The organism is Seminibacterium arietis, from assembly GCF_042675725.1.
Lineage (GTDB): Bacteria > Pseudomonadota > Gammaproteobacteria > Enterobacterales > Pasteurellaceae > Seminibacterium > Seminibacterium arietis.
The window spans coordinates 53766-111436 of sequence record NZ_JBHTJN010000012.1; the positions used below are offsets into that span (position 1 = coordinate 53766).

Consider the following 57671-nt stretch of genomic DNA (forward strand, 5'->3'; position numbering starts at 1 on the left):
TTATTACAGCTGTGGAGTGAAAATATGAGCGGAAAAATTTTATTTTTAGATGAACCTACATCTGCTCTTGATCTCTATCACCAGCAACATTGTTTACGTTTACTAACCGCACTTTGTCGTGAAAAAAATTTAACAGTTTGTACTGTACTACATGATCTCAATCTAGTTTCTTTGTATGCAGATCAATTAATATTACTGGCACAAAATAAAGTTCAAGTGAAAGGAAATGCAAACGAAGTCATTACTGAAAATAATATTCACCAATGGTATAACGCTGAGATAATTACATTACCTCACCTTATGACTAAAACCCCTCAGTTACTATTTAAAAAATAAACGACAATATAATAAATTACTTGAGATTTTTATGAAACCATTTAGAATTACCTTTCTGCTTAAAAATAAAAATAATTATCAAATGTTTATATGGTTTAAAAGAAGTATTTTCTTATTTGTTTTATTAATATCACTCGTAGCATGCTCATCATTAAATTTGCAAACTGAGCAACTTGGTTATGCGATAGATCTACGTTCAGGAGAAAAACTGACAGCTACTGAGTTAGCACATCGTTTAGCTACACAAAAGCGAGTGTTACTCGGTGAATTACATGATAGTCCTCGCCATCATCAAGCACAACATTGGTTATTAAAACAATTTATATCAAAACGTCCTCAAGGAAGTTTGGCACTTGAAATGCTAGCTGTGAATCAACAACCTCTAATAGATAGAATTTATGCAAAAAGTGCGGTGAAAAAATCCGAAATTTATGACTTGTTACAGTGGAAAAAGTCTTGGAATTGGGATTTTTATGGTGACATCGTTTATCACGCTTTTAACACGCCTTATAGCCTTGTGGCAACCAATTTAACTAATGATGAAGTACAAACTATTCTACGAGGTGCTGTGCCGCTAAAAGGTTATGTTTCAACGACACCAGAAGTAAAAAAACAAATTGCTGACTTGATTGCTAACCACCATTGTGCCGATTGTATAGATGTTAAATACTTACAAGCAATGGTTGAAGTTCAACAGTTTCGTGACCGGCGTATGGCAGAAAAAATCTTGCAAGCATCTACACCCGCACTTTTAATAGCTGGCAATCACCATGTAAATCGTGCTTTTGGTGTTCCCTTACATTTATTTGACTTATCTCAACAAGAGACAGCAACTGTTGTTATAGTTACTGACTCTGTTGCTGATTTTACTCAACGAAATGCTGATTACCTTTGGATTATTCAGGAATAATTATGTTATATCGAATTGTATTTTTTACCCTTTGTATTTTATTTTCTCAAATTGGTTTTGCTAATGAAGTGGTTAATGCTCAATTACCCATTGACTTATCACCACAGTCCTTATACCAAAATGCTCATGTTATAGTAAAAGCAGTAGTAATTTTATTGCTTTTATGCTCCATAATAACTTGGGCAATATTCTTATTAAAACTTTATCAGCTTTTTATCGGAATTAAAGCGATAAAAAAAGATCGTGTTATTTTATCCAACTATAATTCTTTTGATAAATTAACCGCAAATAAAGATCTCAACTTTAAAGTTGCAAATCTATTTATAAATGAAATGAATCAAGAAATTATTCATTCACAATCTTATTTTGACGAAGACATAAAAGCTCGAATTAGTTATCGCTTAGAACGTCAAATTAAACAGTTAACAATGCGGATGAAACAAGGAATCAGTATACTGGCTACTATTGGTTCAGTTTCTCCTTTTATTGGCTTATTTGGTACGGTATGGGGCATAATGAATAGTTTTATTGGCATTGCTCAAACTAGAACAACCGACTTATATGCAGTAGCTCCAGGTATAGCAGAAGCCTTATTTGCAACTGCACTTGGATTAGTTGCAGCCATTCCAGCTGTAGTAATTTATAATATTTTTGTGCGAGTTATCCAACATTATAGTGAGCAATTAAATTCCATTACTGCATTACTACAACTAGCATTGCGACGTGATATTTCTTTAAAAAATTAGGATACTAATATGATGAATTTGGATAGTAAAGACGAGCAACAAGAAGAAATTAGTGAAATTAATGTTACACCTTTTATCGATGTAATGTTAGTATTACTAATTATTTTCATGGTTACAATTCCTTTAGCTACCGTCAATATCCCATTGAATTTACCAGCAATTTCTGAAGAAAAACAGGAAAATACTGGCACACCAGTAATATTGAGTTTAGATGCACAAAAACAACTATTTTTAGGAAACGATCAAATATCCTTTGAGGATTTAGTAGAAAAAATAGATATTGCAACTCAAAAAAACAAAGACATAGTAATTTTTTTTAGAATAGATAACTCAGTACAGTATGAAGAAATGATGCGAATTATGAATTTATTACGTGGAGCAGGGTACTTGAAAATTGGACTTGTTGGATTAGATCAGGCAACAGATTATGCGAAATAATCCTTTATTTTCAAATTTAGGCTCTAAATGGCTAGTATCTATTATTCTTTCTTCTTTATTACATGGTGCAATATTCTATTATTTCTTTTTTAAAAAAGAAATAAAGCCAGCACCTTTAGTAGCTTCAGCTGTTATAGTGGAGTTTTCTAATCCTCCCCAATCCATCAGTATTATTCATGATTTACCTATAGGTCCTCTACAAAATATAGCTGTAGCACAAATGATAGAATCTTCCGCTCCAACACGAGAACAAAAAATGGAAGACTTACCTACAGTAGAACAGGAATCGCCACAAGATGTTACACCTGAAATTATTGTAGAAAAAAAAGAAACTAAGAAAAAACAAAATAAAAAGACTCTGAAACAGGACAATATAGTAAAAAAACTAAATCATCCAAATAAAGTAAAGAAAAAAGCGTTACAAAATAAATCTTCACCAATTACTCAGGCGGGTTCAAGTGGAGCAGAAACAGCTACAGCACCTCCTACTGGAAACAGTGATAAAATTGCTGCAGAATTTAATAGTAGTGGTAATAGCAATGATATTTTAGCTAATTGGCGAGGGCTTATAAAATCTCGTCTAGAGCGGAGTCTTAAATATCCTGAACAGGCATTGCGTAAACGATGGAAGGGTAAACCAAAAATTAGAATTTTAATTGATCGAGAAGGTAAAGTTATTTCTGTGGAAATTGATCGCTCTAGTGGTAAACGAGAATTTGATATAGAAGCTGTCAATAATGCTAAAAGATCATCTCCATTACCCAAACCGCCAGCGGAATTGATTAAAGATAAATCTACATTATCATTAACTGTTCCAATTAGCTTTGACTATGAAAAGCATAGGCTATAACAACAAAAATAATACACAATAATAGTTTATAATTGCTAAATCTAATTCAAAATAGCTATTTATTTAAATTTTATTTAAGGAGCTTAAGTGTCATCATTAAAACAGCAAGTTGCCGATTATTTATCAAAAAATCCTAATGCAATGACTCTTGAAATAGCTATGCATTTACAGCATCCTGAAGGGGCTGTTTTATGTGCATTGCCAGATTCATTTGTTCGCATTTTTTCAGCCCAAAGAGCGGAAGAAATTCTAACAGAAATCAGTCAATGGGGAATGTTTACTACGATTATTGAGAAAGAAGGGTGCATCTTTGAAATTAAAGATCGCTTTCCAATGGGTATTTTAGCAAGAGGATATTACAATTTAAATATACAGGACAGAGATAGTACTTTTCATGGACATCTTAAACTAGATAATATCGCTAAAATTGCATTCGTCAGCTTACCATTTCGTGGTAAACAAAGCTATAACATCGCTTTTATCGCTCATAATGGGCAAACTATTTTTAAAGTTTATCTCGGTAGAGATGAAAATAATGAACTTTTCCCCGACCAAGTGGATAAATTCAACGCATTTCAATAACTAAAGGAGTAAATAATGACAACAAATCGTCAAGAGGTTTTACAAAATCGTTTAGGACCTGAAATTCAGGAAATGAAACAACAATGCAAAACATTACAATTAGCAACTGTTGATGCTAAAGGCAATCCAAATGTTAGTTATGCTCCTTTTATTATTAATAATGGTGAATATCAAGTTTTGATTTCAACTATTGCACGTCATGCTCGCAATTTACAAGAAGTGCCAAAAGTATCGTTAATGCTAATTGATGATGAAAGTAAAACGCGTGAGATTTTTGCTCGTCGTCGTTTAACTTTTAATGCTACTTCCAGAATGGTTGAACGGCATAGCGAGGAATGGAATGAGGCAGTAGAAGCATTAAAAGCTCGTCATGGTGAACTAGTTGATGAACTTTCCCAATTGCAAGATTTTAATTTGTTTTGTTTTAAACCAAGTCATGGATTATTTGTAAAAGGTTTTGGTAAAGCCTTTCAAGTATCTGCTGATGATTTAGTAAATTTTGTTCATTTAGACATTGGACATATTAAAGAAGGCGAATAGAAAACAATCTAACTAACCGCACTTTAATTTATTATTGGTAAATATGTAAAAGTGCGGTGTCTTTATTTGTAGTTTTAATAAAATCTATTATGCAATGATTCCAGTTTTGAGTTATTGAGATAAATCCAAGTTTATATTGTTAAGTGATTGATTAATTTTACTTTCTAAATTTTATAACTATGCATTTTTTGGTATTGAGAGTCTAGTTTTTTAATCTTGTAATAATTGGCTAAAAGTAAAAAATAAGCTGGACATCTTTGCTGACATCATATTTATTGATACTAGCTCTATTGTAATTTAGCAACTTTTTAAGTTGCTCTTTTTTGCTCTTCTTTCTCTGAATGTTTAACTAAAAAAATTTTCTCACAACCAAATTTTTCAAGTTCTGTTATTTGATCATTTAAGTATTGTTTTAGTTTACTAAAACTATCGTATTCTACTAACACCTCAATTAATTACTTTGTTTGAAAGCTAAAGTTTTTAATAGTTTTAGTCTAACATAATCAAAAACTTATAATTTATGATTAAATATTAATCACAATAATTTAGGCTATTTTCATATATGCCAACCTCTAATTAGATGATTTTTTTATTTAATACATTTTATAAAAAAATATTTCTAATGATTACAAACCCAAAAATGAATAAAAACAACCAATAAGATTAAAAAAAATCATTTATATGATCTATATCACGGTTTCTTGTTATATTTTAAAATATAATTATCAATAAAAATCATGATGATTAAATTTAACTATAAAAATATAAGGGGTATATATGAAGCCAATTTTAGGAATAACAATGGGAGATCCTACGGGTATAGGATCTGAAATTATAGTTAAAGCATTAGAAAATAATCATATTTACTCAATATCACATCCAATTGTTATTGGAGATGAAAAAATTCTACAACGAGCATTAAAAATAACAAACTCTTCTCTAAAATTAAAAACAATACAACAAGATGAAGATTTCCTTGGAAAATTTGGAGAAATCAACGTATTGAATTTAACTAATCTTCCTGCTGATTTACCTTTTGCACATATTGATCCTAGAGCAGGAAAAGCAGCTTATGATTACATTGAAAAAGCAGTTAAACTGGCATTAGAACAAAAAATTCATGCCATAGTTACTGCTCCTATAAATAAAGAAGCATTACATATTGCAGGAAAAAATTTTCCTGGACACACTGAAATCTTGGCAACATTAAGTAACACTATCAATTATTCAATGATGCTAATTAGTAAAAAATTAAATGTTATACATGCAACTACTCATGTTTCTTTACGCAAAGCATGCGAATTAATAAAAAAAGAACGAATATTTAATGTAATTAAACTAGCTGATGAGTATACGAAAATGATAGGTATTACTAATCCTCGCATTGCTGTAGCTGGTCTTAACCCTCACGCAAGTGAAAATGGGCTATTTGGTAAAGAAGAACAAGAAGAGATTTTACCCGCAATAACGCAAGCGAAACATTTAGGAATAAACGTATTTGGACCAATTCCTCCAGATACAGTTTTTCACCGTGCAGCAAATTTAAATGAATTTGATATTGTAGTTGTAATGTACCACGACCAAGGTCACATTCCAATCAAATTACTTGGATTTGAAACTGGTGTAAATGTAACGGCAGGATTACCTTTTATTCGCACATCTGTGGATCACGGTACAGCTTTTCCTATTGCTGGTCAAGGTATTGCAGATTGTCGGAGTATGGAAGAATCCTTACATTTAGCAGCTAAAATGGCAAATATTAAATATACAAAATAAGGAGTCGAACATGTCAATTCAATATCTAGAATCTAATCAAAAAATTTCTGTTCCACTTTATGATTTAATGAACAAAATCCCAGGTGGTTTAATGGTTATTCCTCTTTTATTGGGATCAATAATGGGAACTTTTTTCCCAAGTTATTTAAATTTAGGTTCTTTTACTACCGCACTTTTTAAAAATTCTGCAGGTCCTTTAATTGCACTATTAATTTTTTCAACAGGAATGCAAATTACTCTTCGTAATTCAACCCCTGTTATTGTACATACTGGCGTTATTTTATTATTTAAAACTATTATTCCTGCAGGAATTGTTACTCTACTAGGATTATTAGTAGGTAATGATGGTATTTTTGGTATTTCTTTATTAGCAATGCTAACTGTTGTAGCTAATTCAAATGGAGGTATTTGGTTAGCTTTTGCTGGAAAATATGGTGATTATAGAGACAAAGGAGCATATATTGCTTCTGCTATAAATAATGGTCCATTCTTTGTTTTACTCTTTCTTGGTGTTTCTGGACTTGCTGATATTCCATTTTCATTAATGTTAGCTGCTGTAATTCCTTTATTAATTGGCATGATTGTAGGTAATCTTGATCCTAAGTGGATGAATTTAATGAAACCTACTGGAACAATTGTTATTCCATTTTTTGCTTTTTCATTAGGTTCTGGAATAAATTTAAAAATTATCCTTACAGGAGGAGCTACTGGTATAATTTTAGGAATTATCTCAACTTTAGTTACTGGATTTTTAGTTTATTTAGGTTATAAAACAATTTTAGGTAGAGGAAATCAATCAGGTATTGGATTTGCTGCAGGAACAACTGCAGGAAATGCTATTATCGCTCCTGAAATTGTAACCCAAGCAGATCCAACATTAATTCCTTTTGTACAAACCGCCACAGCTCAAATTGCCGCATCAGTATTAATTTCTGCACTGTTATCACCGCTCTTGGCTGCTTATATATTAAAAAAACAAGGTGGTTTAAAGGAAAATAAAGGAGATATACAATGAAAAAAGAAAACTTATTAATACTAGCTGACGATCTTACTGGAGCAAATGACACAGGTGTAATGTTTGCTGAAGTAAATTTCAATACATTGCTCAATGTATCGCCATCATTAAATGATATAGATTTAAAAAATACCGATGTTATTACAATATCCTCTGACTGCAGACCTTTAGGCTATGAAGCTAAAAATAAAACTAAACAATTGATACAACAAGGTATTAAAAAAGGGATTACAAAAATTTATTTAAAAATTGATTCAACGATGAGAGGATCAGTAAAACATCAGATTGAAGGGGCTATTGATGCTTGGTCAGAAATTTATCCAAATGTAAAAGCTATTATTTGCCCAGCCTATCCTGTTATGGGTAGAACAATAAAAAATGGCATTCTTTATGTCAATAACGTTCCTGTCAACCAAACACCATCTGGCAAGGATCCAATTTGCCCTGTTAATTCTTCATCAATGATAGCTTTAATACCAAATTCTGAATTACTACCTTTATTATCTGAAAATGAATTATTTGATAGAATTAAACAAAGTCAAAATAATAAATTTATTATTGATGCAAATAGTGAACAGGATCTTCAAATAATATCTAATGTGATTAATAAGCTAGGTAAAAGTGTTATTCCTGTTGGATCTGGTGGATTAGCAAAAAAATTAAATCATATAAACGAATCATTTAAAGTAACTAAAAAAATTAACTTTGGAAGATCACTGATTTTAGTTACGTCCATTCATAGTATAAGTCAATTACAAATAGATGATTATATTTCTGAATATGGTTGCGAATCTATTGTATTTAATCCATCACCATCACAATTACTTAATTATTCATCATCAGAAAAAGCATTAAAATCTCAACTTATTGCTTTAATTAACTCCAGTAAAAATAATTTAATAATTAGAGCTAATCCTTTAAAAGCTGTTAATGCATTAACTAATAATGTACTTGATTTGTCAAAAAGAATATCACAATATTTAGCCGATTTAAGTTTATTTTGTTTGAACAATCAAAAATTTGATAGTTTGATTTTATTTGGTGGTGATGGAGCTGCTTCACTACTTAATCAAATGAAAGTAACTAAAATAAAAATTTCTCATCAAGTATTGTCTGGTGTGCCTGTGGGTATAATTGAAGAGGGAAAATACTGTGGAATGACTGTGATAACAAAATCTGGAGGATTTGGTAAACAAAATTTATTGACTGATTTAATCAAATCATAAATATCTGACTGACTAATTAACTTATCTTCTTTTTCGATAACAGTTTTTTTTAAAGACTGTTATCGCTATAATGCAAGTAAGCCATCTATTAGGAATAAGATTATGTCAGAAAATCGATTAGATAAAATTCTTCTATTTTTAAAAAATCATCGAATTGCTACTGTCGATCAGTTAGTTAAGGCTACTTTATCTTCACCAGCAACAATAAGACGAGATTTAATAAAACTTGATAAAGAAGGATCTATTATTAGAACACATGGTGGAGTCAGCTTAAATCAATTTATTCCTTTTCAACCAACTACAAACGAAAAACAACTTAAACAAGTTGCTGAAAAAGAAAGAATATCCGAATATGCTTCTAATCTAGTTTCTGTTGGTGACTCTATTATATTAGATGCAGGAACAACTACATTAGCTATTGCTAAAAAAATAGCACATATACCTTTACGAATAATTACTACAGATATACATATTGCTTTATTGCTTTCTGAATATAAGCAAATTGAACTTATTTTAACTGGCGGGAGAGTAGATAATAGCAGTCAATCTTGCATTGGTAATCATAGCTTAACTTTGTTGCAAAATATTTATCCTGATATAGCATTTATAAGTTGTAATTCTTGGAGTTTTGAAAAAGGCGTAACTACACCTACGGAAGATAAAGCTTATCTCAAAAGATACTTGCAACAAAATTCTAAAAGAAAAATATTAGTTGCTGATAGCTCAAAATATGGTAAACATTCATTATTTTGTTCTTCCAAATTAAATGATTTTACAGATATTATTACTGATAAAGGGCTAGATAAAAAACAAATTTTTAATGAAAAGGATTACAATTTTAACTTAATAAAAGTTTAAACACAGCACATCAACAAAAGAATACCATTACTCATATCTTGTAATAACTAAAAATTAATTTGATATTAAGCACAGGTATTCTTTTATTTTTTATTATTTCTGTGGAATATTCTCTAGTAATTTGATAAGTAAATTCCAATAATTTTTTACTGCTGGAATATAAACTTTCTCATCTGGAGAATGAGCATTTCTAATTGTAGGTCCAATAGAAATAACATCTAAATTTGGATAGATTTTTTTCAATAAACCACATTCTAAACCAGCATGAATAACTTTAATTTTAGGTGAGTACCCTAAAATATTGCTATAAATATTTTGTGCAATTTTTAAAATTTCGCTTTCACATTGTGGCTCCCAACCAGGATAAGCACCAGAAAAACTCACTTTAGCATCTGAAAGTGAAGCTAAAGATAAAAGTAAATTTTCCACATATTCCCTACCACTTTCAATTAACGAACGAATTAGTATTGTTCCTCGTAATTTATTTTCTTCTATTTTTAATACACCGATACTTAAAGAGGTTTCAACAACACCATCAACTACATCGCTGTTTCGAATTACGCCATTTGGTAATAAGTTAATTAAATCAATTATTTTATGATTAGTTTTTGAATCAAATACTTGTGTAGGCTTATCGATAGATTGTAAAAATAAAGCTAAATTAGGTTCAGATAAAGATAATTCATTTCTTAAAATTTCAGCAAAATTTTGTACCGCACTTTCTAATAGTGAAAATTCACCATTAAAACAAAGTGTAGCAAATGCCTCTCGAGGAATAGCATTACGAACTGTACCCCCTTCAATACTAGCAATAGCAAAATCAAAGGTTGGATTATTTTGTTTAAAATAAGCTAAAAAACGAGCTAACATTTTTATTGCATTTACACGTCCAGTATGAATATCACAACCCGAATGTCCTCCACTCAACCCTTTTAAAACTAGTTGACTGTGATTAGCAAAATCATTTTGTTTAAATACTAAAGGTATATTGATGTCAGCATTTTCTCCTCCAGCACAACCAATATAAATCTCACCATCTTCTTCCGTATCTGTATTAATCATAATACTGCCCTGTAACCAATTTGGTTGTAATCCAATAGCACCTTCCATTCCTTGTTCTTCGGTCATGGTTAGTAAAACTTCTAGATCTGGGTGAGATAAATCGCAACTTTCTAATATAGCTAATGCTGAAGCCATGCCTATACCATTATCTGCTCCTAGTGTTGTACCATTTGCTTTTACCCAATCGCTATCAATATAGGGTAGGGTAGGATCTGTTAAAAAATCATGTTTTATTCCTTCATTTGCTTGTGGCACCATATCTAAATGAGCTTGTAAAATAACTGATTTTCGATTTTCCATCCCCTTTGTCGCAGGCTTACGAATTAAAATATTACCAACTGAATCACGTTGTACAAAAAAACCTTTTCCCTTAGCCCAATCTAAAATAAATTGGGCTAATTTTTCTTCATGATAAGAGGGATGTGGAATAGCACAAATTTTATCAAACCAATTCCATAATAATTTAGGTTGTAATTGTTGGATTTCTGACATTTTTATCACCTATCAAATAAAAAATTTATCAAAATCATAGCATAAAAATTTATTTCGCGTTATGCTAATGCAATTTTATTTTTAGACAATATTTAATAATTTTTTATAAATCAAAGGTGAGTTATGAGTGAAAAATATGTTGTCACTTGGGATATGTTTCAAATGCATGCCCGCAAATTATCAGAACGCTTACTCCAAAAATCACAATGGAAAGGAATAATAGCTGTCAGTAGAGGAGGATTATTTCCTGCAGCTGTACTTGCTCGTGAACTTGGGATCCGTCATATCGAAACCGTATGTATTGCTAGTTATGATCACAATCAACAAGGTACATTAAATGTTGTTCATGCTGCCAAAGTAGAAAATGGCGGAGAGGGATTTATTGTAGTTGACGATTTAGTTGATACTGGAAATACTGCTCGAGCAATTCGTGAGCTTTATCCTAATGCTCGTTTTGTAACAGTTTTTGCTAAACCAGCTGGCGTTAATTTAGTTGATGACTACATAGTAGATATTCCACAAAATACATGGATAGAACAACCTTGGGATATGGGTATTTGTTTTGTTCCACCATTAGCTAGAAAATAATAATTCTTAAAAATTTGTTTTATTTCGATAAAGATCTGAATTATCGGATCTTTATTTTAATTTAAATAATTCCTCATTTTTTTGATTAAATTTTTTATGTTCTAAAATCATTTGTATAAAGTCTTGGGCAAAACGTTCTAATTTAACTGCACCAACACCATTGATTTCTAACATTCCTTTTTTAGTTGTTGGCTGATATTGAGCCATTTCTTGCAAAGTAGCATCATTAAATATGAGATAAGGCGGTAAATTTTCTTTATCAGCTATTTTCTTACGTAAAAACCTCAATCGTTCAAATAAATTTTTATCATAATTACTCATTGTTGTTTTCTGTAACATATGCGTATTCTTCAGCACAGAAGAAATTCTTGGAACAGCCAACAAAAGAGATTGTTCTCCACGCAAAATAGGTTTTGCACTTTCTGTTAATTGTAATTTACAACTATATTGTTCAATAGTTTGTCGCACAAATCCCAAATGGATCAACTGACGAATAATAGATTGCCAGTATTCTTTACTTTTATCTTTACCTATGCCATAAACACTTAATTGGTCATGCTGATTTTCTTTTATTTTTTGGTTTTTTACTCCTCTCAATACACCAATAACATAATGTATTCCAAAATTTTGTTTTATCCGATAAATAGCTGACATGACTTTTTGTGCATCTATTAACCCATCATATTTTTTTGGTGGAGCAAGACAAATATCACAATTATTACAAGAAGTCTGTCTATATTCGCCAAAATAATTTAATAATACTAAACGACGACAGGTTTGACTTTCTGCAAATTCTCCTATAGCTTCTAATTTGTGTTTTTCTACTTGTCGTTGAGGATTATCTGGTTTTTCTGCCAGTAATTTTTGTAGCCACATATAATCTGAAGGTTCATAAAACAATACAGCTTCTGCTGGTAAATCATCTCTCCCTGCCCGACCTGTTTCTTGATAATAAGCTTCAATACTACGAGGTAAATTAAAATGTGCTACAAAACGAACATTTGACTTATTAATCCCCATTCCAAATGCAACTGTTGCTACAACAACTTGGACATTATCTCGTTGAAAAGCGTACTGTACTTGTTCTCTTTGTTTTATATCCATACCAGCATGATAAGCTTTAGCACTAATTCCTCTTTTTTGCAAACTTTCCGCTATTTGCTCTACTTTACTGCGACTATTACAATAAATAATGCCACTTTTGCCTTTTTGCTGTATAACAAACTGACGTAATTGTTCTAACGGTTTAAATTTTTCTATTAACGTATATCGAATATTAGGGCGATCAAAACTACCTATGTAAACATAAGGTTCATGTAAATTAAGATGTTTTAATATATCACTTCGAGTTGTTTGATCTGCTGTCGCTGTTAATGCCATAACGGGAATATTAGGTAAATCAACTTTTAAACGTCCAAGTTGTATATATTCTGGACGAAAATCATGTCCCCATTGAGAAATACAATGAGCCTCATCAATAGCAATAAAACTAACTTTACAAGAAGAAATTAAGTAAGAAAAACGGCTAGTCAATGCTTTTTCAGGAGAAATATAGAGTAATTTTAACTGACCTGAAATAGCTTTCTGTTGTATTTTTTGTTGTTGTTCAATAGACTGTGTTGAATTTAAATAACCAGCACAAACTCCATTGGCTAAAAGCTGATCTACTTGATCTTTCATTAGCGAAATTAGCGGGGAAACAACTATCGTTAAACCATCAAAACACAAAGCTGGTATTTGATAACAAAGAGATTTTCCATTTCCTGTTGCCATTACAACTAAACAATCTCGCCCAGACAAAGCAGCTTCAATAATTTCAGCTTGCCCCTTGCGGAAAGATTGATAACCAAAAACTGAATTGAGTATCTCAAGTGCGGTAGTTTTTTTATTATTTTGATTAAAATCATCTACACTTTTTTCATGCATAGAAGTAAATGAATCTATAGAAAAAGAATGGTAATCCATTAACTAAAACTCACTTTTTCTCCATGAGTATGGCAAGCTTGCTCTAAACATTGCCAAAATAATTTACCATCAGTAGTAATCCAGTTATCTTCTTTAAAAGAAAAATGAAAACCACCAGCTTTACTCGCTAACCATAGTTCTAATAGTGGTTCTTGTTTATTTACAACTACTTGTGAACGATCAGCAAAAGTAATAGTAAAAACTGAACCATGTATATCACAATCTACATCACAATCTTGTTGTTCTAAACATTCTTCAATTTTTAGCCAAACCTGCTCTATATTTTGATGATATTCTGACAAATTCATATTTTTATCTTTATTTACTTATTTAACAATAAAAGAATTATAGAGATTTTCTTTATATAGTGATAGTCTAAAATAATATTTAATAATAGAAATCATTTTTGCTAAATTTAAGGAAATAAAATAATGAAAAAAATTTTATTTAATTTACTATTAAGTGCGGTTATTTTTTTACTGATTAGCTGTGGAGTTAAAAATAGCCTTTATTTTCCAGAAACACAACTATCTCAACAACAAAAGTAATAAAAAGTATAAAGGATAACCTATGGATTTTTTTCAATACAAAAATGATAAATTAATGGCAGAACAAGTATTTGTAGGTGATATAGTCAAACAATATGGCACACCTGCTTACATTTATTCGCGTGCTACATTGGAACGACATTGGCATGCTTTCGATAATGCTCTTAGTAACCATCCTCACTTAATTTGCTATGCTGTAAAATCAAACTCAAATATTGCCATTTTAAATTTAATGGCAAAATTAGGTTCAGGTTTTGATATTGTATCGCAAGGAGAATTAGAGCGTGTGTTAGTTGCTGGCGGTGATGCAAAAAAAATAGTGTTCTCTGGTGTAGCGAAATCTGAACAAGAAATACAAAGAGCATTAGAAGTTGGCATCAGATGTTTCAATGTAGAAAGCCTTGCTGAACTTTATCGCATAAATGATATTGGAACTAAACTAAATAAAAAAGCACCTATTTCTTTACGCGTGAATCCCGATGTAGATGCAAAAACACACCCTTATATTTCTACTGGATTAAAAGAAAATAAATTTGGTATTAGCGTAAGCCAAGCATTAGAAGTATATAAAATTGCCAAAAATTTACCTTATATTGAAATAATTGGAATGGATTGCCATATAGGATCACAACTTACTGAATTAAAACCTTTTTTAGATGCTACAGATCGTTTGATTATACTAATGGAACAGCTTAAAAAAAATGGAATTAATCTTCATCATTTAGATCTTGGTGGTGGATTAGGTGTAACTTATCACGATGAAAATGCTCCACACCCAACTGAATATGCAAAAGCTTTATTAACTAAATTGAAAAATTATAAAAATTTAGAAATTATTCTCGAACCAGGACGAGCTATTACAGCAAATGCAGGAATTTTAGTTACTAAAGTAGAATATTTGAAAACTAATGAAAACCGCCATTTTGCTATAGTTGATACTGGCATGAACGATATGATTAGACCGGCATTGTATCAAGCTTATATGAATATTATCGAAGTTGATCGCACATTAGAACGTGAAGAAAAAATTTATGATGTGGTTGGTCCAATTTGTGAAACGTCTGATTTTTTAGGCAAACAACGAAAACTTGCTATTGCTCAAGGAGATTTTATTGCTCAACGATCTGCTGGAGCTTATGGTGCAAGCATGGCTTCTACTTATAATTCACGCCCAAGAGCAGTAGAAATTATTGTAGATAATGACCGCACTTATTTGATCAAACATCGCGAAACCTTTGCGGACTTATGGAAATTAGAAGAAATGATCAAATAGCTCAATAAGGCAAATTTTCTATATTTGCCTTTCTAAATTATTTTTTGTATATAAATTAATATATTATTTACTGTAATAAACTATATTTTGCTATCAACCACTGATCAAACGATAAAGTGCGGTATCTTTTCTATCTAAATAATGAGTTGATTGAATACGGCGAATTGTGCGAGAATGTCCACGAATTAATAAAGTTTCTGTAGTGGCTAAGTTGCCTCGACGATAAATCCCTTTAAGTAAATCACCATTAGTAATCCCCGTAGCTGAAAAAATTAAATTATCATCACGCACTAAATCTTCCAATTTTAAAACTGAATTGACTTCTACACCTATTTCTTCACAACGACGAATTTCATCAACTGATATAGTTTGATTTTCAGGGCTATTTCCTTTTACTTGATGACGTGGAATCAATCGAGCTTGCATTTCTCCCCCTAAAGATCTAATTGCTGCTGCAGCTACAACGCCCTCAGGTGCTCCACCAATACCATATAACATATCTATACCACTTTCAGGTAAACAACATAAAATAGCTGCTGCTACGTCACCATCAGAAATAGCCATAACTTTCACTCCCAACTTTTGCATTCTTTTGATTACATCAGCATGACGAGGTTTATCTAATATAACTACTGTTAATTGAGAAAGTAATTTTCCCATTTTTGATGCAACCCGACGTAAATTTTGTTCAAGAGGTAAACAAAGATCTACCATCCCTTTAACCTCTTGACCTACTACTAATTTTTCCATATACATATCAGGAGCTTTCAAAAATGTGTTTTTTCCTCCAGCGGCTAGAACAGAAAGAGCATTTGATTGCCCCATTGCTACCATTCTTGTGCCATCGATAGGATCCACCGCAATAGCAATTTCTTCACCTTTTCCAACACCTAATTTTTCACCAATGTAAAGCATCGGAGCTTTATCTATTTCTCCTTCACCAATAACAACTTCACCTTGCATACTAATTTGATTTAATATCATTCGCATGGCTTGAACAGCTGCATTATCAGCTGAATTTTTATCACCTCTTCCTAACCATGAGAAAGCAGCTAAAGCAGCTGATTCTGTTACACGTGAAAATTCTATAGCTAAAGATCTATTCATTTTTTACCTTTTCTAATTTATAAAAATAAGTTTTATTTTATCATTTTAGCAAACGATTGCGTAAGTAATTATTAAATTTTTTATTTATAATAAAAAAACAGAAGTAAAATTTTTGAATTCTTTCTTTAAAAATAAGTCTTAACTAGGTAAAATGAACAAAATTAAGATTTAAAGAGGTATTTACACTATGTCATTAGAAATTTTAGATCAGTTAGAAAATAAAATTAAACAAGCCGTTGAAACAATCCAACTACTTCAACTAGAAATTGAAGAACTTAAAGATAAAAATACTCAAGTGCAACAAGCTTATGATCAATTACGTAGCGAAAATGATCAACTAAAAATAGAACATAATAACTGGCAAGAACGCTTACGTTCTCTTCTTGGTCATATTGATAATCTTTAATTTTTATAGGCTTAGATTTATCTAAGCCTTATTTTTAGTAACAAGTAATGAAATCCAAGGTTTGTATAATAAGTGGAAGTACACTAGGAAGTACTGAATATGTGGCAGAACATATAGAATCTGTTTTAAAAAAATTTGGTTTTTCTACCGCACTTTTTCATGATCCCTGCTTTGAAGATATTAAGCAACAAAATTTATGGTTGATAGTAACTTCAACTCACGGTGCAGGTGAACTACCAGATAATTTGAAACCACTATTTGAACAATTGAAAGATAAAGATTCGCTAAATATTAGTTTTGCAATAATAGGAATAGGAAATTCTGATTACGACACATTTTGCTATGCTGTTGACACTATAGAACAAATTTTAACAAATAAAAAAGCTAAACAACTCTGCCCTTCCTTAAAAATAGATGTGTTAGACACAACAGATCCTGAGCAATTATCAGAAAATTGGCTATTTAACTCAATTCAATATTTTAACTAAATAACTATCTATAAATTATGACTTGTGGATAAAATAAGAAAAAACTGTTAAGATCCTGATAATTACATATGAATTTCTTATTTAATTATTTAATCTGTGGATAAGTTTAAAAGTTATACACAGTTAATACCTAATAAAAAATAAGATCTAAACAGCCTTAAAAAGGATCTAACTAATTAATTTTAAAAGGTAATTTATAATTACTAACAAAATTAAGGATCCATATAATAATCATAATAGATCTATATATAAATAAAGATCTTATTATATTAAGCAAATGATCTTCCAACTTTAATTAATCTTCCTTTTATGATCTAGATCATTTAAGGTAAAATAAGAAATAAATACTAAAGATCCAAATTTAAATTAAAGGTAACTATGTTTTATACAGAAAATTACGATGTGATCGTTATTGGAGGTGGGCATGCAGGTACAGAAGCGGCTCTTGCCCCAGCTCGCATGGGATTAAAAACTTTATTATTAACACATAATATTGATACTTTAGGGCAAATGTCTTGTAATCCAGCTATTGGTGGTATTGGTAAAGGTCATTTAGTAAAAGAAATTGATGCTATGGGTGGTTTGATGGCGACTGCTACAGATTTATCAGGAATACAATTTCGTACTCTAAACAGTAGTAAAGGACCTGCTGTTCGGGCAACAAGAGCTCAAGCAGATAGAGTATTATATCGTCAAACAGTTCGAACAACTCTTGAAAATCAACCTAACTTAGATCTTTTTCAACAAGAAGTAACTGATATTATTTTAGATCAAGATCGTATTGTAGGTGTTGAAACTAAAATGGGGTTAATATTTAAAGCTAAGTCTGTTATTTTAACGGCAGGAACATTTTTATCAGGTAAAATTCATATAGGATTGCAAAATTATTCTGGTGGACGTGCAGGAGATCCTGCTTCAGTTAATCTTTCAATGCAATTACGAGAACTTGGGTTACGTGTAAGTCGTTTAAAAACAGGTACTCCTCCGCGTCTAGATGCCCGCACTATCAATTTTGATATTTTGGCAAAACAATATGGTGATGAAAAGTTACCACATTTTTCTTTTATGGGATCTTCAGATCAACATCCTAGACAGATCCCTTGCTTTATTACACATACAAATAATCAAACGCATGAATTAATTCGAAATAATTTAGATCGTAGTCCTATGTATGCAGGTATAATAGAAGGAATTGGTCCACGTTATTGCCCTTCCATTGAAGATAAAATTATGCGTTTTTCTGAAAGAAATTTTCATCAAATTTACCTTGAACCTGAAGGTTTAACGAGTAATGAGATTTATCCTAATGGAATTTCTACTAGTTTGCCTTTTGATGTACAAATGGGAATTGTTAATTCAATGAAAGGGCTAGAAAAAGCACGTATAGTAAAACCTGGCTATGCTATTGAATACGATTATTTTGATCCAAGAGATCTTAAACCAACATTAGAAACAAAAACCATTAAAGGATTATTTTTTGCAGGTCAAATAAATGGAACAACAGGTTATGAAGAGGCTGCTGCTCAAGGATTATTAGCTGGTATTAATGCTGGATTATATGTTAAAGAAAAAGATCCTTGGTATCCACGTAGAGATCAAGCCTATATTGGCGTGTTAGTAGATGATCTTTGTACTTTAGGCACAAAAGAACCTTATAGAGTTTTTACTTCTCGTGCAGAATATCGTTTATTATTACGTGAAGACAATGCTGATAGTAGATTAACACCTATTGCTTATAAATTAGGATTAATAGATGAAAAACGCTGGATTCGTTTTAATCAAAAAATGGAAAATATTGAAAAAGAGCGGACACGTTTAAAACAAATTTGGATTCATCCAAGATCAGAGTATTTGTCTGAAGTCAATGAGGTATTAAGTAGCCCTTTGGTGCGAGAAGCAAATGGTGAAGATTTGTTACGACGTCCAGAAATTAATTATAATATTTTAACTAATCTTACTCCTTTTAATTTTCCTTTAGAAGATCAAGAAGCTGTAGAACAAGTAGAAATTGCAATTAAATATCAGGGATATATAGAGCATCAACAAGAAGAAATTGAACGTCATAAACGCCATGAGAATACGGAAATTCCACTTGATTTTGATTATAGTAAAGTGACGGGATTATCTAATGAAGTGCGGTCTAAATTAGAACAATATAAGCCTGTTTCTATAGGACAAGCTAGCCGTATTTCGGGAATTACACCTGCAGCAATTTCAATTTTATTAGTAAATTTAAAAAAACAAGGCATGTTAAAGCGTGGTGCGTAAATGGTTGAACTCGAAAAACAACTAAAAGCTAAACTTAATGTTTTATTACAACAGATTGAAATATCTATAACCGATCAACAAAAAAATCAGTTAGTTGGTTTAGTCTTATTGTTGAATAAATGGAATAAAGCCTACAATTTAACATCAGTAAGAGATCCAAAGGACATGCTAGTAAAACATATATTGGATAGTATTGTCATTAGTCCTTATTTACAAGGTGAAAATTTTATTGATGTAGGAACAGGACCAGGTTTACCAGGTTTACCTCTAGCCATTATTAATCCTAATAAAAATTTTGTTTTATTGGATAGCTTAGGAAAAAGAATTAGTTTTATTCGTAATACAATACGAGAATTAAACATTAACAATGTACAGGTTGTATTAAGTAGAGTAGAACAATATAAGCCTACTAATACTTTTGATGGAGTACTAAGCCGAGCTTTTGCCTCTTTAAAAGATATGACAGATTGGTGTAAACATTTACCTAGTGACAAAGGTTTTTTTTATGCTTTAAAAGGACAATATAAAAAAGATGAAATATCATCTTTATCCAGTAATTTTTATATTGATAAAGTTATTGAGCTTAAAATACCTGAATTAGTAGGGAAAAGACATTTAATTTTAATATCATCTAAATAAAATTTTTTATATATTATCAATAATATTAATTACATAACACTTTTTTGTTAGTTTTAAGTTGAATACAAAAAAAACCAGAGTATAATTGGCGGAGTTTTGTTTTTTTATATTATTTTAGATTAAATAATAATGTCAGCTGTCATTAAACAATTTAAAAAAAAATATCAATTGATTTTATCAATTGAATTTTTGTTTATAATGGTTATTTTTTGTTGTTTTATTTTAATTAGTCAGTGGAATAGAGCAGTTTCTTTTTTATTGGGATCTATATCTAGTTTTATTCCGCATTGTTTTTTTGTTTTTTTTGTTTTTTTTAGTAATCAAAAATATGCTAATAAATTAACCAATTTTTATAAAGGTGAGTTGTTTAAATTTATTTTAGCTATTGTGTTAATGGTAGTAGCGTTAAAACTAGTTAACGTTAATGTAATATTTTTTTTTGTAGGTTATTTTTTAGGGATTTTTTTTAATAATCTATTACCTTTGGTGGTAACCAAATATTTTAAAATTTGATATTAAGAGGATTAACTATGGCTGAACTGACAACAGCAGGATATATTCAACACCATTTGGAATTTTTAAAAACGGGAGATTCCTTTTGGAATATTCATCTGGACACACTTTTATTTTCTGTTCTATCTGGTATTATTTTTCTTTTCTTCTTTTATAAAATATCTCGTAAATCAACTTCAGGCGTACCAAGTAAATTACAATGTTTTGTTGAAATATTAGTGGGTTGGGTTGATGATGTTGTTAAAGAAAATTTTCATGGACCTCGTAACGTAATAGCTCCTTTAGCATTAACCATTTTTTGCTGGGTATTTATCATGAATGCTATTGATTTGGTCCCAGTAGATTTTCTTCCTCAATTTTTTAATTTATTTGGAGTTAATCACCTTAGAGCTGTTCCTACGGCAGATATAAGTGGAACACTTGGGATGTCTATTTGTGTTTTTTTCTTAATTATTTTTTATACAATTAAGTCGAAAGGAATAAAAGGTTTTGCTAAAGAGTATACCTTACATCCTTTTAATCATTGGTTATTAATTCCTGTTAATTTAATTCTCGAAACTGTCACTTTACTTGCAAAGCCAATATCTTTAGCATTTCGTTTATTCGGTAATATGTATGCGGGTGAATTAATTTTTATTTTAATTGCTGTAATGTATAGTGCTAATATGGCAATAGCTGCATTGGGAATACCTCTACATTTAATTTGGGCTATTTTTCATATACTTGTCATTACGTTACAAGCATTTATTTTCATGATGTTAACAATTGTTTATTTGAGTATAGCTTACAATAAAGCAGAACATTAATTTTTTGTGCGATAGCTATTTTGATAGCTATCGTTATTTTTTATTAACCAGGTCTTAGACCTAATTTTAACGGAGAAAACTATGGAAACTGTTATTACAGCTACTATTATAGGTGCTGCAATTTTACTTGCTTTTGCTGCATTAGGGACTGCTATCGGCTTTGCTATTTTAGGTGGTAAATTTTTAGAGTCATCTGCTCGTCAACCTGAATTAGCAAGTAGTTTGCAAACTAAAATGTTTATCGTAGCAGGGCTTTTAGATGCTATCGCTATGATTGCTGTAGGTATTTCTTTGCTTTTCATTTTTGCAAACCCATTCATCGGATTATTACAATAATTGTCGATTTTGCTTATCAGAGCAGGTATTACTCAAAAATGAGTAATTTATAAGACATTATTGAGGAGGGAGTTGTGAACTTAAATGCAACATTAATAGGTCAGCTAATTGCATTTGCATTATTCGTATGGTTTTGCATGAAATTTGTTTGGCCTCCAATAATTAAAGCGATTGAGGAACGTCAAAGTTCTATCGCTAATGCCTTAGCTTCTGCTGAAGCGGCGAGAAAAGAACAAGCTGATACAAAAATATTAGTTGAGCAAGAAATGAACAAGGCAAGAATTCAAGCTCAAGAAATAGTAGATTTAGCTAATAAACGTCGCAATGAGATTTTAGAAGAAGTTAAAACTGAGGCTGAATTATTGAAAGCGAGAATTATTGAGCAAGGGCATGCCGAAATTGAATCAGAACGTAAACGCGTTCAAGAAGAATTACGAGTAAAAGTTGCTTCTTTAGCTATTGCTGGAGCAGAAAAAATTGTGGGTCGTACTATTGATGAAGCGGCTAACAATGACATTATTGATAAATTAGTTGCGGAACTTTAAGAAGGTTGGGCTTATGTCAGAATTAACTACAATAGCTCGTCCTTATGCAAAAGCAGCATTTGATTTTGCAGTAGAGCAAAGTGCGGTAGATAAATGGAATGAAATGTTAAAGTTTATGTCAGAAGTAGTAAAAAATGAAAATTTACAACTACTTCTTACTGGTTCTTTGTCTGCTCAAAAAATTGCTGATACTGTAATTTTAATTTGTGGCGAACAACTTGATCAATATGGGCAAAATTTTATTCGGTTAATGGCTGAGAATAAGCGTTTAACTGTACTTCCTACAGTACTTAAATTATTTAATCACTATATGGAAGAATATCAGGCTATCTCTGAAGTAGAAGTCATTTCAGCTCAACCGCTGAGTATTGAACAACAAAATAAAATTGTTGAGGCAATGGAAAAAAGACTTGCTCGTAAAGTTAAACTAGATTGCAACGTTGATAGTGCATTAATTGCAGGTACTATTATTCGAACAAATGATTTTGTGATTGACGCTAGCAGTCGTGGACAATTGCAGCGTCTTGCAAATGAGTTGCAATTATAAGAGGAATAAAAAATGCAACTAAATTCAACTGAAATTAGTGAATTAATAAAAAAACGTATTGCTCAGTTTGAGGTGGTAAGCGAAGTTCGTAATATAGGAACAATTGTTTCTGTTAGTGATGGAATTATTCGTATTCACGGTTTAAGCGATGTAATGCAAGGTGAAATGATAGCATTACCGGGTAATCGTTATGCTATGGCACTTAATTTAGAACGTGACTCCGTTGGTGCGGTAGTTATGGGACCTTATGCTGATCTTGCAGAAGGTATGGAAGTTCAATGTACAGGACGTATTCTTGAAGTACCAGTAGGAAGTGGTTTATTAGGGCGTGTAGTAAACACTCTTGGTCAACCTATAGATGGTAAAGGCGAAATTGAAAATGACGGTTTTTCTCCTATCGAAGTTATTGCACCAGGAGTAATAGATCGTAAATCAGTAGATCAACCTGTTCAAACAGGTTATAAAGCAGTTGATTCTATGGTGCCAATAGGTCGTGGTCAACGAGAATTAATTATTGGTGACCGTCAAACAGGAAAAACAGCATTAGCAATTGATGCAATTATTAATCAACGAGATTCAGGTATTAAATGTATTTATGTCGCTATTGGGCAAAAAGCATCTACTATAGCTAATGTAGTGCGTAAGTTAGAAGAACATGGAGCATTGAAAAATACCATTGTTGTTGTTGCATCGGCATCAGAATCCGCAGCATTACAATATTTAGCACCTTATTCAGGGTGTGCTATGGGAGAATATTTCCGTGATAGAGGTGAAGATGCTTTAATTGTTTATGATGATTTATCTAAACAAGCGGTGGCATATCGCCAAATTTCATTATTATTACGTCGTCCACCTGGTCGAGAAGCTTTTCCTGGAGATGTTTTCTATTTACATTCGCGTTTACTTGAACGTGCCTCACGTGTAAGTGAAGAATATGTAGAACGTTTTACTAAAGGTCAGGTGAAAGGTAAAACAGGATCTTTAACAGCTCTTCCTATTATTGAGACACAAGCAGGAGATGTTTCAGCATTCGTTCCTACAAACGTAATTTCAATTACCGATGGTCAGATTTTTTTAGAATCTAATCTATTTAACTCTGGTGTACGTCCAGCAGTAAACCCTGGTATTTCTGTTTCTCGAGTTGGTGGTGCTGCTCAAACTAAAGTAGTCAAAAAATTGGCTGGGGGTATTCGTACTGCATTAGCTCAATATCGTGAATTAGCCGCTTTTGCTCAATTTGCCTCAGACCTTGATGAAGCTACACGAAAACAATTATCCCATGGTCAAAAAGTAACAGAATTACTGAAACAAAAACAATATTCTCCATTAAGTGTAGCTCAACAAGCTTTAATTTTATTTGCTGTTGAATTTGGTTACTTAGATAATGTCGAATTAAATCGTATAGCTTCTTTTGAAGCCGCTCTTTTAGAATATGCGGCTCACAATCATGTAGAATTTATGCAAGAACTTACTAATTCTGGTAATTATAATGATGAAATAAAAAGTTCATTGAAAGATATTTTAGATAATTTCAAAGCAAATTGTGCATGGTAATAACTTAACGGAGAAATAAAATGGCAGGTGCAAAAGAAATAAGAACCAAAATTTCTAGTGTCCAAAGTACGCAAAAAATTACTAAGGCTATGGAAATGGTTGCTGCATCTAAAATGCGTAAAACGCAGGAGCGTATGTCTGCTTCACGTCCGTATTCTGATGCCATTCGTAATGTAATCAGTCATGTGTCAAAAGCTAGTATTGGTTATAAACATCCGTTTTTGGTGGAGCGTGATATTAAACGTATTGGTATTTTGCTTGTTTCTACAGATAGAGGATTGTGTGGTGGTTTAAATATTAATTTATTTAAGAACCTACTTAACAATATAAAAAGTTGGAAAGAACAAAATATAGATGTTTCTCTTGGTTTGATCGGTTCAAAAGGTATTAATTTTTTCCATAATTTAGGGTTAGATATAAAAGCTCAGCATTCAGGTATGGGTGATAATCCTTCCCTTGAAGAATTGATTGGTATCGCAAATCGTATGTTTGAATCTTATAAAAACGGTAAATTAGATGCAGTTTATATTGCCTATAATAAGTTCATTAATACTATGTCACAAAAACCAACATTAGAGAAACTTGTTCCATTGCCAGAATTAGAAAATGATAATTTAGGCGACGTTAATAAAACTTGGGATTATCTTTATGAACCTGAACCAAAACTATTATTGGATAGTTTATTAGTTCGTTATTTAGAATCTCAAGTTTATCAAGCGGTAGTTGAAAACTTGGCTTCTGAACAAGCGGCGAGAATGGTTGCAATGAAAGCTGCTACTGATAATGCAGGTAATTTAATTAAAGATTTGCAATTAGTATATAACAAAGCTCGTCAGACAAGTATTACAAATGAATTAAATGAAATTGTCGCAGGTGCGGCAGCAATTTAGAAAATTTAGAGGATCGGTAATGGCAACTGGAAAAATTGTACAAATCATCGGTGCGGTTATTGACGTTGAATTTCCACAAGATGTAGTACCAAAAGTATATGATGCCCTTAATGTTGAATCAGGATTGGTTCTTGAAGTTCAACAACAATTAGGCGGTGGAGTGGTTCGTTGTATTGCAATGGGATCATCAGACGGTTTAAAACGTGGTTTAAGTGTAACTAATACGGGTGAACCTATTTCTGTTCCAGTAGGAACAAAAACTTTAGGGCGAATAATGAACGTATTAGGTGAGCCAATAGATGAAAAAGGACCTATTGGTTCTGAAGAAGTTTGGTCAATTCATCGTCCAGCACCAAGTTATGAAGATCAATCAAATAGTACAGAACTTCTTGAAACGGGTATTAAAGTTATTGACTTGATTTGTCCGTTTGCTAAAGGGGGTAAAGTAGGTTTGTTTGGTGGTGCAGGAGTAGGTAAAACTGTAAATATGATGGAATTAATCCGTAATATTGCGATTGAACATTCAGGCTATTCTGTATTCGCAGGTGTTGGTGAACGTACTCGTGAAGGGAATGACTTTTATCATGAAATGACAGAATCTAATGTGTTAGATAAAGTGTCTTTAGTTTATGGTCAAATGAATGAGCCACCAGGTAACCGTTTGCGAGTAGCATTAACTGGTTTAACGATGGCTGAAAAGTTCCGTGATGAAGGTCGTGATGTTCTATTCTTTGTTGATAATATTTATCGCTATACGTTAGCTGGAACAGAAGTATCCGCACTTTTAGGACGAATGCCTTCAGCTGTAGGTTATCAACCTACATTAGCCGAAGAAATGGGAGTATTACAAGAACGTATTACTTCAACTAAGACAGGATCTATTACATCTGTGCAAGCTGTTTATGTACCAGCAGATGACTTAACAGATCCATCACCAGCAACAACCTTTGCTCACTTAGACTCCACAGTGGTATTAAGTCGTCAAATAGCTTCTTTAGGTATTTACCCAGCTGTTGATCCGCTTGATTCAACATCACGTCAGCTTGATCCATTAGTAGTTGGTCAAGAACATTATGATGTTGCTCGAGGTGTGCAAGGTATTTTGCAACGTTACAAAGAATTGAAAGATATTATTGCTATTCTTGGTATGGATGAATTATCGGAAGAAGATAAACTTGTAGTGGCAAGAGCTCGTAAAATAGAACGTTTCTTATCACAACCTTTCTTTGTTGCTGAAGTATTTACAGGTTCGCCAGGTAAATATGTATCATTAAAGGATACTATTCGTGGCTTTAAAGGTATTTTAGACGGTGAATATGACCATATTCCAGAACAAGCATTCTATATGGTAGGTTCTATCGAAGAAGTGCTAGAAAAAGCCAAAACAATGTAATCACTTCAAGTCCTAATTAATATCTTGAAGGAGAAAAACATGACAACGTTTAATTTAACTGTTGTAAGTGCGGAAGAAAGCATTTTTGAAGGACGAGTAAAAAGTATTCAAGCTACAGGTATTGAAGGGGAACTCGGTATTTTAGCTGGTCATACTCCATTGCTCACAGCAATTAAGCCTGGTATTGTTAAATTGACATTAGAAGATAATAATGAAGAAGTTATTTATGTTTCTGGTGGATTTTTAGAAGTTCAGCCTACAGTAGTTACAGTTCTTGCAGATGTTGCTATTCGTGGTAAGGAATTAGATTCTAACCGCATTTTAGAAGCAAAACGTCGAGCTGAACAAAATATTGTTTCAGCATCGAAAGACGCTAATTATGAAATGCTAGCTGCTAAACTTTCTAAAGAATTAGCAAAATTGCGTGCTTATGAATTAACAGAAAAATTAGTAAGAAATAAACACTAAACTCACCGCACTTTTAAATAAAAAACCACTTAAACAGTGGTTTTTTGTTTTCTATCTAAAATAAATAACTTGGATTTTAATTAAAATCATATTGATATAAAATCATAGTTAATATTTAACTTAAAATTAATTAGTTAAAAGATGGTATTTAATGAGTATAGAATCTAAAAATCAGCATACCCCTATGATGCAACAGTATCTCCGTTTGAAGTCAGAGAACCCAGATATTCTTTTATTTTATCGTATGGGCGACTTTTATGAATTATTTTATGATGATGCTAAAAAAGCCTCTGAACTTCTGGATATTTCATTAACGCAAAGAGGACAATCAGCAGGACAACCTATACCTATGGCTGGAGTTCCTTATCATGCTGTTGAGGGTTATTTAGCTAAATTAGTTCAATTAGGTGAATGTGTCGCAATTTGTGAGCAAACTAGTGATCCTGCAACAACAAAGGGTCCTGTAGAAAGAAAAATTGTGCGTATAGTTACGCCTGGAACGGTAAGTGACGAAGCTTTATTACCTGAGCGACAAGATAATTTAGTTGTGGCTCTCTATCAAGATAAAGAGCGGTTTGGTTTAGCTTCATTAGATATTGCATCTGGACACTTTCAAATTAGTGAGCAAAACTCTAGAGCAGAATTGCAAGCCGAATTACAAAGAATTCAACCTGTAGAATTATTATATTGTGAAAATTTTATTGATTTTTATTTAATAGAAAATAATAAAGGATTACGTCGCCGTCCAATTTGGGAATTTGAGTTAAAAACAGCTATTCAATTGTTGAATCACCAGTTTAAAACACAAAATTTGCAAGCTTTTGGTGTAGAAAAAGCAGTTTTAGGCTTATGTGCTGCTGGTTGTTTATTACAATATGCTAAAGAAACACAGCGTAGTGCATTACCTCATATTCAGAGTATTAGTCTATTACATAATTCAGATAATATTCAGTTAGATGCATCTACTAGAAGAAATTTAGAATTAACTCAAAATCTGATGGGAGGGACAGAAAACACCTTGTCATCAATTTTAGATAAATGTGTGACACCAATGGGAAGTAGATTAATTAAACGTTGGATTCATCAACCTATCCGTAATTTAGATAAATTACAACAACGCCAACAAATAATAGAATCTATTTTGAAAAGTGATTTAATTTTTGAATTACAACCATATTTAAAACAGGTTGGTGATATGGAACGTATTCTTGCACGCATAGCTTTACGTTCTGCTCGTCCACGAGATTTAACTCGTTTGCGGACCGCACTTGAACAAATACCGCACATTAAACAATCATTAAGCAAACAAAACTTACTTCAATTGACAGTACTTTCGCAAAAAATAGGTGAGTTTTCACAACTACTAGATTTATTACAGCGAGCTATTGTTGATAACCCACCGATGTTAATTCGTGATGGAGGTGTTATTGCAGAAGGATATAATTCAGAATTAGATGAATGGCGAATTTTGTCAGAAGGTGCTACTCGTTATCTGCAAGAATTAGAGCAAAGAGAACGTGAAAAAACAGGAATTGATACTTTAAAAATAGGATTTAATGCAGTACATGGTTATTATATACAAATTAGCCAAGGACAAACTCACAAAGTTCCAATTCATTATGTTCGTCGGCAAACACTAAAAAATGCAGAGCGTTATATAATTCCAGAATTAAAAACTCATGAAGATAAAGTACTTAAAGCAAAAAGTGCATCGCTTGCATTAGAAAAGCAACTTTATGATCAACTTTTTGACCAATTGTTACCGCACTTAAGTGAATTACAGCTTAGTAGTTTAATTTTAGCTGAATTAGATGTGTTAACTAATTTAGCGGAAAGAGCAGAAACACTAAATTACGTTTGTCCACAGTTTGAACAAAAAGTTGGTATAGATATTAAGAATGGTCGTCATCCTGTAGTAGAGCAAGTATTGAAAAAACCTTTCATAGCTAATCCAATAACATTAAATTCACAACGTCATTTATTAATTATTACTGGACCAAATATGGGAGGAAAAAGTACCTATATGCGACAAACAGCATTAATTACATTGATGGCTTATATAGGAAGTTTTGTGCCAGCAGAAAGTGCTATTATAGGTCCGATAGATCGTATTTTTACGCGTATAGGGGCTTCAGATGATCTCGCATCTGGACGCTCTACTTTTATGGTTGAAATGACAGAAATGGCTAATATTTTACATCAAGCAACATCAAATAGTTTAGTGTTAATTGATGAAATAGGTCGCGGTACGTCAACTTATGATGGTTTATCTTTAGCTTGGGCTTGTGCAGAATGGTTAGCAAATAAGATCCGATCATTAACTTTATTTTCTACTCATTATTTTGAATTAACAGCATTATCTGATAAAACTAAGGGGATTTTTAATGTTCATCTTGATGCTGTAGAACATAATGACAATATTGTTTTTATGCACTCCGTGCAAGAAGGGTGTGCTAATAAAAGTTATGGTTTAGCTGTAGCTGGATTAGCAGGGGTTCCTCAATCGGTTATTAAATTAGCTAGAAAAAAATTACATCAATTAGAAAAATTATCAAAACAGCATGTTGATAGAACAGCTATTTTTCAACTTCAAGGTGAACTTCCATTATCTATAGAAGATGAGGAGTTTCCTGAAAATGAAGCGTTGCAGTTATTATCGCAGCTGGATCCTGACGAAATGACACCAAAACAGGCATTAAGTTATTTATATAAATTAAAGAAAATTGTAAATAATGAATAAGTTATCAATTCAAATTCAATAAAGTACTACAAATTTTATTTAGTTGAAGAATTAAAAGATGGATATTTAAAATCCATCTTTTAATTTTATTATATAAATAATAATTTTATTTTTTAGAAACTCTTTATTTTAATAAGCGTTTAACTGAATAAAGTAGTCCGCCCCAAATAATTAATAAGGATATTATCATCATCGTAATTGCAATCATGCTCATTTATTTTTTTCTCCATTGTTGTGAATTAAATATTTATTTTTCCATTTTAAGCGAGATAGTAAAAATGCCACAATAACAAGTAGAATAACCATTCCCCAGCCAAAAGTATTTACAAACCATTTTGGATATCCTTCATAACCTTCAGTAAATACTTTAATTCCTTCACTAAAGAGCATAAATGCAAGAATGCCTGTAGTTAATACAATGCATAATCGCCAAATGAACCCTACTTTAAATGATGAAGTTTCATTTAAATGGTCACCTAGCATACCTAATTTTTCATTTGATACAATAACCACTAAAGAAATAAAAGCAACAGCAACAATACCAAATGAATTCACAAATTTATCTAAAACATCAAGCATTGGTAATCCTGTGGTTGTGCCAAATAATAAAACTGAAACAATCATCATTGGAATACCAACTATAAAAGTGACTTTTGAACGTCTAATTTTTAGCTTATCTTGTACCGCAGAAATTATAACTTCTACAACAGAAACAAAGGATGTTAATGCGGCAAAAGTAAGCGAACCAAAGAATAGCAACCCTAAAACTTCACCAAATGGAGCTTGATTAATTATAGTTGGGAAAGCAAAAAATGCTAGACCAATCCCTCCTTTTGCTACTTCACTCACTTCTTGTCCTGCAGCAGTTGCTATAAAACCTAGAGCAGAAAATACGCCTATACCTGCTAATAACTCAAAACTACTATTAGCAAAACCTACCACCAAAGCACTGCCTGTTAAATCAGAATCTTTTTTCAAATATGATGAATAAGTAATCATAATTCCAAAGCAAATGGATAATGAAAAGAATATTTGTCCATAAGCAGCAATCCATACACTTGGATTAGATAATTTTGACCAATCAGGAGTAAATAAAGCATTTAATCCTTTTGTTGCTCCAGGTAAGAAAAGAGCATAAATTACTAGAATGATGAACATTATTGTCAACAGGGGCATCAAAATATTTGATGTTTTCGCTATACCTTTTTGTACGCCTAATGCAAGTAAAGCCAACGCTATAATCCAAACAAAAATAAGAGGACCTGTTACCATACCAACAAATTCTAGGCTAATACCTTGATTAATATCGCCCATTTTAAGAAATTCGCTAATAAAAAAATCAACAGGTTTATCACCCCAAGCACCGTTAATTGAAAAATATGTGTAGCTTGCTGCCCAGCCTAAAATTACAGCATAATAGATACCAATGACAATATTAATCATCACTTGCCACCAACCAAAAGTTTCAAAATGACGATTAAAACGACGGAAAGAAAGAGGTGCTCCTCCTCTAAATTTGTGTCCAATAGAATAGTCTAAGAATAGCAATGGAATTCCTGCAGTTAGAATAGCAACTATATAAGGGATAATAAAAGCTCCACCACCGTTTTCATAAGCAGTGTAAGGAAATCGCCAAATGTTACCTAGGCCAATAGCTGAACCTATAGCAGCTAAAATAAAAGCACGTTGCCCTGAAAAAGTTTCTCTCTTGGTTGTTTGCGTCATATACGACTCTTGTTCTATTTTTGAAAAAGAAGAGAAAATATACTGTTAGAATATTTTTAGTCAATAAGAAAAAAAGCTTATTATGGTTAATTTAACTTATTTTTAAATAATAAAAATATTTTTTCAGATTTATATACTAATAAAGTTTTTGTTTTTAGATTATTATGTTTTTTTATTTAAATTGAGTAAATAGTATATCTAGAAAGTTTAGTTAATTTTGGAATAAAAAAATCAGGCAAAAAATTAAATTTATATTAGAAATTATTTTTTTATATGTCATATATATTGAATATTTTCTAAAATTTTTTCTAAACGCTTCCATTATGCTGTCTTCGTTCACAACGGTTAGATAATCAACAGCTTTCGTTGGTTTATCAAAACTTAAAATAGTTTCTATGAAACAGATCCTTGCTTTCGAGAGGGGGTGCTTTATCTCTACTACTTTTCTTAAAAAGAAAGTGGCGTCGATAAAGCAATGCTACAATGTCGCAGTGGTTCACTTGGTTCGTTTCTGCTGCTTTATAAAAGCCTCAAAGCTGTCTAAACGCTTTTCGTTTTCTTCGTGGCTTATCAATGCCATATACTTTTTAATTAGTTTGTTGCTAATGAGAGCTGTTATCACTATTAAGCTGAATTGTAGGGCAAGATTGTTTAATTTAAATAACACTATTAAATAGAAAATACTGAAAGCAATTGAAGCGAAACATATTAAGGCTATTTTTTCGCTTTTTGCAGATCCTAAATAGAGCGTAAATAGTTTTTAGCGGATAAACCGCTAAAATAAGCATAAATACCGTTAGAATTTCTTTCATATCAACCTGTTAAAATTATTATTAATTTACTTTTTTATCGTGCTTTTAGTTATTTATTAATCGCTTTTATCACGATTTTTCTACTTTGTCAGCCTCTTCTGTCAGCAATGCTTTTCTAATTTATTGAAAGCCGTTAAAAGAGAACCGCACTTTTCCCGCGAGTATCAAATACTCAAAAAATACAACATATAGTGTTATACTCATGCTTATGATATTTGAAATACTGTTTGCTATGTTTATTTGAGTTATTTCAATCCATAACTATCAAAAATTTTTTTCAAATTATCGCTTAAAATCTCCCTCCCGTTTTTCAAAATAACATCGTTATCAATCAGCCATTTATCTAAATTTTTAACGTTACCCAATTTGTGCTAACGCTAACAAATTTTATCTGCTATTGATAGCGTTTTAGGCATGATGCCACGCCAAAAATGGAAAGCATGAGCTGCTTGTTCAATTAACATACCTAGTCCATCACTTGTATTTTTTACACCAAGTTGCTTACATAGGGAAATGAAAGGAGTTAGTGAGTTCTTACTATATTGCATATCGTAGGCAAGGTCCGTTTTTTTTAAAACTTGTGGATTTATATCTAGTGTTTTACCTTGTAATCCTAAAGATGTAGCATTGATGATAATATCAAATTTTTGTTCTGATAAGTTATTTAACTCAATAGCTTGAATTTTTCCATAAGTAGAAAACTTATCTGCTAATTCTTTTGCTTTTTCAAAAGTGCGGTTAGTTAAAGTAATATTTTGGTTTTCTTGTAATAGAGGTTGTAATACGCCTTTAGTGGCTCCACCCGCTCCTAAAATCAAAATAGATTGATTAGATTTTAGTTTGTTTAATCTTTGTAAGTCGCTCAGCAACCCTGCTCCATCAGTATTATCTCCGTATAATGATCCATCTTTTAATTTTTTCAAAGTATTACAAGATTCTGCTGCTAAGCATCTCTCGCTATGATGATCGGCTAATTTAAAGGCTCGCTCTTTGAAAGGTGCCGTAATGTTACAACCTTTTCCACCTTGTTGGAAAAAATCTTGTAACTGATTTTCAAAGTGTTCAATATCTCCTAACATTGCTACATATTGCATTTCTTGTTTTGTTTGTTTCGCAAAAAATTGGTGAATTTGTGGAGATTTACTTTGTGCAATAGGATTGCCCCAAACAGCGTATTTATCCATTTTTTATCCTTAATTACGTTTATTTAACCTTGTCGAAAAATTTTTCCAGTGAATAGGTCTCTAATTTCTGACGGATTGCTTGCTTCCCCAATATTCATTTCTAGTACAGGAAAGCACTCTCCAAATTGTGCCTTTACTTCTTGTACTGATTTACAAGGAGGTAAACCACTTAAATTAGCACTAGTGGAAGTTATGGCAAACCCTGTTTTTTCACATAACAATTTTACCGCTTCATGGCTACATAGACGGATAGCAACTGTACTAAATTGACCAGTAATGAATGAAGGTGTAAAGGAACTTGCAGGAACGATCCAAGTTATTGGGCGAGCATGTTTTGTTGTTAATCTTTCCCAATGTATTGATTGAAATTGTGAGCTATCAATAAATGAATGTAAATAATTTAAAGTTGGAGCAACTAGAATAAGACCTTTTTCTACAGGACGATTTTTTAAAATTAATAATTTTTCTACTGCACTTTGGCTTAAAGGATTACAACCCAATCCAAAAACTGCTTCTGTTGGATATGCAATCACTTGATTATCGTTTAATTTTTTTATAATTTGATCAATATTCATATTTCCGTTTCAAATAAATGTTGGCAGTTTTTATTTATACATAACCAAGTTCTATGGGTTGAGTTTTCCTTTTTTAATATACAAAGATGGCTATTACAACGATGACATTGAATTTTGTAAGGCTTAGTTGGTAGTATAAATTTACACTTAGGAAAACAGCTACAACCGTAGAATATTTTTCCCTGTCGTCCACGTCTGGCGATTAAATATCCATTCTTGCACTCTGGGCATAAAATTTTATCTTCTTTTGGTGTGCTTTCTTCTTGTACAGTAAAATGACAATTAGGGTAGTCGCTACAACCAATAAACATACCGTAGCTACCTTGTTTTAACTGTAAAAAATGACCGCACTTAGGGCAATTTTTAGCTAAATTTTTAATAATTTTGTGTTCTGAATGAGAATGTAACGGTTTTAAATAATGACACTCAGGATAGTGGCTACAACCTAAAAATAAGCCTTTCTTCCCTTTTTTTATTTTCAGTATTGAACCACATTCTGGACAGTATTCCTGATTTTTTCGATATTGGAAAAGTTGGTTGTTCATAAGGCAATCCAATTTAAAAGATTTGTTGAGATTATCAGTAAAAAGTTATTTTTACAATATTTGAATTAATGGATTTTAGTTTATACTGGCAAGAAAAATGGGAGATATTATTTATGGTTGAATTTAAGCCTGATTTATGGATAAGTATAGCTATCTTTTTTGTTTTTTTATGTTTTATATTGACCTTCTCTATTGTATATAAAATAAAAAAAATAAAACAATTAGAATTAGTGATAAATAAAAATATTAATGATTTTAATCAGTTGATAGCAAAATATGAAAATTTACAACAAATAAAAAACCAACTTGATCAAACTATAGTCAGATTTCAAACAGCGACAGAAAGTTTGCAGGCTCGATTAGCAGAGCGTGATGAAAAAATCCAGTATTTACAGAATGAGTTGAATGAATCACAACAACGTCATGAAAATATAACTAATCAAATGAGTAGCTTGAAAGAGCATTTTGGAATAGCAAAAGCTAAATCAGACAGCCTACAAAAGCAGCTTGAAGAAAGTCGTGGAGAGTTTTTTCGTAAAGATCAGGAGTGTGTGGGTTTAACTAAAAAAGCGACAGAACTTTTGCGAGAATTAACTCAATTGAAAACTACTCTTGTGGAAAAAGAAAAACATTTTATTGCTCAACAGCAGGATTTTGTTAGTACAAAACAACAGCTTACTACAGAATTTCAAAATATTGCTAATCAAATATTGACTGAAAAAAGTCGAACCTTTAGTGAGTCGAATCAAATTGAACTAAATAACTTGTTAAAGCCTTTCCGTGAGCAAATTGATAGTTTTCAAAAACGAGTTAACGAAATTCACTCGGAATCTTTAAAAGGCAATGCTGGATTAGAGGCTGAAATAAAAAAAGTGTTACAGATTGGATTAAACATGTCTCAGGAAGCAAATAATTTAACTTCAGCTTTGAAAGGTAATAAAAAAATTCTAGGTTGTTGGGGAGAGGTTCAGTTAGAGCAAACGTTACAACTTGCGGGATTAGTTGAAAAAGATCATTATCAGTCTCAATCATATTTAAAAAATCAACAAGGTAAAATTAATTATCCTGATTTTGTGTTGTATCTACCTGATAAAAAACATTTAGTTATTGATAGTAAAATGTCTTTATTAGCTTATGAAAGAGCGGTTAATGCTGACAATGAAAAACTTCGCCAGCAAAGCTTATTAGAACATGTCAAAGCAATCAAAAATCATATTGATAGTTTATCAACAAAAAATTACAGTGATTTAATTGGTCTTCGTAGCCCTAATTTTGTATTGATGTTTGTTGCCGTTGAAGCCGCTTATATTGAAGCAATGAAAATGGACAGAGAATTATTTAATTATGGATATGAAAAAAATGTGATTTTAGTTTCCCATACTACACTAATGCCAATTTTACGCACAGTAGCCAATTTATGGAGAATAGAACGAGGAAATACAGAAGCGAGAGAAATTAGTGAAAGAGCGGGAGATATTTATAATCAAATTTGTACTTTTTCTGAAAGATTACTCAAATTGGGTAATTCGCTTGCGACGGCAAATAGTAATTACAATAATGTAGTAACAGCTTTTGTTGGTCAGCAAGGTTTAGTTGGTAAAGTTGAACGATTTAAAGATTTATCGGCAAAATCTAATAAACAACTTCATGATGTTAATTTATTGCATAGCGATTTAAATACAGAAAAATTATTCATTCTTAACAAGAAGTAGCTAGAGTAATTATTTGATTTTTTTAATCAAAATAATGATTTTTGGAATCCGTATCACAAAAACTCGAAAAAAGAATAAAAACATCTTGATACTGTATATCAATACAGTTATATTATACGTCAAATTTTATTAATCGTTTTGGAGATAAGCAAAATGGCAACGCAAGAAGATAAAGCAAAAGCACTAGCAGCAGCATTAGGACAAATTGAAAAGCAATTTGGTAAAGGTTCAATTATGAAGTTAGGTGAAACTCAGTCTCTTGATGTAGAGGCTGTATCTACTGGATCTTTAAGTTTGGATGCTGCATTGGGTATTGGTGGACTGCCAATGGGACGTATTGTTGAAATCTTCGGTCCAGAATCTTCAGGAAAAACTACCTTAACATTGACTGTTATTGCTCAAGCCCAGAAAGAAGGTAAAACTTGTGCATTTATTGATGCAGAACATGCGTTAGATCCTATTTATGCGACAAAATTAGGCGTAAATATAAAAGAATTGCTAGTTTCTCAACCAGATTGTGGTGAACAAGCGTTAGAAATTTGTGATGCTTTAGTTCGTTCTGGTGCAGTTGATGTTGTTATTGTAGATTCTGTTGCTGCACTTACACCAAAAGCAGAAATAGAAGGAGAAATGGGCGATTCTCATATGGGATTGCAAGCTCGTTTAATGTCTCAAGCACTGCGTAAGCTAACTGCACAAATCAAAACATCTAATTGTTTAGTGATTTTTATTAATCAAATTCGCATGAAAATAGGAGTTGTGTTTGGAAATCCAGAGACGACAACGGGTGGTAATGCATTGAAATTTTATTCTTCAGTGCGATTAGATATTCGCCGTACAGGTTCTATTAAAGATGGAGATCAAGTTATTGGAAATGAAACAAGGGTCAAAGTTGTAAAAAATAAAGTTGCACCACCGTTCCGTCAAGTTGATTTTCAAATTCTTTATGGTGAAGGCATTTCTAAAAATGGAGAACTTATTGATTTAGGTGTTAAACACAAGTTAGTTAATAAATCGGGTGCTTGGTTCTCTTATAATGGTGAAAAAATTGGACAAGGCAAAGCTAATGCAATGAAATGGTTAGCTCAACATCCAGAGGAAGCAAATATTTTAGAAGCAAAATTACGTGAAGAGTTGTTATCAAATCCAGATAAAACATTAATGGCTGATATATCTTCTGCCTATGAAGAGGACAATAGCGGATCTGAAATCGATTTTTAGTTATCTCTTAATTTAAAAACTTAGAAAAGTGCGGTGTAAAATCACACATTTTTAAATTTAGATGAGGGATATACTATGTCATCATTAGGTCTTACCTATGTAATGAGATTGCTTGCTAGACGTGAATATAGTGAGTTTGAAATTCGCTGTAAAATGCAAGAAAAAGGTTTTTCTGAGACAGAAATTTCTCAAACTATTGAGTATTGTCATCAAAAAAATTGGCAAAACGACAGGCGTTTTACAGAAAGTTATCTTTACTCTCGTTCACAAAAAGGCTACGGAGTGAATAGAATTCGTCAAGAACTTTATCACCTAAAAGGAATATCATTTGAATTATTTGAGGAAGTTTTAGCTGAAGTAGATATTAACTGGTCCGAAGTTGCTTTGAGTGTTTTACGCAAAAAATTTCCTAATTATGCAGCAATGTGTGATGGAAAAACTAGGCAAAAAATTTGGCACTATATGTTATCTCATGGTTTTATTTCAGATGATTTTTCCGATTATGTAAATCAATATCCGCCAGACTTTATTTGATAATAATCAATTGCTTTGGGATAAATTTTCATTAACAGTCCTCCATAATAGTACTTTGTGTAACTCATGGGCAATGATAAACTAAGAGCAATTTTTTATTTAACTAATGGAATATGTAAATGCGAGCAAGTAAATATTTATTTTCTACACTAAAAGAAACGCCAAATGATGCACAAGTCGTTAGTCATCAATTAATGCTTAGAGCAGGAATGGTACGATCTTTAGCTTCAGGACTTTATAATTGGTTACCAACAGGATTGCGAGTTTTAAAAAAAGTTGAACATATTGTTCGTGATGAAATGAATAAGAGTGGAGCAATTGAAGTTGAGATGCCTGTAGTACAGCCAGCAGAATTGTGGCAAGAATCTCAGCGTTGGGAGCAATATGGTCCAGAATTGTTGCGTTTTTCTGATCGTGGACAACGCGATTTTGTGTTAGGACCTACTCATGAGGAAGTAATAACAGATCTTGTTCGTAGAGAAGTAACATCATATAAGCAACTTCCTCTTAATTTATATCAAATTCAAACTAAATTTAGAGATGAAGTTAGACCTCGTTTTGGTGTTATGCGGTGTCGTGAGTTTCTGATGAAAGATGCATATTCTTTTCATATAACGAAAGAAAGTTTGCAAGAAACTTATAACGTTATGTATCAAACTTATACAAATATTTTTACACGACTAGGTTTAGATTTTCGTGCAGTACAAGCAGACACAGGCTCTATTGGTGGTAGTGTCAGTCATGAATTTCAAGTATTAGCAAAAAGCGGTGAAGATGATATTGTTTTTTCAACAGAGTCAGATTTTGCAGCGAATATCGAATTGGCTGAGGCAGTTACACTAGGTGAGAGAGCCGCTCCTACAAAAATGATGGAATTAGTTGATACTCCGAATGCCAAAACTATCGATCAACTAGTAAGTCAATTTAATTTATCTGTTGAGAAAACAGTAAAAACATTGATCGTAAAAGGTGCAAATGAAGAAAATCCTTTAGTAGCACTAATTATTCGTGGTGATCATGAACTTAATGAAATCAAAGCTCAAAAATTACCAGAAGTTGCGGATCCTTTAACATTTGCTGACGAAACAGAAATCAGAGCAAAAATAGTAGCTGGTGTTGGATCACTTGGTCCTGTGAATTTGAATATTCCTATGATTATTGACCGATCTGTTGCAATAATGAGTGATTTTCATGCTGGTGCTAATATAGATGGAAAGCATTATTTTAATATTAACTGGGATCGTGATGTAGTTTTACCAAAAATTGCTGATTTACGTAATGTAGTGGAAGGGGATCCAAGTCCTGATGGCAAAGGTTCGTTACTGATTAAACGAGGAATTGAAGTTGGGCATATTTTCCAATTAGGGACAAAATATTCTGAAGCGATGAAAGCAACAGTACAGGGTGAAGATGGTCGACCACAAACAATGATTATGGGATGCTATGGCATAGGTGTAACTCGTATAGTTGCAGCTGCTATTGAGCAGAACCATGATGAAAATGGTATTATTTGGTCAACTGATGCTATAGCTCCTTTCACTGTTGCGATCGTGCCAATGAATATGCATAAGTCAGAAGTTGTACAACAATTCTCAGAAAATTTATACCGCACTTTATTATCTCAAGGAGTTGATGTTATTTTTGATGATCGTAAAGAAAGAGCAGGAGTAATGTTTGCTGATATGGAATTGATAGGTGTGCCACATATATTAGTAATAGGTGAAAAAAATCTGCAAGCTGGTCAAGTTGAATATAAAAATCGCAAAACTGGTGAAAAGCAAATGATATCTAAAGAAAATTTACTTTCTTTTATTAATTCTCAAATTAAAATTTAAAACCAGATAAAAAATCACCGCACTTTTTGCGGTGATTTTTGTGTTTAAATAAAGCTAGAAATTGCTTTATTTCAGCAATAATCCAGCTGCTTTTACAACGATCTCAACTGCTTTTTGCTCCGTTTGATGAATTGTTGATTCATTAGGAATTTCTTGTTGAGTACGGTTTACAATGACACCAGATACCATACCACCACGTAATCCCAACGCTGAACACATAGTGAACAATGTAGCACTTTCCATTTCGTAGTTCATTACATTCAGTTCTTGCCACTGTTTCAATGAACCTTGATAATGACGACACACTTTACCACTATAAGTATCATAGCGTTCTTGTCCTGGATAGAAAGTATCAGAAGATGCTGTAATACCTACATGAACACCCTTTTTAGTTTCGCTGGAAGCTGCATTATATAGTGCCGTGGTACAATCAAAATTAGCAACAGCTGGGTATTCTAATGGAGCAAAATGACGACTTGCACCATCTAAACGTACAGCACCAGTTGTCACTAGAATATCACCTACATTAATGTGAGGTTGAATAGCTCCAGTTGTTCCAATACGTAAGAACGTTCTTACTCCAAGCTGGGCTAGTTCTTCTACGGCGATAGAGACAGAAGGTCCTCCAATACCAGTAGAACAAACTACAACGGCTTTATTGTCGATATAACCTAACCAAGAAGTAAACTCTCGAGTTGATGCTAAAAATTTTGGGTTTTCTAATAAACGAGCGATGCGTTCTACTCGTTCTGGAGCTCCAGGAACAATGGCTAATTCTGCTCCGTCTAACATTGCTTTTGTTAAGCCTAAATGAAATACATCTGACATAAAATATTCCTTTTGTTTATGGTGTTATATCTCGCATAATTGGATTTTGCATAGAGATTAAAGTTTCAGTTGATTGAATTTCATCAATTAATTGAATTTTTTTCGCTAGTACAGAATGCAATTCTGCTATAGTATGGGTCATCACTTTTATGAACAGTGAATAATTCCCTGTAGTGTAGTAGACTTCCACAACCTCATTAAATTCCTCCAATTGTTTAATGACTTTGTTGCAATCTTTTGCACTTTTTAAAATTATGCCGATAAAGCAACAAACATCGTAGCCTAGTTTGCGTTCATCAATACGAATTTTTGTGCCTTGAATTATCCCTGATTGACGCATTTTTTCCACGCGGACGTGGATAGTTCCTGGGCTTACTCCGAAATTCTTTGCCATTTCAGCATAGGGGGTACGAGCATCTTTGATCAATACTCGTAAAATTTGTTGATCAAGAGTGTCTATTTGGTGCATATTTTACCTTTAATTAAATTTTTTATAAAAATAACATCATTTTATTTAAAATAATTTATTCTCTTTGCTATTTTTAATAAAGTTAATTGAAATTTTGATTGATTGTTTAGATAATATTCAAATAAATTTAAAACAACAAATAAGGTTTATAAAAAAATGAAAAAATCGTTTATTCTACAACAACAAGAAATTAGTTTTACCAAAAATACTTTTACAGAAAAATTATTACAGCATTTAGGACTTGTTGAAGTTCAAGGTCCTATCCTAAGCCAAGTTGGTAATGGTATTCAAGATAATCTTTCAGGAACAGAGAAAGCAGTTCAAGTAAATGTGAAGCAGATCACAAATGCAACCTTTGAAGTTGTTCATTCTTTAGCCAAATGGAAGCGTCATACTCTTGCTCGTTTTGGTTTTGCAGAAAATGAGGGACTTTTTGTGCATATGAAAGCACTTCGTCCAGATGAAGATAGCCTTGATCAAACTCATTCGGTGTATGTAGATCAATGGGATTGGGAAAAAGTGATTCCTGCTGGTCAGCGTAATTTAGCTTATTTAAAAGAAACAGTGCGTTCAATTTATCAAGCAATTTTAGATACAGAAAATGAAGTGAGTTGTAAGTTTAGTTTAGAAAAGTTTTTACCACAAGAAATTACGTTTGTGCACAGTGAAGATCTTGTTAGAGAATATCCTGATATGAATGACAAGGAACGTGAAAATGCTATTTGTAAAAAACATGGAGCGGTATTTTTAATTGGAATTGGTGGAGTTCTGTCTGATGGAAAACCACACGATTGTCGAGCTCCAGATTATGATGATTGGACAACACCTTCTGAAGGAGAATATAAAGGATTAAACGGTGATATTTTAGTTTGGAACCCTGTTTTAGACCGAGCTTTTGAAGTTTCTTCTATGGGGATCCGTGTTGATGAGACAGCTTTACGCAAACAACTTGCAATTACTGGTGATGAAGATCGCTTATCATTTGATTGGCATCAAGATTTGATCAATGGACGTTTGCCTCTTTCCATTGGTGGTGGAATTGGTCAATCTCGTTTAGTGATGTTACTGTTGCATAAAAAGCATATTGGCGAAGTACAATCTAGTGTATGGCCAAAAACAGTTATGGAAGAATTTGAAAATATTTTGTAATAAATCAAAAGTGGGCAATGCCCACTTTTTGAATATTCAAATTTATCAAAAACCCACCGCACTTTTGTTATAAGTTTAAAATAAATTTAAATTTTCCTATTAAAATCGTTAAAAAAGAGTATTTATTAGTCTATACTTGTTAGATATTACTACTAACAATAAAGGCACGATATTTATGAAAAAATCTATCATCATTCCTGCATTAGATTTAATTGATGGCAAAGTAGTACGTCTGCACCAAGGGGATTATAGTCAGAAAACAATTTATCATGATGATCCTATGACTCAATTTGAGTCTTATTTGCAACAAGGAGCAAAACAATTACATCTTGTAGATCTGACAGGAGCAAAAGATCCAACTCAAAGACAAACTGCACTTATAAGTAGAATTATTGAAAAAACACAAAGCCATATTCAGGTCGGGGGTGGTATTCGTGCAGAAAAACATGTATCAGATTTATTGGTAGCTGGGGCAAATCGAGTCGTGCTTGGTTCTATAGCTGTAACGGATAATAAGACAGTTGAGAGTTGGTTTAATAAATATGGTGCAGAGAAATTTGTGTTGGCTTTAGATATTCGGATCGAAAATCAGCAAAAACGAGTAGCAATTAAAGGATGGCAAGAAACCAGTTCGCTAACGCTAGAAAATTTAGTTGAAAATTACCGCACTTTTGGTTTAAAACATGTTCTTTGTACTGATATTTCTCGAGATGGTACTTTAACAGGTTCGAACGTACAGCTTTATCAAGAAATTTGTGCAAAATACCCAGATATTCAATTCCAATCTTCAGGTGGTATAGGCTCTCTTGCTGATATAAATGCATTGAAAGAAACTGGTGTATCAGGGATTATTGTCGGTCGTGCATTGTTAGAAAATAAATTTAATGTTTCGGAGGCGATTAAATGCTTGCAAAACGGATAATTCCTTGCTTAGATGTTCGTGATGGACAAGTAGTCAAGGGAGTACAATTTCGTAATCATGAAATTATAGGTGATATAGTTCCTCTTGCTGTACGTTATGCCGAAGAAGGAGCTGATGAATTAGTGTTTTATGATATTACTGCTTCGTCAGATGGTAGAACAGTGGATAAAAGTTGGGTTCAACGTGTAGCAGAAGTCATAGATATACCTTTTTGTGTTGCAGGGGGAATTAAGACTATTGAAGATGCAGAGCAAATTTTTGCTTTTGGGGCAGATAAAATTTCTATAAATTCACCCGCACTTGCTAGACCTGATTTAATTACAGATTTATCTCAACGTTTTGGTGTTCAGGCAATAGTTGTTGGAATTGATAGTTGGTTTGAACAGGCTAGTGGTTGTTATTGGGTTAATCAGTATACTGGAGATGAAAAACGTACTCTTCAAACGCAATGGCAATTATTAGACTGGGTGAAAGAAGTTCAGCAACGTGGGGCTGGTGAGATCGTATTGAATATGATGAATCAGGATGGTGTACGAAAAGGTTATGATTTAATGCAATTAAAAAAAGTACGTGAAGTTTGCCATTTGCCACTGATTGCTTCTGGGGGGGCGGGGGAAATGGCACATTTTCGAGATGCATTTATTGATGTAAAAGTGGATGGGGCATTGGCTGCTAGTGTATTTCACAAACAAATTATTAATATTGGTCAATTGAAAGCATATCTTAAAAATTCAGGAATCAATGTTCGAATTTAAACACTATTATAATTAGCCTGATTTTTAAAGCTTTCAAGAATTAAATGCTAGAGGAGCTACTTATGCAAAATAGAATTAATTGGCAAAAAGTGGATAATTTACTTCCCGTGATTGTGCAAAATGTAAATACTTGTGAAGTGCTGATGTTGGGTTATATGAATAAAGACGCTTTAGCAAAAACTATAATAGAAAATAAAGTAACTTTTTTTTCTCGCACTAAACAGAGATTATGGACAAAAGGTGAAACTTCAGGTAATACTTTGCGGGTTGTCGATATGAGTTTAGATTGTGATCAAGATTCTTTACTGATATTAGTTGATCCTGTTGGTCCAACTTGTCACACAGGCACGGAAAGTTGCTTTAGTGAGTTAATGGAAGAGCCTAACTGGATTTTCTTCAGTAAATTAGAACGTCTATTGAGGTCTCGTAAAAACGCTGACCCAGCAAGTTCTTATACCGCTTCATTGTATGCAGAAGGCACTAAAAGAATTGCACAGAAAGTAGGTGAAGAAGGAGTGGAAACTGCATTAGCAGCAACAGTAAAAGATCGCAATGAAACCATTTGTGAAGCAGCAGATTTAGCTTACCATCTTAGCGTTTTATTGCAAGATGCTGATTTGTCTTGGTCTGATGTAATTTCAAAATTAAAAGAACGCCACAGTACATAATACCTAATAGAACTTATGCTATTTAAAAATCAGTTTGGAACAGAATATTAGTTGAAAAAGACAAGACTGTTTTAGCCTAATTAGGTAACGTAAAAATTCTTATGTGGTTAAGAACAGTCTAGTTTTTCGTTAAAACTCGCTTACTTAAATTAATTTTAGATAAGGTGAAGCTGTTTTGTGTTTACATGTGCTTGTTCAAAATTAAATATTTTCCATAAAATTTTTTAACAGCAATGCTCCATTTTTACCTGACCGTTCAGGGTGAAATTGTACTCCGTAAAAATTATTGAATCCTAATGCTGCGGAAAATACGGTGCCATAATTGCTAGTAGCAATAGTACTTTGGTTAGTCGCTACTGCATAACTATGAACAAAATAGAAGTAACTATCTTGTTCAATACCTTTAAAAAGGGGATGATTTTTTTCATAATTGACTTTATTCCATCCCATATGTGGTAAAGGTAACTCTGTTTTTGGTAGAAGTGTGGTTTCACTTTTGATAATATTCAAAGTATCTACATTACCTTCTTTAGAGTAAGACATTAATAGTTGCATGCCTAAACAAATTCCTAGTAAGGGTTGTTTAGCATTGCAAATAGCATCTATTAGACGGCGTTCTTGTAAATGTTTCATGGCTGCAGCTGCCGTGCCAACACCAGGTAAGAGTAATTTATCAGCGGAGCAAATTTTATTTAAATCCTTTGTAATCTCAGCTTGATAACCAAGTCGATCAAAAGCAAATTTTACTGATGAAAGATTGGCACAACCTGTATCAATGATAGTAATTTGTCTCATATGTGTTCCTATTATGTCTGATTTTATTTAAAACGCACCGCACTTTTTATTTTTCTATTTAGTTTAAACTTTACTTTGTAGTTTTTCTTTATAATGGCGTCGGCAAACAGAAACGTAGCGATCATTACCACCAATTTGAATTTGTTCGCCATCTTTCATTACTTCTCCTTTTTCGTTCAAACGTAATACAAAATTAGCTTTACGTCCACAGTAACAAATAGTTTTAAGCTCTTCTAATTGATCTGCCCACGCTAATAAATAGCGGCTGCCTTGAAATAGTTCTGCTTGAAAATCATTACGTAACCCATAACAAAGGACTGGAATATTTAATTTATCTACAACATCTGTGAGTTGATAAACTTGCTGTTTAGTTAGAAATTGAGCTTCATCAACTAAAATACAATGTAATTTTTCCTTTTGTTGGTGTTGATAAATTTCAGCTAATAAGTCAGTTTTAGAATTAAATAGTCGTGCATTTCGACTAATACCGATACGAGAAGTGACTTTTCCGACTCCGAAACGATCATCAATAGCAGCAGTGTATACTAACGTATTCATATTACGTTCGCGGTAATTGTAATCAGATTGCAGTAAAGTAGTAGATTTTCCTGCATTCATTGTAGAATAATAAAAATAAAGTTTTGCCATGTTATTCAAGTGCCGTTAATTCAGTCATTGTCCAGCGAGGGCGAACTTCAATTTCCAATGAAGTGTGCTGTCCTTGTTTTAAACGTAAAAAACCTGTGTAAGCGATCATTGCACCGTTATCAGTGCAAAATTGTGGTTGTGGGTAAAAAACCTCTCCTTTTAACTGCGACATTAAATGTGAGAGAGCTTGACGAAGTTGTTTATTAGCACTGACACCACCCGCAATAATTAGACGTTTTAAGCCTGTTTGCTTCAATGCTCGACGACATTTTATTACTAAAGTATCCACAACAGCTTGCTGAAATGCACAAGCAATATCTGCCTGACTTTGTGACGTTAATCCATTTTCTTCTTTAATTACTTGAGTTAATGTATTCGATGCAAAAGTTTTTAGTCCTGAAAAACTAAAATCTAATCCAGCACGATCTGTCATTGGACGGGGAAAATAAAATCGATTGGGATCACCTTGTTCTGCTAAGCGAGAAAGAGCGGCACCACCTGGATAATCTAGACCAAGTAATTTTGCGGTTTTATCAAATGCTTCGCCAGCAGCATCGTCGATACTTTCACCTAATAATTCATATTCTCCTACTCTGTTAACTTTTACTAGTTGAGTGTGGCCCCCAGAAACTAGTAGTGCTACGAATGGGAAGTGCGGTGGATTTTTCTCCAACATTGGAGCGAGTAAATGTCCTTCCATATGATGTACACCAATGGCTGGTACATTCCATGCATAAGCAAGAGAACGAGCAATCGTTGAACCAACTAATAATGCTCCAACTAGACCTGGTCCACAAGTGTAAGCAATACCATCAATATCTTTTTTCGATAAATTTGCCTGTTTTAATGCCGCTTGAATCAAGGGTAGCGTTTTGCGAATGTGATCTCTTGATGCCAGTTCAGGTACTACACCACCGTAATCTGCGTGTAACGCAATTTGAGTATACAATTGATTAGCAATTAAACCGCACTTTTCGTCATAAATTGCCACGCCAGTTTCATCGCATGATGTCTCGATGCCTAAGATTCGCATTATTTTCTCTATCTATATCATTCTGAAATTTTCATTTTAAGTAATTCTACCTTGTTTATGATAATTTAACTAGTTGCATGATCTCTTTTAACATGGAAATAAAATTAGATGCTCTTATCAATTGGATAAAGAAGCTAAAAATAAGATATAGCTAATATAAATTTAATTTTTCTAGGAAAAGATCAAAAATATTATTTACTTTTACAGTGTGTTTGGATTAAAATTGCCCATCTTATTGAAGATCTGGTCTATTAATAAAAAGACCCAATAAGTTATTTATTGTGAAGATCATTAAATTTTGCAAAATATTAATTAATTTTTATAGAGGTGATGGCTTATGCCAGTAATTAAAGTACGTGAAAACGAATCATTTGACGTTGCATTACGTCGTTTTAAACGCTCTTGCGAAAAAGCGGGTATTTTAGCAGAAGTTCGTAGCCGTGAATTTTATGAAAAACCAACTACAATTCGCAAACGTGAAAACGCAACTCGTGCAAAACGTCATGCTAAACGTGTTGCTCGTGAAAATGCACGTAACACGCGTTTGTACTAATTAAATATTTTTAATTAAAAACTCGAGTTAAGCAGACCGTGAAACCTTATATGGGAATCACGGTTTTGTCCTATTGAAGTCATATAATTTTAATTTTTTCAACATGCTTCGAAACAAATAATTCTTAAAAATAGGATTAATTTATGGCAGGTTTGATTCCTCGTTATTTCATAGATGATCTTTTAGCAAGAACCGATATTGTTGAACTTATCAATGCAAGAGTAAAACTGAAAAAAGCAGGACGTGATTATCAAGCATGTTGTCCTTTTCATCATGAAAAAACGCCGTCTTTTACAGTAAGCCAAAAAAAACAGTTTTATCATTGTTTTGGTTGTCACGCTCATGGCAATGCAATTTCTTTTCTGATGGAATATGATAAGTTAGAGTTTGTTGAAGCAATTGAAGAATTGGCTGCATTACATGGACTTGAAGTCCCTTATGAAAAGTCACCGCAGTTTGATGGAAAACCAAAGTTTAATTATCAAGTTAAACGAGATCTTTATGGTTTAATGGAACAAATTGCTGATTATTACAAACAACAATTACTATCTCATATTCCAGCACAAAGTTATTTGCAACAAAGAGGATTATCAGAAGAAGTAATCCAGCGGTTTAAAATTGGTTTTTCCTCTAATCAATTTAGTGCATTAAAAGAGAAGTTTGGTAAAACAAGAGAAGAGTGCAAGAAACTTTTAGATCTTGGTATGTTATCGGAGAAAGATAATCAAAATTATTATGACCGATTTCGTAACCGAATAATGTTTCCCATTCGAGATCGCAGAGGGCGAACTATTGCCTTTGGCGGGCGAGTATTAAATGATGAAAAACCTAAATATTTGAATTCACCTGAAAGTGTAACTTACCATAAAAGTAATGAGTTGTATGGTTTATTTGAAGCATTACAAGTCAATAACGAGCCAAATATATTGTTAGTTGTTGAAGGTTATATGGATGTTGTTGCACTTGCTCAATTCGGTGTTGATTATGCTGTTGCTTCTTTGGGAACAGCAACAACATCAGAGCAGCTTCAATTAGCGTTTCGTTATACTGATCAAATAGTGTGTTGCTATGATGCCGATAGGGCAGGTAAAGATGCTGCTTGGCGGGCTTTGGAAAATGCATTGCCTTATTTAGAAGATGGAAGGCAATTGAAATTTATTTTTTTGCCTGACGGAGAAGATCCTGATACTTTTATACGTCAGTATGGCAAAAGTGCTTTTGAAGAAGCTTTAAATAGTGCATTGACAATGAGTGATTTTTTGTTTTTAACATTAAGTAATAAAGTGGATTTTTCCTCAAAAGAGGGAAAAGCTAAATTAGCCGCATTAGCTATCCCTTTGATTAAACGCATTCCTGGGGATATGTTACGTTTATCATTACGTAATATGTTAGCACAAAAAATGGGGATATTTGATCAATCCCAATTAAAATCACTCATTCCATCGGGGCTTGAAAAGTCAGATCAACATCAATCACCGAAAAAAATAAAGCGTACTCCGATGAGGATTTTAATTGCATTACTACTACAAAATCCAGAATTAATTGAATTAGTTCCCAGCTTAGCAGCACTGAAAACATTAGATGAGCCAGGATTTGATTTATTTGAAAAATTAACCGCACTTTGTCGCGAGAAAGTTGGGATTACAACAGGACAAATTTTAGAGTATTGGCGTGATACAGAATTTAGTCGACCTCTTGAAATTTTAGCTATTTGGGATCACTCTATTGATGATGATAAAGTAGAAGAAACATTTCGTGAAACGCTGAAATATTTATATCTTCAGTTCGTTGAACGCAATATTAACACTTTGATCGCCAAAGATCGTTTGCAAGGGTTGACATTAGAAGAAAAGCAACAATTAGCAAAATTGCTCAATAAAAAAAGAAAATGAATAGTTAATCATATATAAGAATGGTAAAATTAACCCTATTTTATCTTCCATAATCACTAAGCAAGGCGGATATACAGTATGGAGAAAAATCCACAATCTCAGTTGAAATTACTTATTGCACAAGGTAAAGAACAAGGCTATTTGACTTATGCGGAAGTGAATGACCATCTTCCAGAAGAGCTTGTTGATACGGATCAAATTGAAGATATTATCAAAATGATCAATGACATGGGGATTCAGGTTTTAGATTTTGCACCTGATGCCGATGATTTGATGTTGAATGAAAGTATTGCTGATGAAGATGCCGTTGAAGAAGCAACTCAAGTGTTATCAAGCGTAGAAGCTGAACTTGGGCGGACAACTGATCCTGTAAGAATGTATATGCGGGAGATGGGAAGTGTTGAGTTGTTGACTCGTGAAGGTGAGATAGATATAGCAAAACGTATTGAAGAAGGTATTAATGAAGTCCAAGGTGCTGTTGCGGCTTACCCTGAGGCTATTACTTATCTACTTGAACAATATGATCAAGTGGAAGACGGCATTGTTCGTTTGGCAGATTTAATTACAGGATTTGTTGATCCTAATGCTATTGAAGAACCAGATATAGAGCATATTGAAAAATCTTTAGTAGAAGATAATGAAGATTCCGCAGACGTGTCTACTGAAGAACTTGATGATGAGGAAAGTGAAGAAGATTCTTCTACGGATAATAATGATTCTGATAATTCTATTGATCCTGAAATAGCACGTGAGAAATTCACGTTACTTAAAATTCAACACAAAAAGACTTTAGATGCAATTAAAAAGCATGGTCGTACAAGAAAGCCAGCTAAAGAACAAATTCAATTGTTAGCTGAAATTTTTGCTCAATTTCGATTAGTGCCAAAACAGTTTGATACTTTAGTAATCTCGATGCGTGATATGATGAAGAGAGTTCGTCAGCAGGAACGTTCTATTCAAAAAATAGTAGTAGATTATGCTAAGCTTTCAAAAGAAAGTTTTCAAAAGAGTTTTAGTGGACATGAGACATCAGATTCATGGCTAGTAAAAGCTTTATCTAGTAAGCATGGTTCTAGATTAGCTCAGTATGAACCACAGATTCGTCAGTCTATTGCAAAGTTAGTAGAAATTGAACAAGATACGGGTTTATCTATTCAACAACTCCGAGATATTTGTGATCAAGTTGCACAAGGCGAATTAAAAGCTCGTAGAGCGAAAAAAGAAATGGTAGAAGCAAACTTGCGTCTAGTAATATCTATAGCAAAAAAATATACTAATCGTGGTTTACAATTTCTAGATCTTATCCAAGAAGGTAATATTGGCTTAATGAAAGCCGTAGATAAATTTGAGTATCGTCGAGGATATAAATTCTCTACTTATGCTACTTGGTGGATTCGTCAAGCTATTACACGTTCTATCGCTGATCAAGCAAGAACTATTCGTATTCCTGTGCATATGATTGAAACTATTAATAAGTTAAATCGTATTTCACGTCAAATGTTACAGGAAATGGGGCGTGAAGCTTCACCTGAAGAATTAGCTGAGAGAATGGGAATGCCAGAAGATAAGATTCGCAAAGTATTGAAAATTGCTAAAGAACCAATTTCAATGGAAACACCGATTGGTGATGACGATGATTCTCATTTAGGCGATTTTATTGAAGATAGCACATTAGAACTACCACTTGATTCTGCTACTACGCAAAGTTTGAAAGTGGCAACTCATGAAGTGCTAGAAGGATTGACCCCACGTGAGGCTAAAGTATTACGTATGCGTTTTGGTATTGATATGAATACTGATCACACGTTAGAGGAAGTAGGTAAACAATTTGATGTAACTCGTGAACGTATTCGTCAGATTGAGGCGAAAGCACTGCGGAAACTACGTCACCCTAGTCGCTCAGAAACTTTACGTAGTTTTTTGGATGAATAAAAAAATTTATAAAGAGTACCGCACTTTTTGCTTTAATTTTATTATTAGGAAATAATTTAAGAACTGATTTTTGAACAAAAATCAGTTCTTATTTTAGTCATTCTAGCTTTTTGACATCCTTCCCTGCCTAAAGGTCGGGAATTCCTACCAGCTCCCACAGCAAGCTGTGGGCTACTGTCAGTGGACTCTCTATGCTTTTGGACCAGCAGCGATCAACGCTTTTCCTTCTTCGTTAGTTGCGTATTTTTCAAAGTTCTTCACAAAACGATTAGCTAAATCTTCCGCTTTAGTTTGCCATTGAGCCTTATCTTCGTAAGTATCACGAGGATCTAAAATTGCAGGATCAACATTTGGCAAAGCTTTTGGCACAGATAAGTCAAAAATTGGTAATTTAGACATTTCAGCTTTATCAATAGAGCCATCTAAAATTGCATCAATGATTCCACGAGTATCTTTAATTGAAATCCGTTTACCTGTACCGTTCCAGCCTGTATTAACTAAATAAGCTTCCGCTCCCACAGCTTCCATGCGTTTCACCAATACTTTTGCATATTGTGTTGGGTGAAGAGATAAGAATGCTGCACCAAAGCAAGCTGAGAATGTTGGTGTTGGTTCAGTCACACCACGCTCTGTCCCCGCTAATTTTGCAGTGAAACCAGATAAGAAATAATATTTAGTTTGCTCAGGTGTTAATTTAGATACTGGCGGTAATACACCAAAAGCATCTGCGGTTAAGAAAATCACTTTTTTTGCATGACCAGCTTTAGAAACTGGCTTAACGATGTTTTCAATATGGTAAATTGGATAAGATACTCGAGTGTTTTCTGTTTTTGAACCATCATCGAAATCTACACTTTTATCTGCACGTACGACTACGTTTTCTAATAGAGCATCACGTTTAATTGCACGATAGATGTCAGGTTCATTTTCTTCTGAAAGTTTGATTGTTTTTGCATAACAACCACCTTCGTAGTTGAATACACCGTCATCATCCCAACCATGTTCATCGTCACCGATTAATTGACGTTTTGGATCAGTAGAAAGTGTAGTTTTTCCTGTACCTGATAATCCAAAGAATACTGCTACATCACCTTTCTCTCCTACGTTAGCAGAACAGTGCATTGAAGCGATACCTTTTAGCGGTAGGAAGTAGTTCATCATTGAGAACATGCCTTTTTTCATCTCGCCGCCATACCATGTACCACCAATTAACTGCACGCCTTCAGTAATATTAAAAGCAACAAAGTTTTCGGAATTTAAGCCTTGCTCTTTCCAATTTGGATTAGTTACTTTTGAACCGTTCATTACTACAAAATCAGGCTTAAAGTTTTCTAATTCTTCTACAGATGGGCGAATAAACATATTTTTCACAAAATGAGCTTGCCATGCCACTTCAGTAATAATACGTACTGCTAAACGAGTATCAGGATTTGCCCCACAGAAAGCATCCACAACAAAAAGGCGTTTGTTAGAAAGTTGATGAGTAACTAAGCCTTTCAAGCTTTTCCAAGTTTCTTGATTCATCGGCTTATTATCGTTTTTAGCTGCTTCGCTAGTCCACCATACAGTATCTTTAGTCTTTTCATCTAATACGATATATTTATCCTTTGGTGAACGACCAGTAAAAATTCCTGTATCTACAGCAACAGCACCTGAAGTAGTGACAACTCCTTTTTCAAATCCTTCTAAATCGGGCTTAGTTTCTTCTTCAAAAAGGAACTCATAGCTAGGGTTGTAAACTATCTCTTTGACATTTTTAATGCCTAAATTATCAAGTTCGATAATAAGTTTGTTAACATCAGTCATAATAATTTCCTCAATAAAAATTAATATTTAAAAAAGTTGCCAACTATTTTATTTAAAATTAAAAAAAAAAACTGTTACCTTGATCGCAAATTTGAAAAAATATAAAAAATTATTTGAAATAAATACAGCCGTGTTCAATAATTTGAATCCACATTACATAGTTTTGGTTGGTTAAGTATAAAGTGAAGGTTTTTGAGTTGAATCAGATGGATATGATTGCTGTTTTAGTCATATTGTGAGGCAACTTATTTATTTGTAAAAAGTGCGGTAATATTACCGCACTTTTAGTAGCTTACTCAGCATTCTCCTTTAAACGTTGAATACTTTGTTTATTGAACACATAATGAGTACCACAACATTCACACTGCATATCAACACTATTATTGTGTTCAGCTAAAATTTGGTCGATTTCTTCATCTGAAAGCAATAATAATGCTGCACCTGATCGTTCTTGTGAGCAACCACAATTAAATTCAACAGATTGAGGTGGATAAATTTCTACTGTTTCCTCATGATATAAACGATAAAGCAACTCTTCTGCTGTTAAAGCAAATAGCTCTTCGTTTTTCACAGTAGCGGTTAAAGTTGTTAAATGTTCAAAATCTGTATCAGAATTTGAACTATCGGGCATAATCTGAAGTAACATTCCTGCAGCAACGGGCTGGTTTTCAAATTCGCCACTTCGAATAATAAGTTGAGTTCGCAATTGTTCTGAACGAATAAAATAATCTTCAAGACATTCAGCTAATGTTGGTTTGTCTAATGCAATCACCCCTTGGTAACGTTCACCTTGAGTTGGAGAGATAGTAATTACTAATACTCCTTCGCAGATCATTTGATGCAAGCTCATTTGTTCATTAATTTCACCTTGCAAACGAGCTAATCCACGAATTTTTTGTTCATTAGTAGCGTTGATTAATGCTAATTTTAATGCACCTTCACCTTGAATTTGTAATGTGATGCTACCTTCAAATTTCAACGTTGCAGTTAATAAATTAGTTGCCACCATCATTTCGCCAAGTAATTTTTGTACTGGTTTGGGATAATGGTGAGTATTTAAAGTGTCAATAAAAGTTTGATTTAAACGCACCCACTCACCACGCACTGAATAATCTTTAAATAAAAAGCGATAAAGTTTATCGTTATCAGCGTCATTTTGTTGTAAATTTGTCATTTAGTATCCTATTTTTTAGAGAAATTAAATTTTAAGTAATTTAACTTATTATAGCTTATTATTGATGCTTAAATTTGATTAAATCTCGTCGTTCTTTCTTAGTTGGACGACGATCAGGATGTGGCATAGAGAGAGCATTATTTTTTCTAGCTATTGCCATCCTTTCACGGTTTTCAATGCTTTTTTCAGTTTCTCGGTAAAGTAATTGAGCTTGAGCAGCACCTCTTCGCTGATCGGAAAGTGCGGTTACTTCTACTTCTTTTTCATCATTACCTTGTCGTAATTTAATCATTGCTCCCACTTCAACTTGTTTATTAGGTTTAGTGCGTTGATGATTATAATGTACCTTACCTCCATCTATCATTTCTTTTGCAAGACTACGAGTTTTATAAAAACGTGCGGCCCATAACCACTTGTCTAAACGCACACCTTCATTTTTTTGGTCGTTTTTTTGTTGCTTAGTCATATATTACTCTATTAAAGTGCGGTAGTTTTTCACCCCAAAATGCCGTTCAAATAGTTTATCATTCGTTGTACTGTCGGGGTTTTCTACTCCAACAGTATAAGCAATACCAAATAATTTCGCACTATCGAGAACTTTTTCCGTGTCGTCAATAAAACAAGTACGAAGAGGATCAAAATCATGTCGTTTTTGAAGATTATGCCATAATGTTTGCTCTATTTTAGGGGCGTTAAAATCATGAGACGAAAGTAATAGATCAAAATATGTGGCTAAATCACAATTATCCATTTTTACTTTTAAACTAAAAGGGTGGCTATCGGTTAGTAAGATAAGAGTCTTGCCCATATTGCGTAGTTGTTGTAAAAAGTATGGTACATCTGACCGCACTTTTGTCATTGAACCCTGCTCTTGAAGTAATTTACGTAAAGGTAAATCAAACTTTTTTGCCCAAAAATCAATACTATACCAATCCATGCTATGTTCTATAGCATCGTATTGCTGTTTTAATTTTATGCGACAAGAGTCAATATGCAAATTGTATTTTTTTGCATAAGCCTCTGGTACGGTGTTTCGCCAAAAATGATGGTCAAAATAAAGATCAATCAAAGTACCGTCTAAATCTAAAATAACAGTATCTACTTGTTGCCAATTTATTTTCATTTTATTTTTCCATTCTCGTACTCTTCACTTTATGTTATCGTTATTCGGTTAATTTGTAAAAGAGGTCATTTATGCAAGCATTGAAAAAACCAAAAATTTTATCTATTTCGAAACTTGTCAAAACTCGTATTTTTGAAATTGAAGCTGTGCAATTAGAGTTTTCTAATGGTCAACAGCGAACTTATGAACGGATTAATCCTAATAGTCGTGATGCTGTGATGATTTTACCAATTGATGGCGAAAATTTGCTTATGATTAGAGAGTATGCAGTAGGTACAGAAAATTATGAGCTTGGCTTTCCAAAAGGATTAATGGATCTTGGTGAAACACCAGAGCAGAGTGCAAATAGAGAATTAAAAGAAGAAATTGGATTAGGAGCAAAATCATTTATTCATTTGCGTACAGTAATTAGTTCACCATCTTATATGAATAATCCTATGCACATTTTTATTGCTAGGGATTTTTATTCTTGCAAATTAGAAGGAGATGAGCCTGAGCCATTACAATTAGTTAAATTTCCTTTAGAGAAAATTGATGAACTGCTTAAACAACCTAATTTTAATGAGGCTCGTAATTTAACCGCACTTTATTGTTTAAGAGATTATTTGACTAATAGTGTAGATAATATGAAGGTATAAATTTTGCTTAAACTCTAAATTACTTTTACCTCTTGTACCAAAACTGGTGTAAAATTAGACTAAATTATAAATAGTCATAGGTATATTTATGCAAAAATCTATTTTAGTACCAACTCTACCAGAGCTTACATTTAGAGGAATGTTGCTAGGCGCATTAATCACAGTTGTATTTACCGCTTCGAATGTTTATCTGGGGTTAAAAGTAGGATTAACATTTGCTTCTTCTATTCCTGCTGCCGTTATTTCAATGGCTGTGCTAAAAATGTTTTCTAATTCAAATATCTTAGAAAATAATATGGTACAGACGCAGGCTTCATCAGCAGGAACATTGTCTTCAGTTATTTTTGTGATTCCTGGTTTATTAATGATGGGATATTGGCAACATTTTCCATTCTTACAAACATTACTTATTTGTACCGCTGGAGGGATTTTAGGTGTAGTGTTTACAATTCCATTACGTAATGTCATGGTAGTGAGAACTGATCTTCCTTATCCTGAAGGTGTTGCGGCTGCAGAGATCTTAAAGGCAGGTAGTCATCAAAAAGGTAAAAGTAGTGAAAGTGGAATTAAGGAAATTGCGGTAGGTGGTATTATCGCTGCGATAGTGAGTTTTTTGACTAATGGATTGCGTGTAGTTGCTGATAGTGCAAGTTTGTGGTTGAAAGGTGGTTCTGCTGTATTTCAAATTCCAATAGGATTTTCTCTTGCTCTACTAGGAGCAGGATATTTAGTTGGCATTCTAGGTGGTTTAGCTATTTTACTTGGGATTTTTCTTACTTGGGGAGTTGCGGTACCTTATTTTACGGCAACATTCTCTATGCCTATTGATGCGGACATCGCAAGCTATGCAATAGAAATTTGGAAAACGAAAGTAAGATTTATTGGGGTTGGCACTATTGGTACCGCGGCTATTTGGACACTATTAATATTAATGAAATCTCTTTTACAAGGTATGGCACAATCTTTTCGAACCTTGAAAGATCCATCTTATCGTAGCACAGACAAAACAGAATTGGATTTATCCCCCAAAACGATGATTTACATTGTAATAGCGTCTGTTTTAATGATTGCTTTAGCTCTGTATAATTTTGTTGAACAAGCGCCAATTTCTTCCACTACAGCGGTATTGCTTATTACAGTCTGTACTCTACTTTCTGTATTTATTGGCTTTTTTGTTGCTGCTGCCTGTGGTTATATGGCTGGATTAGTTGGTTCATCTTCTAGTCCAATTTCAGGTA

Annotated in this window: 59 protein-coding genes (2 of these 59 cut by a window edge); 41 read left to right on the forward strand and 18 right to left on the reverse strand. The window is 32.8% G+C overall.

Features of this window, described 5'->3' with window-relative positions; all coding sequences use genetic code 11:
• The 11 genes from ACFQ02_RS07405 to ACFQ02_RS07455 all read left to right on the forward strand — a co-directional run.
• A protein-coding gene (locus tag ACFQ02_RS07405) for a heme ABC transporter ATP-binding protein (RefSeq protein WP_380821240.1) crosses the window boundary here: on the forward strand, positions 1–336 show its end. Its footprint begins 450 nt before the window's first position; only the last 336 of its 786 coding nucleotides appear in the window; its start codon lies off the left edge, out of view; its stop codon occupies positions 334–336.
• Positions 337–493: 157 nt separating this feature from the next.
• Positions 494–1246: a ChaN family lipoprotein gene (locus ACFQ02_RS07410; protein WP_380821242.1), complete on the forward strand. Its 753-nt coding sequence runs from the start codon at positions 494–496 to the stop codon at positions 1244–1246.
• 2 nt (positions 1247–1248) lie between these two features.
• The gene (gene exbB / locus ACFQ02_RS07415; RefSeq protein ID WP_380821245.1) at positions 1249–1992 is read left to right on the forward strand and encodes a tonB-system energizer ExbB; all 744 of its coding nucleotides are present in this window, start codon (positions 1249–1251) and stop codon (positions 1990–1992) included.
• Between the two features lie 9 nt (positions 1993–2001).
• Positions 2002–2430, forward strand: coding sequence for a biopolymer transporter ExbD (locus tag ACFQ02_RS07420; protein ID WP_380821247.1), 429 nt, complete (start codon positions 2002–2004; stop codon positions 2428–2430).
• Positions 2420–3280 (forward strand): energy transducer TonB family protein, encoded by an 861-nt coding sequence (locus ACFQ02_RS07425; protein ID WP_380821250.1) that lies wholly within the window; start codon positions 2420–2422, stop codon positions 3278–3280. The genes ACFQ02_RS07420 and ACFQ02_RS07425 overlap by 11 nt, the downstream gene beginning before the upstream one ends.
• A gap of 87 nt (positions 3281–3367) precedes the next feature.
• Positions 3368–3862 (forward strand): heme utilization cystosolic carrier protein HutX, encoded by a 495-nt coding sequence (gene hutX / locus ACFQ02_RS07430; RefSeq protein ID WP_380821253.1) that lies wholly within the window; start codon positions 3368–3370, stop codon positions 3860–3862.
• A gap of 15 nt (positions 3863–3877) precedes the next feature.
• Positions 3878–4402, forward strand: coding sequence for a heme utilization protein HutZ (gene hutZ / locus ACFQ02_RS07435; RefSeq protein ID WP_380821255.1), 525 nt, complete (start codon positions 3878–3880; stop codon positions 4400–4402).
• Positions 4403–5179: 777 nt separating this feature from the next.
• Positions 5180–6178, forward strand: a complete 999-nt coding sequence (pdxA, locus tag ACFQ02_RS07440) for a 4-hydroxythreonine-4-phosphate dehydrogenase PdxA (protein ID WP_380821258.1) — start codon at positions 5180–5182, stop codon at positions 6176–6178.
• A gap of 10 nt (positions 6179–6188) precedes the next feature.
• Complete coding sequence (locus ACFQ02_RS07445) at positions 6189–7193, forward strand: 2-keto-3-deoxygluconate permease (RefSeq protein ID WP_380821261.1); 1005 nt, start codon at positions 6189–6191, stop codon at positions 7191–7193.
• Entirely contained in the window at positions 7190–8419 is a 1230-nt protein-coding gene (locus ACFQ02_RS07450) for a four-carbon acid sugar kinase family protein (protein ID WP_380821263.1), read from the forward strand. The genes ACFQ02_RS07445 and ACFQ02_RS07450 overlap by 4 nt, the downstream gene beginning before the upstream one ends.
• A 102-nt stretch (positions 8420–8521) precedes the next feature.
• Complete coding sequence (locus ACFQ02_RS07455; protein ID WP_380821265.1) at positions 8522–9277, forward strand: DeoR/GlpR family DNA-binding transcription regulator; 756 nt, start codon at positions 8522–8524, stop codon at positions 9275–9277.
• Between the two features lie 93 nt (positions 9278–9370).
• On the opposite strand, the gene ACFQ02_RS07460 is transcribed toward ACFQ02_RS07455, so the two are convergent.
• Positions 9371–10831 (reverse strand): aminoacyl-histidine dipeptidase, encoded by a 1461-nt coding sequence (locus tag ACFQ02_RS07460; protein ID WP_380821267.1) that lies wholly within the window; start codon positions 10829–10831, stop codon positions 9371–9373.
• A gap of 123 nt (positions 10832–10954) precedes the next feature.
• On the opposite strand from ACFQ02_RS07460, the gene gpt reads away from it, so the two are divergent.
• Positions 10955–11419, forward strand: coding sequence for a xanthine phosphoribosyltransferase (gene gpt, locus ACFQ02_RS07465; protein ID WP_380821270.1), 465 nt, complete (start codon positions 10955–10957; stop codon positions 11417–11419).
• 51 nt (positions 11420–11470) lie between these two features.
• Here the strand turns inward: gpt and recQ are convergent, their stop codons facing one another.
• Entirely contained in the window at positions 11471–13345 is a 1875-nt protein-coding gene (gene recQ / locus ACFQ02_RS07470; RefSeq protein ID WP_380821592.1) for a DNA helicase RecQ, read from the reverse strand.
• A gap of 38 nt (positions 13346–13383) precedes the next feature.
• Positions 13384–13692, reverse strand: a complete 309-nt coding sequence (gene cyaY / locus ACFQ02_RS07475; protein ID WP_380821272.1) for an iron donor protein CyaY — start codon at positions 13690–13692, stop codon at positions 13384–13386.
• A 123-nt stretch (positions 13693–13815) separates the two neighbouring features.
• Between cyaY and ACFQ02_RS07480 the strand changes: the two genes are divergently transcribed.
• Complete coding sequence (locus ACFQ02_RS07480) at positions 13816–13932, forward strand: LptM family lipoprotein (protein ID WP_380821275.1); 117 nt, start codon at positions 13816–13818, stop codon at positions 13930–13932.
• Between the two features lie 22 nt (positions 13933–13954).
• Complete coding sequence (gene lysA / locus ACFQ02_RS07485; RefSeq protein ID WP_380821278.1) at positions 13955–15205, forward strand: diaminopimelate decarboxylase; 1251 nt, start codon at positions 13955–13957, stop codon at positions 15203–15205.
• A 93-nt stretch (positions 15206–15298) separates the two neighbouring features.
• Here lysA and glpX read toward each other — a convergent pair whose 3' ends face one another.
• Complete coding sequence (gene glpX / locus ACFQ02_RS07490) at positions 15299–16312, reverse strand: class II fructose-bisphosphatase (protein WP_380821280.1); 1014 nt, start codon at positions 16310–16312, stop codon at positions 15299–15301.
• A 187-nt stretch (positions 16313–16499) separates the two neighbouring features.
• Between glpX and zapB the strand changes: the two genes are divergently transcribed.
• The 14 genes from zapB to mutS all read left to right on the forward strand — a co-directional run bounded on the left by zapB (position 16500) and on the right by mutS (position 29905).
• Positions 16500–16718 carry a cell division protein ZapB gene (gene zapB / locus ACFQ02_RS07495; protein ID WP_380821283.1) on the forward strand — a complete coding sequence of 73 codons (219 nt, stop codon included), beginning with the start codon at positions 16500–16502 and terminating at the stop codon, positions 16716–16718.
• 47 nt (positions 16719–16765) lie between these two features.
• Positions 16766–17206, forward strand: a complete 441-nt coding sequence (gene mioC / locus ACFQ02_RS07500; protein WP_380821284.1) for an FMN-binding protein MioC — start codon at positions 16766–16768, stop codon at positions 17204–17206.
• A 378-nt stretch (positions 17207–17584) separates the two neighbouring features.
• Positions 17585–19474, forward strand: coding sequence for a tRNA uridine-5-carboxymethylaminomethyl(34) synthesis enzyme MnmG (gene mnmG / locus ACFQ02_RS07505; RefSeq protein WP_380821287.1), 1890 nt, complete (start codon positions 17585–17587; stop codon positions 19472–19474).
• The gene (gene rsmG / locus ACFQ02_RS07510; protein ID WP_380821290.1) at positions 19475–20113 is read left to right on the forward strand and encodes a 16S rRNA (guanine(527)-N(7))-methyltransferase RsmG; all 639 of its coding nucleotides are present in this window, start codon (positions 19475–19477) and stop codon (positions 20111–20113) included.
• 129 nt (positions 20114–20242) lie between these two features.
• Positions 20243–20626, forward strand: coding sequence for an ATP synthase subunit I (locus ACFQ02_RS07515; protein ID WP_380821293.1), 384 nt, complete (start codon positions 20243–20245; stop codon positions 20624–20626).
• 17 nt (positions 20627–20643) lie between these two features.
• The gene (gene atpB / locus ACFQ02_RS07520) at positions 20644–21432 is read left to right on the forward strand and encodes a F0F1 ATP synthase subunit A (protein ID WP_380821296.1); all 789 of its coding nucleotides are present in this window, start codon (positions 20644–20646) and stop codon (positions 21430–21432) included.
• A gap of 81 nt (positions 21433–21513) precedes the next feature.
• A complete protein-coding gene (atpE, locus tag ACFQ02_RS07525; RefSeq protein ID WP_380821299.1) occupies positions 21514–21768 on the forward strand; it encodes a F0F1 ATP synthase subunit C in 255 nt (84 codons plus the stop codon).
• 74 nt (positions 21769–21842) lie between these two features.
• Positions 21843–22313 (forward strand): F0F1 ATP synthase subunit B, encoded by a 471-nt coding sequence (gene atpF / locus ACFQ02_RS07530; protein ID WP_380821302.1) that lies wholly within the window; start codon positions 21843–21845, stop codon positions 22311–22313.
• A 13-nt stretch (positions 22314–22326) separates the two neighbouring features.
• Positions 22327–22860 (forward strand): F0F1 ATP synthase subunit delta, encoded by a 534-nt coding sequence (gene atpH / locus ACFQ02_RS07535; protein ID WP_380821304.1) that lies wholly within the window; start codon positions 22327–22329, stop codon positions 22858–22860.
• A gap of 12 nt (positions 22861–22872) precedes the next feature.
• The gene (gene atpA, locus ACFQ02_RS07540) at positions 22873–24414 is read left to right on the forward strand and encodes a F0F1 ATP synthase subunit alpha (RefSeq protein ID WP_380821307.1); all 1542 of its coding nucleotides are present in this window, start codon (positions 22873–22875) and stop codon (positions 24412–24414) included.
• A 20-nt stretch (positions 24415–24434) separates the two neighbouring features.
• Positions 24435–25304 carry a F0F1 ATP synthase subunit gamma gene (gene atpG, locus ACFQ02_RS07545; RefSeq protein WP_380821310.1) on the forward strand — a complete coding sequence of 290 codons (870 nt, stop codon included), beginning with the start codon at positions 24435–24437 and terminating at the stop codon, positions 25302–25304.
• A 19-nt stretch (positions 25305–25323) separates the two neighbouring features.
• Positions 25324–26697 (forward strand): F0F1 ATP synthase subunit beta, encoded by a 1374-nt coding sequence (atpD, locus tag ACFQ02_RS07550; protein WP_380821313.1) that lies wholly within the window; start codon positions 25324–25326, stop codon positions 26695–26697.
• 39 nt (positions 26698–26736) lie between these two features.
• A complete protein-coding gene (locus ACFQ02_RS07555; protein WP_380821316.1) occupies positions 26737–27165 on the forward strand; it encodes a F0F1 ATP synthase subunit epsilon in 429 nt (142 codons plus the stop codon).
• Positions 27166–27316: 151 nt separating this feature from the next.
• On the forward strand, positions 27317–29905 hold the full coding sequence (gene mutS, locus ACFQ02_RS07560) for a DNA mismatch repair protein MutS (RefSeq protein WP_380821318.1): 2589 nt from the start codon (positions 27317–27319) through the stop codon (positions 29903–29905).
• A gap of 124 nt (positions 29906–30029) precedes the next feature.
• Here the strand turns inward: mutS and ACFQ02_RS07565 are convergent, their stop codons facing one another.
• The 5 genes from ACFQ02_RS07565 to ACFQ02_RS07585 form a co-directional block, all read right to left on the reverse strand.
• Positions 30030–30119: a MetS family NSS transporter small subunit gene (locus ACFQ02_RS07565; protein WP_380821321.1), complete on the reverse strand. Its 90-nt coding sequence runs from the start codon at positions 30117–30119 to the stop codon at positions 30030–30032.
• Complete coding sequence (locus ACFQ02_RS07570) at positions 30116–31630, reverse strand: sodium-dependent transporter (protein ID WP_380821323.1); 1515 nt, start codon at positions 31628–31630, stop codon at positions 30116–30118. Before ACFQ02_RS07570 ends, ACFQ02_RS07565 begins: the two co-directional genes overlap by 4 nt.
• 1189 nt (positions 31631–32819) lie before the next feature.
• A complete protein-coding gene (gene aroE, locus ACFQ02_RS07575) occupies positions 32820–33626 on the reverse strand; it encodes a shikimate dehydrogenase (RefSeq protein WP_380821326.1) in 807 nt (268 codons plus the stop codon).
• Positions 33627–33649: 23 nt separating this feature from the next.
• Positions 33650–34201, reverse strand: coding sequence for a Sua5/YciO/YrdC/YwlC family protein (locus ACFQ02_RS07580; RefSeq protein ID WP_380821329.1), 552 nt, complete (start codon positions 34199–34201; stop codon positions 33650–33652).
• On the reverse strand, positions 34198–34746 hold the full coding sequence (locus ACFQ02_RS07585) for a topoisomerase DNA-binding C4 zinc finger domain-containing protein (RefSeq protein ID WP_380821332.1): 549 nt from the start codon (positions 34744–34746) through the stop codon (positions 34198–34200). Before ACFQ02_RS07585 ends, ACFQ02_RS07580 begins: the two co-directional genes overlap by 4 nt.
• 113 nt (positions 34747–34859) lie before the next feature.
• Between ACFQ02_RS07585 and rmuC the strand changes: the two genes are divergently transcribed.
• From rmuC to proS, 4 genes are all read left to right on the forward strand, one after another.
• On the forward strand, positions 34860–36458 hold the full coding sequence (rmuC, locus tag ACFQ02_RS07590) for a DNA recombination protein RmuC (protein ID WP_380821335.1): 1599 nt from the start codon (positions 34860–34862) through the stop codon (positions 36456–36458).
• A 153-nt stretch (positions 36459–36611) separates the two neighbouring features.
• On the forward strand, positions 36612–37679 hold the full coding sequence (gene recA, locus ACFQ02_RS07595; protein WP_380821337.1) for a recombinase RecA: 1068 nt from the start codon (positions 36612–36614) through the stop codon (positions 37677–37679).
• 75 nt (positions 37680–37754) lie between these two features.
• A complete protein-coding gene (gene recX / locus ACFQ02_RS07600) occupies positions 37755–38213 on the forward strand; it encodes a recombination regulator RecX (RefSeq protein WP_380821340.1) in 459 nt (152 codons plus the stop codon).
• 119 nt (positions 38214–38332) lie between these two features.
• Positions 38333–40048 (forward strand): proline--tRNA ligase, encoded by a 1716-nt coding sequence (gene proS / locus ACFQ02_RS07605; protein WP_380821342.1) that lies wholly within the window; start codon positions 38333–38335, stop codon positions 40046–40048.
• 66 nt (positions 40049–40114) lie between these two features.
• Here proS and udp read toward each other — a convergent pair whose 3' ends face one another.
• Positions 40115–40876: a uridine phosphorylase gene (udp, locus tag ACFQ02_RS07610; protein WP_380821343.1), complete on the reverse strand. Its 762-nt coding sequence runs from the start codon at positions 40874–40876 to the stop codon at positions 40115–40117.
• Positions 40877–40892: 16 nt separating this feature from the next.
• Positions 40893–41345, reverse strand: coding sequence for a transcriptional regulator AsnC (gene asnC, locus ACFQ02_RS07615; RefSeq protein WP_380821345.1), 453 nt, complete (start codon positions 41343–41345; stop codon positions 40893–40895).
• A gap of 156 nt (positions 41346–41501) precedes the next feature.
• On the opposite strand from asnC, the gene asnA reads away from it, so the two are divergent.
• From asnA to hisIE, 4 genes are all read left to right on the forward strand, one after another.
• The gene (gene asnA, locus ACFQ02_RS07620) at positions 41502–42494 is read left to right on the forward strand and encodes an aspartate--ammonia ligase (RefSeq protein WP_380821348.1); all 993 of its coding nucleotides are present in this window, start codon (positions 41502–41504) and stop codon (positions 42492–42494) included.
• Between the two features lie 175 nt (positions 42495–42669).
• A complete protein-coding gene (hisA, locus tag ACFQ02_RS07625; protein WP_380821350.1) occupies positions 42670–43416 on the forward strand; it encodes a 1-(5-phosphoribosyl)-5-[(5-phosphoribosylamino)methylideneamino]imidazole-4-carboxamide isomerase in 747 nt (248 codons plus the stop codon).
• Positions 43398–44171, forward strand: coding sequence for an imidazole glycerol phosphate synthase subunit HisF (gene hisF, locus ACFQ02_RS07630; RefSeq protein ID WP_380821352.1), 774 nt, complete (start codon positions 43398–43400; stop codon positions 44169–44171). Before hisA ends, hisF begins: the two co-directional genes overlap by 19 nt.
• 62 nt (positions 44172–44233) lie before the next feature.
• Positions 44234–44839, forward strand: a complete 606-nt coding sequence (hisIE, locus tag ACFQ02_RS07635) for a bifunctional phosphoribosyl-AMP cyclohydrolase/phosphoribosyl-ATP diphosphatase HisIE (protein WP_380821354.1) — start codon at positions 44234–44236, stop codon at positions 44837–44839.
• Between the two features lie 201 nt (positions 44840–45040).
• On the opposite strand, the gene hisH is transcribed toward hisIE, so the two are convergent.
• The 3 genes from hisH to tsaD form a co-directional block, all read right to left on the reverse strand.
• On the reverse strand, positions 45041–45634 hold the full coding sequence (gene hisH / locus ACFQ02_RS07640; protein ID WP_380821357.1) for an imidazole glycerol phosphate synthase subunit HisH: 594 nt from the start codon (positions 45632–45634) through the stop codon (positions 45041–45043).
• A 63-nt stretch (positions 45635–45697) separates the two neighbouring features.
• Positions 45698–46282 (reverse strand): thymidine kinase, encoded by a 585-nt coding sequence (locus ACFQ02_RS07645; RefSeq protein WP_380821359.1) that lies wholly within the window; start codon positions 46280–46282, stop codon positions 45698–45700.
• Position 46283: 1 nt separating this feature from the next.
• Complete coding sequence (gene tsaD / locus ACFQ02_RS07650) at positions 46284–47315, reverse strand: tRNA (adenosine(37)-N6)-threonylcarbamoyltransferase complex transferase subunit TsaD (RefSeq protein ID WP_380821361.1); 1032 nt, start codon at positions 47313–47315, stop codon at positions 46284–46286.
• A 337-nt stretch (positions 47316–47652) separates the two neighbouring features.
• On the opposite strand from tsaD, the gene rpsU reads away from it, so the two are divergent.
• The 3 genes from rpsU (at position 47653) to rpoD (ending at position 51692) form a co-directional block, all read left to right on the forward strand.
• A complete protein-coding gene (rpsU, locus tag ACFQ02_RS07655) occupies positions 47653–47868 on the forward strand; it encodes a 30S ribosomal protein S21 (protein WP_005717672.1) in 216 nt (71 codons plus the stop codon).
• Between the two features lie 143 nt (positions 47869–48011).
• Complete coding sequence (dnaG, locus tag ACFQ02_RS07660) at positions 48012–49760, forward strand: DNA primase (RefSeq protein ID WP_380821364.1); 1749 nt, start codon at positions 48012–48014, stop codon at positions 49758–49760.
• Between the two features lie 78 nt (positions 49761–49838).
• Positions 49839–51692, forward strand: a complete 1854-nt coding sequence (gene rpoD, locus ACFQ02_RS07665; protein ID WP_380821366.1) for an RNA polymerase sigma factor RpoD — start codon at positions 49839–49841, stop codon at positions 51690–51692.
• Between the two features lie 189 nt (positions 51693–51881).
• Here rpoD and pckA read toward each other — a convergent pair whose 3' ends face one another.
• The 4 genes from pckA to yrfG form a co-directional block, all read right to left on the reverse strand.
• Positions 51882–53498 (reverse strand): phosphoenolpyruvate carboxykinase (ATP), encoded by a 1617-nt coding sequence (gene pckA / locus ACFQ02_RS07670; protein WP_380821367.1) that lies wholly within the window; start codon positions 53496–53498, stop codon positions 51882–51884.
• Positions 53499–53790: 292 nt separating this feature from the next.
• Positions 53791–54672, reverse strand: a complete 882-nt coding sequence (hslO, locus tag ACFQ02_RS07675; RefSeq protein ID WP_380821369.1) for an Hsp33 family molecular chaperone HslO — start codon at positions 54670–54672, stop codon at positions 53791–53793.
• Between the two features lie 58 nt (positions 54673–54730).
• Positions 54731–55138, reverse strand: a complete 408-nt coding sequence (gene hslR, locus ACFQ02_RS07680; RefSeq protein ID WP_380821371.1) for a ribosome-associated heat shock protein Hsp15 — start codon at positions 55136–55138, stop codon at positions 54731–54733.
• A 3-nt stretch (positions 55139–55141) separates the two neighbouring features.
• Positions 55142–55795 carry a GMP/IMP nucleotidase gene (gene yrfG / locus ACFQ02_RS07685; RefSeq protein ID WP_380821373.1) on the reverse strand — a complete coding sequence of 218 codons (654 nt, stop codon included), beginning with the start codon at positions 55793–55795 and terminating at the stop codon, positions 55142–55144.
• A 71-nt stretch (positions 55796–55866) separates the two neighbouring features.
• On the opposite strand from yrfG, the gene nudE reads away from it, so the two are divergent.
• Positions 55867–56433 carry an ADP compounds hydrolase NudE gene (nudE, locus tag ACFQ02_RS07690; RefSeq protein ID WP_380821376.1) on the forward strand — a complete coding sequence of 189 codons (567 nt, stop codon included), beginning with the start codon at positions 55867–55869 and terminating at the stop codon, positions 56431–56433.
• Positions 56434–56521: 88 nt separating this feature from the next.
• A protein-coding gene (locus ACFQ02_RS07695; RefSeq protein WP_380821378.1) for an OPT family oligopeptide transporter crosses the window boundary here: on the forward strand, positions 56522–57671 show its 5' portion. 875 nt of this gene lie beyond the right edge of the window; the window shows 1150 of its 2025 coding nt (coding positions 1–1150); the start codon lies at positions 56522–56524; the stop codon falls past the right edge of the window.

Excerpts from the sequence above, each read along its gene's own strand:
- exbB (WP_380821245.1), top strand. The coding sequence starts at position 1,249 with ATGTTATATCGAATTGTATTTTTTACCCTTTGTATTTTATTTTCTCAA.
- ACFQ02_RS07420 (WP_380821247.1), top strand. The coding sequence starts at position 2,002 with ATGATGAATTTGGATAGTAAAGACGAGCAACAAGAAGAAATTAGTGAA.
- ACFQ02_RS07425 (WP_380821250.1), top strand. The coding sequence starts at position 2,420 with ATGCGAAATAATCCTTTATTTTCAAATTTAGGCTCTAAATGGCTAGTA.
- hutZ (WP_380821255.1), top strand. The coding sequence starts at position 3,878 with ATGACAACAAATCGTCAAGAGGTTTTACAAAATCGTTTAGGACCTGAA.
- pdxA (WP_380821258.1), top strand. The coding sequence starts at position 5,180 with ATGAAGCCAATTTTAGGAATAACAATGGGAGATCCTACGGGTATAGGA.
- ACFQ02_RS07445 (WP_380821261.1), top strand. The coding sequence starts at position 6,189 with ATGTCAATTCAATATCTAGAATCTAATCAAAAAATTTCTGTTCCACTT.
- ACFQ02_RS07450 (WP_380821263.1), top strand. The coding sequence starts at position 7,190 with ATGAAAAAAGAAAACTTATTAATACTAGCTGACGATCTTACTGGAGCA.
- ACFQ02_RS07455 (WP_380821265.1), top strand. The coding sequence starts at position 8,522 with ATGTCAGAAAATCGATTAGATAAAATTCTTCTATTTTTAAAAAATCAT.
- ACFQ02_RS07460 (WP_380821267.1), bottom strand. The coding sequence starts at position 10,831 with ATGTCAGAAATCCAACAATTACAACCTAAATTATTATGGAATTGGTTT.
- gpt (WP_380821270.1), top strand. The coding sequence starts at position 10,955 with ATGAGTGAAAAATATGTTGTCACTTGGGATATGTTTCAAATGCATGCC.
- recQ (WP_380821592.1), bottom strand. The coding sequence starts at position 13,345 with ATGCATGAAAAAAGTGTAGATGATTTTAATCAAAATAATAAAAAAACT.
- cyaY (WP_380821272.1), bottom strand. The coding sequence starts at position 13,692 with ATGAATTTGTCAGAATATCATCAAAATATAGAGCAGGTTTGGCTAAAA.
- ACFQ02_RS07480 (WP_380821275.1), top strand. The coding sequence starts at position 13,816 with ATGAAAAAAATTTTATTTAATTTACTATTAAGTGCGGTTATTTTTTTA.
- lysA (WP_380821278.1), top strand. The coding sequence starts at position 13,955 with ATGGATTTTTTTCAATACAAAAATGATAAATTAATGGCAGAACAAGTA.
- glpX (WP_380821280.1), bottom strand. The coding sequence starts at position 16,312 with ATGAATAGATCTTTAGCTATAGAATTTTCACGTGTAACAGAATCAGCT.
- zapB (WP_380821283.1), top strand. The coding sequence starts at position 16,500 with ATGTCATTAGAAATTTTAGATCAGTTAGAAAATAAAATTAAACAAGCC.
- mioC (WP_380821284.1), top strand. The coding sequence starts at position 16,766 with ATGAAATCCAAGGTTTGTATAATAAGTGGAAGTACACTAGGAAGTACT.
- mnmG (WP_380821287.1), top strand. The coding sequence starts at position 17,585 with ATGTTTTATACAGAAAATTACGATGTGATCGTTATTGGAGGTGGGCAT.
- rsmG (WP_380821290.1), top strand. The coding sequence starts at position 19,475 with ATGGTTGAACTCGAAAAACAACTAAAAGCTAAACTTAATGTTTTATTA.
- ACFQ02_RS07515 (WP_380821293.1), top strand. The coding sequence starts at position 20,243 with ATGTCAGCTGTCATTAAACAATTTAAAAAAAAATATCAATTGATTTTA.
- atpB (WP_380821296.1), top strand. The coding sequence starts at position 20,644 with ATGGCTGAACTGACAACAGCAGGATATATTCAACACCATTTGGAATTT.
- atpE (WP_380821299.1), top strand. The coding sequence starts at position 21,514 with ATGGAAACTGTTATTACAGCTACTATTATAGGTGCTGCAATTTTACTT.
- atpH (WP_380821304.1), top strand. The coding sequence starts at position 22,327 with ATGTCAGAATTAACTACAATAGCTCGTCCTTATGCAAAAGCAGCATTT.
- atpA (WP_380821307.1), top strand. The coding sequence starts at position 22,873 with ATGCAACTAAATTCAACTGAAATTAGTGAATTAATAAAAAAACGTATT.
- atpG (WP_380821310.1), top strand. The coding sequence starts at position 24,435 with ATGGCAGGTGCAAAAGAAATAAGAACCAAAATTTCTAGTGTCCAAAGT.
- atpD (WP_380821313.1), top strand. The coding sequence starts at position 25,324 with ATGGCAACTGGAAAAATTGTACAAATCATCGGTGCGGTTATTGACGTT.
- ACFQ02_RS07555 (WP_380821316.1), top strand. The coding sequence starts at position 26,737 with ATGACAACGTTTAATTTAACTGTTGTAAGTGCGGAAGAAAGCATTTTT.
- mutS (WP_380821318.1), top strand. The coding sequence starts at position 27,317 with ATGAGTATAGAATCTAAAAATCAGCATACCCCTATGATGCAACAGTAT.
- ACFQ02_RS07565 (WP_380821321.1), bottom strand. The coding sequence starts at position 30,119 with ATGAGCATGATTGCAATTACGATGATGATAATATCCTTATTAATTATT.
- ACFQ02_RS07570 (WP_380821323.1), bottom strand. The coding sequence starts at position 31,630 with ATGACGCAAACAACCAAGAGAGAAACTTTTTCAGGGCAACGTGCTTTT.
- aroE (WP_380821326.1), bottom strand. The coding sequence starts at position 33,626 with ATGGATAAATACGCTGTTTGGGGCAATCCTATTGCACAAAGTAAATCT.
- ACFQ02_RS07580 (WP_380821329.1), bottom strand. The coding sequence starts at position 34,201 with ATGAATATTGATCAAATTATAAAAAAATTAAACGATAATCAAGTGATT.
- ACFQ02_RS07585 (WP_380821332.1), bottom strand. The coding sequence starts at position 34,746 with ATGAACAACCAACTTTTCCAATATCGAAAAAATCAGGAATACTGTCCA.
- rmuC (WP_380821335.1), top strand. The coding sequence starts at position 34,860 with ATGGTTGAATTTAAGCCTGATTTATGGATAAGTATAGCTATCTTTTTT.
- recA (WP_380821337.1), top strand. The coding sequence starts at position 36,612 with ATGGCAACGCAAGAAGATAAAGCAAAAGCACTAGCAGCAGCATTAGGA.
- recX (WP_380821340.1), top strand. The coding sequence starts at position 37,755 with ATGTCATCATTAGGTCTTACCTATGTAATGAGATTGCTTGCTAGACGT.
- proS (WP_380821342.1), top strand. The coding sequence starts at position 38,333 with ATGCGAGCAAGTAAATATTTATTTTCTACACTAAAAGAAACGCCAAAT.
- udp (WP_380821343.1), bottom strand. The coding sequence starts at position 40,876 with ATGTCAGATGTATTTCATTTAGGCTTAACAAAAGCAATGTTAGACGGA.
- asnC (WP_380821345.1), bottom strand. The coding sequence starts at position 41,345 with ATGCACCAAATAGACACTCTTGATCAACAAATTTTACGAGTATTGATC.
- asnA (WP_380821348.1), top strand. The coding sequence starts at position 41,502 with ATGAAAAAATCGTTTATTCTACAACAACAAGAAATTAGTTTTACCAAA.
- hisA (WP_380821350.1), top strand. The coding sequence starts at position 42,670 with ATGAAAAAATCTATCATCATTCCTGCATTAGATTTAATTGATGGCAAA.
- hisF (WP_380821352.1), top strand. The coding sequence starts at position 43,398 with ATGCTTGCAAAACGGATAATTCCTTGCTTAGATGTTCGTGATGGACAA.
- hisIE (WP_380821354.1), top strand. The coding sequence starts at position 44,234 with ATGCAAAATAGAATTAATTGGCAAAAAGTGGATAATTTACTTCCCGTG.
- hisH (WP_380821357.1), bottom strand. The coding sequence starts at position 45,634 with ATGAGACAAATTACTATCATTGATACAGGTTGTGCCAATCTTTCATCA.
- ACFQ02_RS07645 (WP_380821359.1), bottom strand. The coding sequence starts at position 46,282 with ATGGCAAAACTTTATTTTTATTATTCTACAATGAATGCAGGAAAATCT.
- tsaD (WP_380821361.1), bottom strand. The coding sequence starts at position 47,315 with ATGCGAATCTTAGGCATCGAGACATCATGCGATGAAACTGGCGTGGCA.
- rpsU (WP_005717672.1), top strand. The coding sequence starts at position 47,653 with ATGCCAGTAATTAAAGTACGTGAAAACGAATCATTTGACGTTGCATTA.
- dnaG (WP_380821364.1), top strand. The coding sequence starts at position 48,012 with ATGGCAGGTTTGATTCCTCGTTATTTCATAGATGATCTTTTAGCAAGA.
- rpoD (WP_380821366.1), top strand. The coding sequence starts at position 49,839 with ATGGAGAAAAATCCACAATCTCAGTTGAAATTACTTATTGCACAAGGT.
- pckA (WP_380821367.1), bottom strand. The coding sequence starts at position 53,498 with ATGACTGATGTTAACAAACTTATTATCGAACTTGATAATTTAGGCATT.
- hslO (WP_380821369.1), bottom strand. The coding sequence starts at position 54,672 with ATGACAAATTTACAACAAAATGACGCTGATAACGATAAACTTTATCGC.
- hslR (WP_380821371.1), bottom strand. The coding sequence starts at position 55,138 with ATGACTAAGCAACAAAAAAACGACCAAAAAAATGAAGGTGTGCGTTTA.
- yrfG (WP_380821373.1), bottom strand. The coding sequence starts at position 55,795 with ATGAAAATAAATTGGCAACAAGTAGATACTGTTATTTTAGATTTAGAC.
- nudE (WP_380821376.1), top strand. The coding sequence starts at position 55,867 with ATGCAAGCATTGAAAAAACCAAAAATTTTATCTATTTCGAAACTTGTC.